52 protein-coding genes and 4 pseudogenes (1 of these 56 only partly in view) are annotated in these 56,196 nt (G+C 59.3%); 18 read left to right on the top strand and 38 right to left on the bottom strand.

Annotated elements, in window-relative coordinates:
- Positions 1-917: the 5' portion of a tyrosine-type recombinase/integrase gene (locus AFIDRAFT_RS18560; protein ID WP_009341212.1), read on the bottom strand. Its footprint begins 253 nt before the window's first position; 917 of the gene's 1,170 nt are visible here — the first part of the coding sequence; the start codon lies at positions 915-917; its stop codon lies off the left edge, out of view.
- Positions 918-1,420: 503 nt separating this feature from the next.
- Here AFIDRAFT_RS18560 and AFIDRAFT_RS18555 point away from each other — a divergent pair.
- Positions 1,421-2,935 carry a site-specific integrase gene (locus AFIDRAFT_RS18555; RefSeq protein WP_156786918.1) on the top strand — a complete coding sequence of 505 codons (1,515 nt, stop codon included), beginning with the start codon at positions 1,421-1,423 and terminating at the stop codon, positions 2,933-2,935.
- 99 nt (positions 2,936-3,034) lie between these two features.
- Here the strand turns inward: AFIDRAFT_RS18555 and AFIDRAFT_RS19900 are convergent, their stop codons facing one another.
- The 13 genes and pseudogenes from AFIDRAFT_RS19900 to AFIDRAFT_RS18500 all read right to left on the bottom strand — a co-directional run bounded on the left by AFIDRAFT_RS19900 (position 3,035) and on the right by AFIDRAFT_RS18500 (position 14,582).
- Positions 3,035-3,199, bottom strand: coding sequence for a hypothetical protein (locus AFIDRAFT_RS19900; protein WP_156786917.1), 165 nt, complete (start codon positions 3,197-3,199; stop codon positions 3,035-3,037).
- 123 nt (positions 3,200-3,322) lie between these two features.
- Complete coding sequence (locus AFIDRAFT_RS18550) at positions 3,323-4,480, bottom strand: cytochrome P450 (protein ID WP_502685483.1); 1,158 nt, start codon at positions 4,478-4,480, stop codon at positions 3,323-3,325.
- 287 nt (positions 4,481-4,767) lie between these two features.
- Positions 4,768-4,994 (bottom strand): annotated as a pseudogene (locus tag AFIDRAFT_RS19640) (6-pyruvoyl trahydropterin synthase family protein); the annotation flags it as partial.
- Between the two features lie 309 nt (positions 4,995-5,303).
- Positions 5,304-6,317 carry a formate dehydrogenase subunit gamma gene (locus AFIDRAFT_RS18545; RefSeq protein WP_009341207.1) on the bottom strand — a complete coding sequence of 338 codons (1,014 nt, stop codon included), beginning with the start codon at positions 6,315-6,317 and terminating at the stop codon, positions 5,304-5,306.
- Positions 6,318-6,377: 60 nt separating this feature from the next.
- A complete protein-coding gene (fdh3B, locus tag AFIDRAFT_RS18540; RefSeq protein WP_009341206.1) occupies positions 6,378-6,974 on the bottom strand; it encodes a formate dehydrogenase FDH3 subunit beta in 597 nt (198 codons plus the stop codon).
- 12 nt (positions 6,975-6,986) lie between these two features.
- Complete coding sequence (locus AFIDRAFT_RS18535; protein WP_009341205.1) at positions 6,987-9,938, bottom strand: formate dehydrogenase subunit alpha; 2,952 nt, start codon at positions 9,936-9,938, stop codon at positions 6,987-6,989.
- A gap of 12 nt (positions 9,939-9,950) precedes the next feature.
- Positions 9,951-10,163, bottom strand: a complete 213-nt coding sequence (locus AFIDRAFT_RS18530) for a twin-arginine translocation signal domain-containing protein (protein WP_009341204.1) — start codon at positions 10,161-10,163, stop codon at positions 9,951-9,953.
- A gap of 34 nt (positions 10,164-10,197) precedes the next feature.
- Positions 10,198-10,974 carry a molecular chaperone TorD family protein gene (locus AFIDRAFT_RS18525; protein ID WP_009341203.1) on the bottom strand — a complete coding sequence of 259 codons (777 nt, stop codon included), beginning with the start codon at positions 10,972-10,974 and terminating at the stop codon, positions 10,198-10,200.
- Between the two features lie 123 nt (positions 10,975-11,097).
- Positions 11,098-11,787, bottom strand: coding sequence for a DUF3306 domain-containing protein (locus AFIDRAFT_RS18520; RefSeq protein ID WP_009341202.1), 690 nt, complete (start codon positions 11,785-11,787; stop codon positions 11,098-11,100).
- On the bottom strand, positions 11,784-12,302 hold the full coding sequence (locus tag AFIDRAFT_RS18515; RefSeq protein ID WP_009341201.1) for a DUF3305 domain-containing protein: 519 nt from the start codon (positions 12,300-12,302) through the stop codon (positions 11,784-11,786). The genes AFIDRAFT_RS18520 and AFIDRAFT_RS18515 overlap by 4 nt, the downstream gene beginning before the upstream one ends.
- Positions 12,299-13,306: a DUF6352 family protein gene (locus tag AFIDRAFT_RS18510; protein WP_009341200.1), complete on the bottom strand. Its 1,008-nt coding sequence runs from the start codon at positions 13,304-13,306 to the stop codon at positions 12,299-12,301. Before AFIDRAFT_RS18510 ends, AFIDRAFT_RS18515 begins: the two co-directional genes overlap by 4 nt.
- Positions 13,303-13,842, bottom strand: coding sequence for a DUF6505 family protein (locus tag AFIDRAFT_RS18505; RefSeq protein WP_009341199.1), 540 nt, complete (start codon positions 13,840-13,842; stop codon positions 13,303-13,305). The genes AFIDRAFT_RS18510 and AFIDRAFT_RS18505 overlap by 4 nt, the downstream gene beginning before the upstream one ends.
- Positions 13,839-14,582: a biotin/lipoate--protein ligase family protein gene (locus tag AFIDRAFT_RS18500; protein ID WP_009341198.1), complete on the bottom strand. Its 744-nt coding sequence runs from the start codon at positions 14,580-14,582 to the stop codon at positions 13,839-13,841. The genes AFIDRAFT_RS18505 and AFIDRAFT_RS18500 overlap by 4 nt, the downstream gene beginning before the upstream one ends.
- Before the next feature lie 149 nt (positions 14,583-14,731).
- On the opposite strand from AFIDRAFT_RS18500, the gene AFIDRAFT_RS18495 reads away from it, so the two are divergent.
- Positions 14,732-16,708: a 4Fe-4S binding protein gene (locus AFIDRAFT_RS18495; protein WP_009341197.1), complete on the top strand. Its 1,977-nt coding sequence runs from the start codon at positions 14,732-14,734 to the stop codon at positions 16,706-16,708.
- Here AFIDRAFT_RS18495 and AFIDRAFT_RS18490 read toward each other — a convergent pair whose 3' ends face one another.
- The 3 genes from AFIDRAFT_RS18490 to AFIDRAFT_RS18480 all read right to left on the bottom strand — a co-directional run bounded on the left by AFIDRAFT_RS18490 (position 16,709) and on the right by AFIDRAFT_RS18480 (position 18,638).
- Positions 16,709-18,001 carry a c-type cytochrome gene (locus tag AFIDRAFT_RS18490; protein WP_009341196.1) on the bottom strand — a complete coding sequence of 431 codons (1,293 nt, stop codon included), beginning with the start codon at positions 17,999-18,001 and terminating at the stop codon, positions 16,709-16,711.
- Between the two features lie 46 nt (positions 18,002-18,047).
- A complete protein-coding gene (locus tag AFIDRAFT_RS18485; protein WP_009341195.1) occupies positions 18,048-18,233 on the bottom strand; it encodes a hypothetical protein in 186 nt (61 codons plus the stop codon).
- A gap of 93 nt (positions 18,234-18,326) precedes the next feature.
- Entirely contained in the window at positions 18,327-18,638 is a 312-nt protein-coding gene (locus tag AFIDRAFT_RS18480; protein WP_009341194.1) for a hypothetical protein, read from the bottom strand.
- Between the two features lie 833 nt (positions 18,639-19,471).
- On the opposite strand from AFIDRAFT_RS18480, the pseudogene AFIDRAFT_RS19635 reads away from it, so the two are divergent.
- A pseudogene (locus AFIDRAFT_RS19635) lies at positions 19,472-19,606 on the top strand (cytochrome b/b6 domain-containing protein); the annotation flags it as partial.
- Positions 19,607-19,795: 189 nt separating this feature from the next.
- Here the strand turns inward: AFIDRAFT_RS19635 and AFIDRAFT_RS18475 are convergent.
- The 8 genes from AFIDRAFT_RS18475 to AFIDRAFT_RS18440 form a co-directional block, all read right to left on the bottom strand.
- Positions 19,796-20,176, bottom strand: a complete 381-nt coding sequence (locus AFIDRAFT_RS18475) for a c-type cytochrome (RefSeq protein WP_245258207.1) — start codon at positions 20,174-20,176, stop codon at positions 19,796-19,798.
- 98 nt (positions 20,177-20,274) lie between these two features.
- Complete coding sequence (locus AFIDRAFT_RS18470; protein ID WP_009341191.1) at positions 20,275-21,270, bottom strand: FAD:protein FMN transferase; 996 nt, start codon at positions 21,268-21,270, stop codon at positions 20,275-20,277.
- A gap of 8 nt (positions 21,271-21,278) precedes the next feature.
- Entirely contained in the window at positions 21,279-21,821 is a 543-nt protein-coding gene (locus tag AFIDRAFT_RS18465) for a nitrous oxide reductase accessory protein NosL (RefSeq protein ID WP_009341190.1), read from the bottom strand.
- On the bottom strand, positions 21,818-22,639 hold the full coding sequence (locus AFIDRAFT_RS18460) for an ABC transporter permease (RefSeq protein ID WP_009341189.1): 822 nt from the start codon (positions 22,637-22,639) through the stop codon (positions 21,818-21,820). Before AFIDRAFT_RS18460 ends, AFIDRAFT_RS18465 begins: the two co-directional genes overlap by 4 nt.
- A complete protein-coding gene (locus AFIDRAFT_RS18455; protein WP_009341188.1) occupies positions 22,636-23,547 on the bottom strand; it encodes an ABC transporter ATP-binding protein in 912 nt (303 codons plus the stop codon). Before AFIDRAFT_RS18455 ends, AFIDRAFT_RS18460 begins: the two co-directional genes overlap by 4 nt.
- Positions 23,544-24,908, bottom strand: coding sequence for a nitrous oxide reductase family maturation protein NosD (locus tag AFIDRAFT_RS18450; RefSeq protein ID WP_009341187.1), 1,365 nt, complete (start codon positions 24,906-24,908; stop codon positions 23,544-23,546). Before AFIDRAFT_RS18450 ends, AFIDRAFT_RS18455 begins: the two co-directional genes overlap by 4 nt.
- Before the next feature lie 11 nt (positions 24,909-24,919).
- Entirely contained in the window at positions 24,920-26,848 is a 1,929-nt protein-coding gene (nosZ, locus tag AFIDRAFT_RS18445) for a TAT-dependent nitrous-oxide reductase (protein WP_009341186.1), read from the bottom strand.
- A 17-nt stretch (positions 26,849-26,865) separates the two neighbouring features.
- Positions 26,866-29,088 (bottom strand): NosR/NirI family protein, encoded by a 2,223-nt coding sequence (locus AFIDRAFT_RS18440; RefSeq protein ID WP_083801669.1) that lies wholly within the window; start codon positions 29,086-29,088, stop codon positions 26,866-26,868.
- 208 nt (positions 29,089-29,296) lie between these two features.
- Here AFIDRAFT_RS18440 and AFIDRAFT_RS18435 point away from each other — a divergent pair, with 208 nt between their 5' ends.
- Positions 29,297-30,184 carry a hypothetical protein gene (locus tag AFIDRAFT_RS18435; RefSeq protein ID WP_009341184.1) on the top strand — a complete coding sequence of 296 codons (888 nt, stop codon included), beginning with the start codon at positions 29,297-29,299 and terminating at the stop codon, positions 30,182-30,184.
- Between the two features lie 88 nt (positions 30,185-30,272).
- Here the strand turns inward: AFIDRAFT_RS18435 and AFIDRAFT_RS18430 are convergent, their stop codons facing one another.
- A complete protein-coding gene (locus tag AFIDRAFT_RS18430) occupies positions 30,273-30,620 on the bottom strand; it encodes a cupin domain-containing protein (RefSeq protein WP_244469201.1) in 348 nt (115 codons plus the stop codon).
- Between the two features lie 611 nt (positions 30,621-31,231).
- Here AFIDRAFT_RS18430 and AFIDRAFT_RS18425 point away from each other — a divergent pair.
- Positions 31,232-31,675: a universal stress protein gene (locus AFIDRAFT_RS18425; protein WP_009341182.1), complete on the top strand. Its 444-nt coding sequence runs from the start codon at positions 31,232-31,234 to the stop codon at positions 31,673-31,675.
- Between the two features lie 107 nt (positions 31,676-31,782).
- Positions 31,783-32,265: a hypothetical protein gene (locus tag AFIDRAFT_RS18420; protein WP_009341181.1), complete on the top strand. Its 483-nt coding sequence runs from the start codon at positions 31,783-31,785 to the stop codon at positions 32,263-32,265.
- A gap of 682 nt (positions 32,266-32,947) precedes the next feature.
- Here AFIDRAFT_RS18420 and AFIDRAFT_RS18415 read toward each other — a convergent pair.
- From AFIDRAFT_RS18415 to AFIDRAFT_RS18390, 6 genes are all read right to left on the bottom strand, one after another.
- The gene (locus AFIDRAFT_RS18415; RefSeq protein ID WP_009341180.1) at positions 32,948-33,271 is read right to left on the bottom strand and encodes a DUF3240 family protein; all 324 of its coding nucleotides are present in this window, start codon (positions 33,269-33,271) and stop codon (positions 32,948-32,950) included.
- The gene (locus AFIDRAFT_RS18410) at positions 33,268-36,345 is read right to left on the bottom strand and encodes an efflux RND transporter permease subunit (RefSeq protein WP_009341179.1); all 3,078 of its coding nucleotides are present in this window, start codon (positions 36,343-36,345) and stop codon (positions 33,268-33,270) included. Before AFIDRAFT_RS18410 ends, AFIDRAFT_RS18415 begins: the two co-directional genes overlap by 4 nt.
- Before the next feature lie 2 nt (positions 36,346-36,347).
- Entirely contained in the window at positions 36,348-37,472 is a 1,125-nt protein-coding gene (locus AFIDRAFT_RS18405) for an efflux RND transporter periplasmic adaptor subunit (protein WP_009341178.1), read from the bottom strand.
- A gap of 444 nt (positions 37,473-37,916) precedes the next feature.
- Entirely contained in the window at positions 37,917-39,329 is a 1,413-nt protein-coding gene (locus tag AFIDRAFT_RS18400) for a sensor histidine kinase (RefSeq protein ID WP_009341177.1), read from the bottom strand.
- Positions 39,329-39,991 (bottom strand): response regulator transcription factor, encoded by a 663-nt coding sequence (locus AFIDRAFT_RS18395; RefSeq protein WP_009341176.1) that lies wholly within the window; start codon positions 39,989-39,991, stop codon positions 39,329-39,331. The genes AFIDRAFT_RS18400 and AFIDRAFT_RS18395 overlap by 1 nt, the downstream gene beginning before the upstream one ends.
- Positions 39,991-40,302 carry a PepSY domain-containing protein gene (locus AFIDRAFT_RS18390; protein ID WP_009341175.1) on the bottom strand — a complete coding sequence of 104 codons (312 nt, stop codon included), beginning with the start codon at positions 40,300-40,302 and terminating at the stop codon, positions 39,991-39,993. Before AFIDRAFT_RS18390 ends, AFIDRAFT_RS18395 begins: the two co-directional genes overlap by 1 nt.
- Before the next feature lie 149 nt (positions 40,303-40,451).
- Here AFIDRAFT_RS18390 and AFIDRAFT_RS18385 point away from each other — a divergent pair, with 149 nt between their 5' ends.
- The 6 genes and pseudogenes from AFIDRAFT_RS18385 (at position 40,452) to AFIDRAFT_RS18365 (ending at position 45,432) form a co-directional block, all read left to right on the top strand.
- Positions 40,452-40,724, top strand: coding sequence for a PepSY domain-containing protein (locus AFIDRAFT_RS18385; RefSeq protein ID WP_009341174.1), 273 nt, complete (start codon positions 40,452-40,454; stop codon positions 40,722-40,724).
- Between the two features lie 10 nt (positions 40,725-40,734).
- The gene (locus tag AFIDRAFT_RS18380) at positions 40,735-41,301 is read left to right on the top strand and encodes a cytochrome b/b6 domain-containing protein (protein WP_040298803.1); all 567 of its coding nucleotides are present in this window, start codon (positions 40,735-40,737) and stop codon (positions 41,299-41,301) included.
- A 311-nt stretch (positions 41,302-41,612) separates the two neighbouring features.
- Positions 41,613-42,155 carry a cytochrome b gene (locus tag AFIDRAFT_RS18375; RefSeq protein ID WP_009341172.1) on the top strand — a complete coding sequence of 181 codons (543 nt, stop codon included), beginning with the start codon at positions 41,613-41,615 and terminating at the stop codon, positions 42,153-42,155.
- A gap of 59 nt (positions 42,156-42,214) precedes the next feature.
- Positions 42,215-42,520: pseudogene (locus AFIDRAFT_RS20310) on the top strand (MBL fold metallo-hydrolase); the annotation flags it as partial.
- 240 nt (positions 42,521-42,760) lie between these two features.
- On the top strand, positions 42,761-43,456 hold the full coding sequence (locus tag AFIDRAFT_RS18370) for a VIT1/CCC1 transporter family protein (protein ID WP_009341171.1): 696 nt from the start codon (positions 42,761-42,763) through the stop codon (positions 43,454-43,456).
- Between the two features lie 59 nt (positions 43,457-43,515).
- Positions 43,516-45,432, top strand: a complete 1,917-nt coding sequence (locus tag AFIDRAFT_RS18365; protein ID WP_245258206.1) for a heavy metal translocating P-type ATPase — start codon at positions 43,516-43,518, stop codon at positions 45,430-45,432.
- A gap of 343 nt (positions 45,433-45,775) precedes the next feature.
- Here the strand turns inward: AFIDRAFT_RS18365 and AFIDRAFT_RS18360 are convergent, their stop codons facing one another.
- On the bottom strand, positions 45,776-46,024 hold the full coding sequence (locus AFIDRAFT_RS18360) for a hypothetical protein (protein ID WP_009341169.1): 249 nt from the start codon (positions 46,022-46,024) through the stop codon (positions 45,776-45,778).
- A 46-nt stretch (positions 46,025-46,070) separates the two neighbouring features.
- Here AFIDRAFT_RS18360 and AFIDRAFT_RS20305 point away from each other — a divergent pair.
- The 4 genes and pseudogenes from AFIDRAFT_RS20305 to AFIDRAFT_RS18345 form a co-directional block, all read left to right on the top strand.
- Positions 46,071-46,274: pseudogene (locus AFIDRAFT_RS20305) on the top strand (LysR substrate-binding domain-containing protein); the annotation flags it as partial.
- Between the two features lie 252 nt (positions 46,275-46,526).
- The gene (locus AFIDRAFT_RS18355) at positions 46,527-47,195 is read left to right on the top strand and encodes an ABC transporter ATP-binding protein (protein ID WP_040298845.1); all 669 of its coding nucleotides are present in this window, start codon (positions 46,527-46,529) and stop codon (positions 47,193-47,195) included.
- Positions 47,192-49,651 carry an ABC transporter permease gene (locus tag AFIDRAFT_RS18350; protein ID WP_009341167.1) on the top strand — a complete coding sequence of 820 codons (2,460 nt, stop codon included), beginning with the start codon at positions 47,192-47,194 and terminating at the stop codon, positions 49,649-49,651. Before AFIDRAFT_RS18355 ends, AFIDRAFT_RS18350 begins: the two co-directional genes overlap by 4 nt.
- Positions 49,641-50,729 (top strand): lipocalin-like domain-containing protein, encoded by a 1,089-nt coding sequence (locus AFIDRAFT_RS18345; RefSeq protein ID WP_009341166.1) that lies wholly within the window; start codon positions 49,641-49,643, stop codon positions 50,727-50,729. The genes AFIDRAFT_RS18350 and AFIDRAFT_RS18345 overlap by 11 nt, the downstream gene beginning before the upstream one ends.
- Positions 50,730-51,022: 293 nt before the next feature.
- On the opposite strand, the gene AFIDRAFT_RS18340 is transcribed toward AFIDRAFT_RS18345, so the two are convergent.
- On the bottom strand, positions 51,023-51,229 hold the full coding sequence (locus tag AFIDRAFT_RS18340) for a hypothetical protein (RefSeq protein ID WP_040298797.1): 207 nt from the start codon (positions 51,227-51,229) through the stop codon (positions 51,023-51,025).
- A 173-nt stretch (positions 51,230-51,402) separates the two neighbouring features.
- On the opposite strand from AFIDRAFT_RS18340, the gene AFIDRAFT_RS18335 reads away from it, so the two are divergent.
- Entirely contained in the window at positions 51,403-51,660 is a 258-nt protein-coding gene (locus tag AFIDRAFT_RS18335) for a hypothetical protein (RefSeq protein ID WP_009341164.1), read from the top strand.
- Positions 51,661-51,696: 36 nt separating this feature from the next.
- Here the strand turns inward: AFIDRAFT_RS18335 and AFIDRAFT_RS18330 are convergent, their stop codons facing one another.
- Together AFIDRAFT_RS18330 and AFIDRAFT_RS18325 are read right to left on the bottom strand one after the other, a co-directional pair.
- Entirely contained in the window at positions 51,697-52,236 is a 540-nt protein-coding gene (locus AFIDRAFT_RS18330) for an isochorismatase family protein (protein ID WP_009341163.1), read from the bottom strand.
- Positions 52,237-52,240: 4 nt separating this feature from the next.
- Positions 52,241-52,861, bottom strand: coding sequence for a TetR family transcriptional regulator (locus AFIDRAFT_RS18325; protein ID WP_009341162.1), 621 nt, complete (start codon positions 52,859-52,861; stop codon positions 52,241-52,243).
- A gap of 95 nt (positions 52,862-52,956) precedes the next feature.
- Between AFIDRAFT_RS18325 and AFIDRAFT_RS18320 the strand changes: the two genes are divergently transcribed.
- Positions 52,957-54,507, top strand: coding sequence for a 4-hydroxyphenylacetate 3-hydroxylase family protein (locus AFIDRAFT_RS18320; RefSeq protein ID WP_009341161.1), 1,551 nt, complete (start codon positions 52,957-52,959; stop codon positions 54,505-54,507).
- A gap of 45 nt (positions 54,508-54,552) precedes the next feature.
- Here the strand turns inward: AFIDRAFT_RS18320 and AFIDRAFT_RS18315 are convergent, their stop codons facing one another.
- Both AFIDRAFT_RS18315 and AFIDRAFT_RS18310 read right to left on the bottom strand, forming a co-directional pair.
- Positions 54,553-54,960 carry a lipid-binding SYLF domain-containing protein gene (locus AFIDRAFT_RS18315; protein ID WP_245258203.1) on the bottom strand — a complete coding sequence of 136 codons (408 nt, stop codon included), beginning with the start codon at positions 54,958-54,960 and terminating at the stop codon, positions 54,553-54,555.
- A 165-nt stretch (positions 54,961-55,125) separates the two neighbouring features.
- A complete protein-coding gene (locus AFIDRAFT_RS18310) occupies positions 55,126-55,503 on the bottom strand; it encodes a hypothetical protein (RefSeq protein ID WP_040298796.1) in 378 nt (125 codons plus the stop codon).
- Positions 55,504-56,196 lie beyond the last annotated feature (693 nt).

Genomic DNA, 56,196 nt, shown 5'->3' with positions numbered 1-56,196 from the left:
CCCTCAGAAGGCTTCATGCCGACGAAGATGAAGTCGCTCTCCTTCGGGATGTCCTTGAGGATTGCGAGGGCTCGGTCGGACAGAGGCACTTGATGCTCGACGCCCGCCTTCATCCGATCGGCAGGGACAGTCCACACTCTATTATTGGTGTCGATCTCGTCCCATCTGGCGCCCACGACTTCACCTGTTCGCGCGGCAGTCAAAATCGTAAACTCCAGCGCACGGGCGGTTATGATGTCCCGCTTCCGCAGATCGCTCATGAAGGCCGGAATGTCTTTATAAGGAAGCGCGGGGTGGTGGCGGACCTTTGAGACCTTGCGGATCGGCGGCAGCACTTTGTCGAGATGACCACGCCAACGGGCAGGATTGTCTGAACTCCGATATCCGCGAGCCGCGGCCCAATCCAGAACGGCCTCGATGCGACCGCGAACACGGGAAGCAGTTTCAGTCTTGCTGGTCCAGATCGGTTCGATCGCTTTCAGAACATGATCGACGGAGATTCGGTCCACTGGAAGCTTGCCTATATGGGGTTCAGCATAGGTCTTCAGGGTGTTTCGCCATTGGTCGCGGTGCTTGGCGTTCTTCCATCCGTGTTCGTTGGACGTGATGAAGGCTTCGGCGCACTGGGAGAAGGTACTGACTGTTCTGGGAGTGGGTTTACTGTCGATGGGATCGATCCCGTCTCGAAGCTGTTTACGAACGGCCTCCGCCGCCAATCGGGCATCCTTCAGGGAGACAGTACTGGCACTGCCGAGCCCCTTCTCACGCAAACGGCCGCCACGGCGATACAGGTAAACCCAACGACGGCCACCATTGCGCGAGATGCTCAGATAGAGTCCGCCGCCATCAGCATGCCGACCAATCTTGGTCTGCGTCGCAACGCCTCTAGCCGACAATATGTGAATCTTGCGCGCCATTTCTGCCCTAACTTCTGCCCCAACACATGTCGATGCTTGTGGGCGACATCAAGATGCGACAGCGAACAAAGATGATGGCAATATACTGAATAAATTCAAATTTCTGGTTTGGTGGTGAACACTGGCGGATAGCCAAAGATGCTATGATAATCCCTCCCTCTCCGCCAGTTTCGTGTCCTCCTGAGCCCTCAAGGCAGGCTCCTGTAAAATCAGGATTTTCCGTACACCGCGATGCCTCAACAGAGGCAAAAAACGTGCGTGTATCAGTCAAAGTACCACCCAATGTACCAGCGCAAACCGGCGCCGGAAGCGACAGAGACAACGGCCTCCCAATCGCATCGCGGCGCGTAAAGTCGCCGCGCCATCTGACCCGCACGCCATCCGGCTGGCGTTTTCAGCTGCGCGTCCCGACCGCACTTGTCCTCCCCCATTTGCGACTTGCAGGCCCGTCCCCGATCATTCGCGTACAGCTTGGTCCGCTCGCGCGGCGTGACGCGGACCGGTTGGCTAAACAACTTGCGGCGCTGTGCTTCGCGATTTTCGACGACGCCGCAAGCAAACGGAGAACGGCAATGGAATTGGGGCAGACAGACAATAACGACCGAGCTCTCGTCGAGCAGGTGGTTGTGGCCTGCCAGGCCGCGATCGCACGCGCGGTCAAGCAGCCGAAATCAGCGATCGGCCTCGCCCGCTCATTGAGCTCGGCGCTCACCTCGCTCCAGCTGATCGAGAGCGAAGTTGGTAAGGGCGCTGACGGCGCACAGGCTGTGGTCACCAATGCCGATGCACTGACGCGCCAGGCATTAACTCAAGTTTTGACGCTTACGCCGAACCCATCACAGGCAAAGAGCGCACTCGCAATGGTGACGAATGTAGCTCCATTGCCGAGCAATCCGGCTCTGCCCATCGCTTCTGTCTTCAAGACAGCGCTGCCGACCTTCGGGGACGTGTCACGAGCGTATATTGCGATGAGAAAAGCCGTTGATGGCGACAATCATCCCGACATCAAATATCTCGAGTTGCGCCGACAGACATTCATCGACCTGATCGGCGATCGTCCGGTCGATCAATATTTTCCGAACGATCTCCAGGACTATGTCACGGCGATGCAGTTCTGGCCGGCAAACGCTACCAAGCGCGCAGGTGCTGGCGAGACGCGCACGATCCTGGATTCAAATCGAAGTCTGGCGCTCAAACCTCTGGCAAGAAAAACCATGCAGGACGGCTATCTCGCCAATGTTAAAACGATGATGCGGTTCGGCATGATGAAGCACAATTACCGCGATCCCTTTGCAGGTGCACGAATCCGTTGGCCGAAGACTTATGGCACATCGGCAGTGCGTGAGGGCGTCGACGATGCCGTCATCAATGCGACCTTCCGCAACGGCATTGCGACAGGTTTGCTTGCCGAAGCCATGCTACCAGTGCTGGCGAAGCTCACCGGCAGGCGCATTGGACTGCTAGCGCATCTGCGCGGTTCAGATTTCCGCGAAAAATACGGCGCCATCATCGCTCAAACCTCGGGAATTGTGCTCGTGAACGGCCGTTGGCAGCGCGTGCCTATTAAAACAGAAGAAAGCGCCACGTACTTTGTGATCCATGATTTCTTCCGCACGATTGGCTTCGTCAACTGGGCGCAAAAGCGGGCCGACGATTGGGTTTTCGCAGCTCTCCACGAACACCCAGACCCATCAAAATACGCATCCAAAGAAATGAACAAGCTTCTCCGCAAAAGCGGCGCCATTGGCGCGAATATCGAGGTCTTCCACTCGCTCCGCGGCGATGCAATCGACGACATTCGAAACACTGATATCAAAGACAGATCGCGCCGACTTCAGACGGGGCACGAGTTAGGCGACGTCCATGATCTTTATGGATTCCGCGCTCTCGGCGCCGCGGAGACCCAGCAGTTAGCCTGCCGCTCCCTCCCGGCGGAATCGATTGGAGCGTGTTTGAGGGGCTGGATTTCGATGCACTCGCCAAGGCGCGCCACAAGAGGGGACGCCGCAGCAAGCTGAGCCGACAAAACCCTCGGCTGACAGGTTTGAGGACCATCTGCTCAAGCGGAAAATTTTGTCCGCATCGATCACGAGTTGATTTGATAATGACTGGGGCGGTCATTGCCGGAAAACAGACCGCGAACGAAAATGTTCGTGTTTTTTACGCAAATGGCGCGCCATTCGGAATAAAACTGCGAAAATATCGATAATAGCTGCTCCCGATCCGGCCGCCTGCTTCAAGACGAAGGCTATCTGCGACTCTGAAAACTTTTTCGTTTTCATGGAACCCTCCTCGTCCCCCGTCCGGGGATCATAAGTGGAAAATTCCAGCCCAGATTGGCCTAATTTGGCCGGGGCACTTCAGAACACTCTGCCAAAAAACAAAGTCCACTCTAAACCTGCGAGTTACGAAATCCGCACAGGCAGTTCGGAGAACCCGCTTGCCGGATATATAGCGATTGTCGGTTGGCGGCCGGGTATGAGTGTGATCTGCTGGGTATGCTTCAGCAACTCCTCCGAAATGACACGCAGTTCTAGCCGTGCCAATTGCGCGCCCGGGCAAACGTGGATGCCGCGACCATAGAGAAGATTCTGCGTGGGATCGCGGTCAAGGCGGAATTCGTCGGGATCACCGATGACTGCCTCATCGCGATTGGCAGATGCCCACATCAGCGTGATTCGCTCACCGGCCCGGATCTTATGTCCACCGATCTCTACAGACGCAGTCGTCACCCTCCGGTTAGAGATCAGCGGTGCGTGCATACGTAATATCTCGTCGATTGCTACCGGCAGCAGGTCAAGCGCATCCCGGAGCTGCCGTTGGACCTGCGGGTGTCTCGCCAGATAGTGGCAAACAATGCCGACGCAGGCAGTGATCGTGCCCAGTTCGCCGACCGTCCAGTTGCGCAGGATACTCACGATTTCCTCGTGGTTCAGCGGTCTGTCGCCGATCCTCTCCCGCAGGAGGTCTGTGGTGATGTCGTTCGGCGCCGCCACACCAGCCGCACGCCGCGCTTCCAGCAACTCCATGATATAGCTATCGAATTCGAGCGCGACGGCGGCCGTCTGCCCAGTATCCCTGGCCAGGATGGCCGCATGGTTCTTGCGCGCCCACTGAAGCAGCGGCTCGTGCAGACTCGCAGGCCAACCGAGAAAGGCGCACTGGACCTGCACGGCGAAGAGCTGGGCAAACTGCGTCGCCAGATCGATTTCAACATCTCGCTCCAAGCTGGACACGAGGTTGGCCGAGATCATCCGGCAAAGCGGCTCGAATGCGGCGACGCGCGTCGGCTCGAAATGACGCTCGATCAGCTGCCGGTACGCCGTATGCTGCGGTGGGTCCATACCGCTTGGCACCGAGAGATGGCGCGAGACAATGTTACTGAACGTACGATGGTCGTCGATCGCTCGCACGACGTCTTCGTGCCGGAACAGCGACCAGCCCAGATAGTCGCTGTATGCGACCGGGCAGTGGCGGCGCATCGCGTCATAAGCTTTGATCTGGTCAGAGAGAACCGTATCGGATCGAGGATCCCAGTCCGGCTGTGGCTTGTCCAATCTTATGTCCACAATACCCCTCAGAAAACATCGCAGCGCCTAACGGCTGCAGGCTGATGATACTTAGCTTCTGCTATCCCAATCCAAATAGTCTTTCCTTGTTGGTACGCAAACAAGAACGGTGCTGTGCGCCAGCGTCGCCCTTCAACGAACGTTCGCAATTGGCGTGGCTTGGATTTAGCTTATGAGCCGGGTAACAAATGTCCGGAACGATCCATCCCGAGGTATAGATATCGCACAACTTAAAGCCGCGAACCGTATCCCAGACCAAGTGATGGATGCCGCCGTCGACGTCAACCTCCCTTCTCACACGATTCGATCGGGCCATCGTATTCCGCCCAGCAATCGGGCGTCTCGTAGACTCTCACGCTGGAAATTTGCAGCAGTCGTTGTTTTGCTTTCTTCCATATCCAGACAGCGATGTTTTCGGCCGTGGATTTTCCAATCCAGGGACATCATTCAGACAGTTATGATCGAGTCTCTTGAGAAGCGGCTCAAACACCTCTTCCAAGCCTGGGAAGCACTCACGCCGGCTCAGCAGGTGCATGCCACTATCGTGGCCAATGGCACGATATACACCCAAGCCGAGATCGTGGAGATGTAGGGATCGATTTTATCTGGGGCAACGCTGAGGAATATCGGGCACAGGTCGCGCTAAAGGCGAACGCCCGATGATGAGGAAAAGGCCACGCTCACGGGCTCCTGAACCGAATTCAGGCTCTGGGCCGCCACAACCGCAATCACGACGGCGCAAACGCATGCCAGCAAAAAGGCTTTCATGAAAGTCTTCTCCAAAACAATGGCCGTTCGTCAACTTCCGACAATATCATTACTCCGCCGGTGTTGATGACGGATGATGGTGCGCTGTATTAACGCCTCTTCGCGCACTCTCCTCTTCGAGCCATAGGCTGTGGTGCTCCTTCGCCCAGTTCAGGTCGACTGTTCCCTCGCCCATGGCTTCGAATGCACCCTCCATTCCGATGGTGCCAATATAGATATGTGCCAACATGACGGCGACAAACAGCACACCCACGACCGCGTGAACGATCTGCGCGAGCTGCATGCCTTCGATGCCCGTGACATAAAATGGGAACATCAACTGATAGCCGGTCACGGCAACCGCGCCGCCCCCGAGCACGACGATCCAGTAAATTGCTTTCTGCCCGGCGTTGAACCGATAGGCCGGCGGATGGGAGTGGCCAACGATGCCACCGCCTTCCTTCAACCACTCGGCATCAACCTTGTTGGGGATATTGCCGCCAATCCACATCAGGAAAATCAGAATGACGCCGATAGTGAAGGGAAAGCTCAGATAATTGTGCGCGTACTTCGCCCACTGCGACCAAGCCGAGAAGGCTTCGTGTCCGATCACCGGCAGCAGCAGCGGCCGGCCGAAAGTGATGTTCAGGCCCGAGATGGCCAGAATGATAAAGCAGGTCGCGGTCATCCAGTGCACGAACCGCTCGAATCCGGAAAAGCGAACAATGGTGCGCCCTGAGCGCCCGCCTTCGATACGGACCATGCCACGCATCAGATAGAAAATGACGAGAACGGCAAGCATTCCAAGGATCGCGATTCCGCCGATCCAGCGCAGCGTCACGCTATGGAAGTATCGCCAATCACGGCCAGCCGGCTGCTCAAGAACGCCGGATCGCCTGTCCGGGATGCTGACACGTCCCTGGATGCGGTCCAATTCCTTCAACAATTGCTGCTCGTGGACCGCACTGGCAGTCGGATCGACCCGTGACGGCTGCTGGGCGGCTGCCGGAACGGACGAGGCGATCATAAGGAAGAAAATGGCGACGCCAGCCACGAAACGGAGATACCTTGCAAAAGACGCCATGAGCGTTCTCCCTCGATTTCTGTCGGCCGCGCGCCCGTGCAGCCATTCCGGCTTTATGAATTACGAGGCAATGGTCCCCCGATAGGCTGTCTGCCAGCCCCACGCGCCCGAGCCGTATCCTCGCTTGGTCACCCTTTCCTTGTAGATCTGGGCGATGATCTCGCCATCGCCCGCCAGAAGCGATTTGGTCGAACACATCTCGGCACATAACGGTAGCTTGCCTTCGGCAAGGCGATTGGCGCCATACTTCTCGTATTCTTCCTTGCTGCCGTCGGCTTCGGGACCACCGGCACAGAACGTGCACTTGTCCATTTTGCCGCGCGACCCGAAGTTTCCGAGCTTCGGATACTGCGGCGCGCCGAACGGACACGCATAGAAGCAATAGCCGCAGCCGATGCAGAGATCCTTGGAGTGCAGCACAACGGCATCGGCTGTGGTGTAGAAGCAATTGACGGGGCAGACAGCCGCACACGGCGCATCCGTGCAATGCATGCACGCCATCGAAATCGACCGCTCTCCAGGCTTGCCGTCGTTGATGGTCACCACGCGGCGGCGATTGATGCCCCACGGCACCTCGTGCTCGTTCTTGCAGGCCGTGACGCAGGCATTGCACTCGATGCAGCGATCCGCGTCACAGAGAAATTTCATCCGGGCCATGACTGCTGCTCCTTATGCCGCGACAATCTGACAAAGAGTGACCTTTGGTTCCTGCATGCCGGTCGCGGGGTCGTATCCGTAGGTCGTGATCGTATTGGCGCTTTCGCCGAGCACGATCGGGTCGGTGCCCTTCGGATAGTTGCCGCGCAGATCGTTGCCCTCGAACCAGCCACCAAAATGGAACGGCATCCAGGCAACGCCTTTGCCGACCCGCTCGGTCACAAGCGCCTTCATCCGGGCTTTCGACCCGTTTTCCGCGCCGGTCACCCAGACCCAGCCGCCATCCTTGATGCCGCGATCGGCCGCATCCGCTGTGCTGATTTCGATGAACATGTCCTGCTGCAGTTCGGCGAGCCATGGATTGGTTCGCGTTTCCTCGCCGCCGCCCTCATATTCGACGAGCCGGCCGGACGACAGGATGAGCGGGAATTGCTTGGCAATGCCCTTCTCCACCGCCGCCTTCTGAACAGAGAAGCCGATGTTGGGCAGACGGAACTGCTTGGCATCGGGCAGCGTCGGATATTTCGACACCAGTTCGACGCGAGGCGTGTAGATGGGCTCGCGGTGCACCGGGATCGGGTCCGGCAAACTCCATGCGTTCATGCGCGCCTTGCCGTTGCCGTAAGGCACGCAGCCATGTTTCATCGCGACGCGCTGGATGCCGCCCGACAGATCGGTCGACCACGACACCGTATCCGGACTGGCCGGATTGACCTTGTTGATGACGGCCATCTCAGCTTCCGTCAAATCGGTGTCCCAGCCAAGCTTCTTGAGGCTCGCCAGCGTGAACTCCGGATAGCCGTCCTTGATTTCGGAGTCCTTCGAATAGGAGCCATCCGCCAGCAGGCTGACTTTGCGGGTCGTGCCGTCCGGCAACTTCTCTTCACGCTCAAGGCCGAACCGCGGGCGGAAGGTGCCGCCACCGTCCATGACCCCGAGGTGAGTATTGTACAGGAGCGGCGTTCCGGGATGTCGCACTTCGGGAGATCCCCAGCACGGCCATGGCAATCCGTAGTAATCGCCTCCGACTTCAGGATCGTCCTTTGGCGCCCGCGTGGTCACCAGATCGAACTTTGCCTGGTTCTTCATATGCGCCTTAAGCCGCTCGGGAGATTGGCCGCAATAGCCAGTCGACCAGCTGCCGCGGTTGATTTCGCGCAGGATATCTTCCGCCGAAGGCACGCCGTTCTCGATCTTGATGTTCTTGAACATCTTGTCGGCGAAGCCGAGCTTCTTGGCGGTCAGGTACATGACTTCGAGATCGTCTTTCGACTCGAAAATCGGTTTCACGATCTGCTCGCCCCACTGCAACTGGCGTCCCGTGGCGACGCGCGAGCCCTTGCACTCAAACTGTGTCGCGACCGGCAGCACATACGTGTCGTTGTTGCGGCCTGCCTTCACCGAGAGCGAGGCCCAGGTGGTGGGATGCGGATCTGCAATGACCAGAAGCTCAAGGGCTTTCAGCCCCTTCATCGATTCCGGGATACGGGTGATGCTGTTGCTGGCATGTCCCTGCACGAACATCGCCCGGATATTGTCCTTCTGGGCCACGTCGTTCTTGGGCAGGTTCACGCCGTCGAACCAGCGCGTCAGCGGAATACCGGGAGTGTTCATCATCTTCGGATCGTCGAAGCGCGACTTGAACCATTCGAAGTCGGTCTCCCAGACCCGGGCCCAGTGCTTCCACGCGCCTTCGGCGAGACCGTAGTAGAACGGCAGCGTCACGATATCGAGACCAACGTCAGTTGCGCCCTGAACGTTGTCGTGGCCGCGCAGAATGTTGGCACCGGTGCCCGACTTGCCGATATTACCCGTCATCAGCAAGGCGATGCAGCTCGCGCGCACGTTGGCGGTGCCGACCGAATGCTGCGTCTGGCCCATGCACCAGATCAGCGTCGCCGGCTTTTCCGTGGCGAACATCTTGGCGATGCGCTCCATCTGTGCGCCAGGAACGCCCGTGACCCGTTCGGTTTCTTCGGGATTCCATTTCTCAACCTCCTTGCGGAGATCGTCGAAGCCATAAACCCGCTGCCTGATAAACTCCTTGTCTTCCCATCCATTCTTCAGAATGTGCCACATCATTCCGTACAGCACCGGAATGTCGGTGCCGGGACGAATCCGCGCATATTCGGTCGCGTGCGCCGCGGTACGGGTCATGCGCGGATCGAAAACGATAAAGTTACCCTTGTTCAGCTCCTTCGATTCGAGCATGTGCTGCATGCCGACCGGATGCGCCTCGGCGGCGTTGCTGCCGATATAGACCAGCGTCTTGGCATTCCGCATATCATTGAGGTTGTTCGTCATCGCGCCGTAACCCCAGGTGTTGGCTACGCCGGTCACGGTCGTCGAATGGCAAATACGCGCCTGATGGTCGGTATTGTTGGTGCCCCAATAGGCGCCGAGCTTGCGGAATAGATACGAACCTTCGTTGGTCATCTTGGCCGAGCCCAGCCAGTACACCGAATCCGAGCCCGACTTCTCACGGATCTGCAATAATTTGTCGCCAATCTCGTTGATCGCGGTGTCCCACGACGTACGCGTCCACTGCCCGTTGACGAGCTTCATCGGATAACGAAGGCGACGATCGCTGTGGACCAGTTCACGGACGGAGGCGCCCTTGGCGCAATGCGAACCGCGATTGATCGGAGAATCCCAGCTCGGCTCCTGACCGATCCACACGCCATTCAAGACTTCGGCAGTCACGGTGCAGCCGACGGCGCAGTGGGTACATATGCTCTTGCGAACGGTTGCACCCGAAGTCAGCGGACCCGCCATCGCCGCCTCGGCCTTGCGGACACTGCCGGGCGACAATGTGTTCAAGACAGCCAAGCCACCCGCAGCCAGACCGGACTGGCGCATAAACGTTCGGCGATCCAAACCTTGTCCTCGATCGGCCAGCGCGCCCGCCGCCGAACCTTGACGCATTGCCTGCGAGTTCTGTCGTTGGGTTTTTTTGATCAGCACGGCCGCCTCCCGCTATTTGGGGTAACGATTCACGCGGTAGTAAGCTTGGATGTCGGGCGAATTGGGATTGTAGCGCGCTTTGCGCTTCTCATCGTTCGTCTCGCTATCGGCTTTTGCCTCGGGCATCAGCGGCGATACGACGGCCGCTCCGGCGCCGAGAGCGCCGATACCGACTCCGCGCAGAAAGCTACGACGGCCGACGGCTGCCTTGTCGTTATCTTTCATCGCACGTCCTCCCTGTGGCCGTTCGACTGCCCGCTCAATCGGCGAGCGTGAAGGCCTCCGCTTCAATCTGAAGAAAGAGCCGGCCAAGCGAGCCGACCGATCGATAAAAGTTCGCCGCCGCTGCGTTCTCCATGTCGATGAACAGACGGCCCATCCACGGCGCCATGTGCTTTTCGAACATCTCGCGCTGCGCTTCTTCGCGGGCGGGGAAACGGCCACCGGCCAAACCGGCCATGATCTCGCAGAGAGTCGCCGCGTGATCCTCCGGCTCGAAATTATTTTCGACGCGCTCGATACCGAGCGCATCCAGATCCCGCCGCAGGCGCGACAGCGGGCGTTCGTTAAGAAAGCCGGTTAAATAGAACGAGGCGTAAGGCATCAATTCGCCGCGCCCGAGACCGACGAAAAGATCGAAATACTCGCGCTCGACAGCGGCGGCATTGCTCTTCGATGCAGCATCTCCGAGATGCGCGTGAGCCAATCCGAGCGGCGTCGCGTCGCCGCGTAGCTTGGCGATCTGCGTGAGCAATTTCGCCGACGGGGCTTGTGACAACAGCGTAGCGAGCAGTGCATATTCCTGGGCACGGCCCACATCGATGTCGTGGACCTGATCAGTCACGGCTAACTCACTATAAAGATCGGGACGAAGATGGACGCGCGATACGCCGGTTGCGGCTTCAACCGCGGCCACGCGCTCGGCGGGGACCCGGCTCCAGTTCGATACTGAGGGTTGGCGTATGCCTACTCTGCGGGCGAGTTCGGCGACGCCTCCCGCCATTTGAATTGCCCGATCTAATCCAGAATCGCGCATATTCGTTTTCCTCAAGTGAGCGCCATATGCGCCTTTTCACTTTGGAATGATTCAAAGTTAGGCCCGCAAGACAGCGGCCGTCAATAAAAAGCTTATAGGTCGAGGCTATGTTCCTTTTCGCAGCTATTGCGGCAACGCGCGCCCATGAGTGCGGCGCACCAGGGAAGACTGGCGAGCCTGCCCGTCATCCACTGCAATGGAACCAGCTCGCGGCGTTGCAATACCGTTTTCCGCTACTTGCCCGTCACTTTCGATACGGTCGATAGCTGCCTTTGGCGTATCGATCGCCGTTTCGCCTTCAGAAGAAGTCACCGGCGAAGCGGCAGGATTGATGACATTTTGTTGTAGCTGCGGCGCAGCAGAAGTCGCCTCGCCTTCGGCCACCGGATTCCGCTCCCTGATGATCCTTGCAACCAAATCACGCACCTGCTCCGGGGTGTAATCGAGCGACCCAAATCCCGGCATCACATTTGGATCGTTGAAATCCCAGGCGTTCTCGGCAAGCCCGACGAAATCGCGGATTGCAGGATCGGCAGCCCACGCACGGCGGAGCGCTTCACGAGTCAGCGCGAGTGGAACCCCCTTGCGCAGGAATGCCGTGACATCAGTCGCCGCCGTAATCGTATCCAGCGGCGGCAACGCCGAAAGGTCGGGTTCTTTGACGGACTTGCCCGCTTCAGAATCCACAACAGGCGCTTCATCTTCTCCTGCCGACGGCGGACCGGACACCGGCGAGGAAGGCAAGGATTCAGGCGCAGCCTCCGCAACGCGCTTGCGGCGCGACCATCGACTGAGAAAGTCCTCATTGCTCATTCATCCCGCCCTCTCTGCAGGCGTCGCGCAAGCGCCTCGGGATCGGCGCGGCCACGCTCTCGCTTGAAGAACTCCTCCCGCTCGACATGTTGCCCGGCAATGAAACGGGCAATCGCATCGCGAATAATCTCCGGCATCGGCACCGGCTCGACGAGATTGCTTGCCGCTTCCGTAAAACTCTCACCTTCGGCAGGATCGGCCGTAGCGGCGGTGACTGCATAAGGCCGTTCACCTTCGGATGGGCTCATCACGACCCAAATGCTGGGGACGCCGGAGGCAAGATTTTCGCGATAGCGCTCGGTTTCCGAACGGTAGAGATCGACCAAGGCAGATCCCACATAGAACAGCGTGACATCGTCCTGTTCACGCAACACCGTCCACGCTTCCATCTCCGGCTCACCGGGCAATACCCCGACCGTGCGCCAGATAAAATCAGCCCATTGGGATGCTGCCTTGCGGCGCTCCACCACCACTCCAACGGGAATGCTCAGCAACGGAACAGCGGCAGGACTCAACTGGCCACCTCCATACGCTTGATCGGCAACCCCGTGATCAGGTTTTGCGGTTTCATTCGCAAAATCCCCTCCGGCGTTGTCGCCATGATGAGATAGACCGATTCATTCGCCAGACCATCGCTGACGGCAGTTTTGTCCGAAAAAATCAGGCGGAAAAGGCCTGCTACCCGTCCGGTGGTCTGATCGTCGAGTTCCTCGCCATTCCAGAGCCGGTTGCCGATTGCGGTCGCTTCGGAATCGAGGCCGACATACCAGGTCAGCGTGGCATCGCGCAGTTCGGCGAGCGGTTCGATCATCACCTCGACGGCAAGCAGGTGCGCGATCCAGCGCGTCATGGCTTCCGCGACCGCCGCCATGCCCCGCCCTCCTGCGAAGAGATCGAGCCCCATGTCGAACATGTCGCTGCGGCGCCAATAACTATCGGCGTTCTCTTCACCGAGGATGTCGATCTGCGCTTCTTCGGGAATTTCAAGCAACGCCAACAGCGGCGTCGTGGGCACCGGATTTTCGCCTTCGATCCATTCCTCATCCATGGACAGCAGGGACCCATGGCTGGCTGTGACGCGCTGAGACCGGAAGAACAGCTCGCCGGCTCGCAAGACGAATGGATCGTCACAACCGTCGAGCGCATTGCGCAGGATGACATGAGTCAACTGATTGACGAACAGCGGCGGCAACGCGACCGTCCCGCCGCGCATCAGAGCCAGATAAGCTGCTTCGAGAGTCGGATGACTCAGCAGCAATTCGCGAAACGCCAATACGAACTGCCAGTTTTCCCGTGCATCGGGATCAGCGATTGAGGAAATCTCATCTGCGCCGACTGGACGGCGCGGTTCCGCCAGCAACGCCGCATGCAGTTGTCGCTCGGCCTGACAGGCATCCGCCGGCGGCATCAGTTCGGGCCGGATAAAATACGCCTTGAAGAACTCATCGGTCGCGACGAGCCCACCGCCCGGTTCGCGATCCAGCAGATGATGACCGCAGGAAACCCAGAAGTCCTTCATTTGCCCTCATGCTCTGCCGTTATATTTGCGAGGTCAACGTCCTCCGTGGAGGGCTCGTCATTCTGCGCTTCCATAAATGCAAATGCGCGCTTATGCCCCGACTTGCCGCGTGATCGCAACGCACGGAAACTCTCGCGGATCTCGCCACCTTCCGCTGTGCGATGAACCGCGATCAGGGCACCCGTGGCCTCGTTGCAAAGGGATTCGGCGAAACTCACCTCCTCCTCCGCCGCCTGCCGCGCCGTCGCGAGATCAGGAGCGCCGAGCCGGTCGACGAGTCGTTGCGCCAGCAAGTCGACCACCGCAGCGCGATCATTGTCAGTCGCCTCGACAACCTCCACCAGCGTCGACCAGCCCCACGATTTCAGCCCAAGAAATCCGCCGCGAAACGCCGATCGCGCCTTGCCCCGCAGCGTATTCGGATCATCGCCCCAGAACCGGAAAGCGCCGGACACCGCCCATTCGCCCGGCTCCGCTACCGGGTCGAACACAAATGTGTCCGAAGGGTCGAGGGCAATCGTCCGAAGCAGTTTCACAGCCGCGGCCCTCCTCTTTCCGGATCGAGCCATGACGGTGTGCGCAGCACCGGCAGCAGGGCACTCCGCCCAACATCAGTTCTTCCCGCGTGGGTCACGATCAGGTCGCCATTGTCGGCGATCCCGTAATGGGTGCCCGCCGCGTGCGGCAGACGTTCGACAAACTCCCGCGCGACGCTGTCAAATCCATCCGACTGCCAACCGTGAATGGCTGCCATGAGATGGCGCGCGAATGCTTCAGTAAGACCCGATGCGCCGATATCGTCGAAGCCTTCCTGATCGAGCGCAGTTGCCACCGGGTAAACGCCGGGTTCTTCGCCACTCATCGACACGGTGCGGATCATCGCGCCGAACACCATCCATGGCGGCGGCTCGTCTTCCGGTGCGCCCGGCGGCCACCCCAGTCGCCCGCCGCCAAGCAGACCATCATCGATCCGAATGGCATCCGGCCAGTCGATCGTGACGATTTTCCGCGGTGGCGCATAGGCCAGTAGTGCGTCGCTCAGCGCGACCATGCCGGCGTAAAATGCCCGGCGCGCCAGATGCAGCGGCTCTTCCGGTTCAAGCACCACCGCAAACTCGGCAAGATCGAAGCGCCCGACATAGACCAGCGTGCCGGCACCGCTTGTTGGTGCAATCTCCATTGCATGGGTAAATGCGTTCGCTCGCTCACGCAGCGTCACCAATGTGAACGGCGGCGGCAGATCAAGAGTCTGTTCGAACGGCGCACGGATTCGCATGAGGCGACACGGCCTCCGGCAACTATTCCCATCGATGCCGTATAGTTATAGGCTCCAAGCCCTCGATACGAGTCCCATAACGAGAAACACAGGTGGCGGCCATGGCGGATCGACCACGGAAGATTCTGATGTGTTCGTGCGAGGATACGATGAGCCTCGACGCGACCACCGTGCGCAAGGCATGTATCAGCGCCGATATATCCACCTTCCGGCATTTGTGCCGGGCCGAAACTGAGCAATTCCGTGCAGCCCTGCAGGACGGCGCGGCGATCACCGTCGGCTGCACCCAGGAAGCCCCGCGCTTCTCGGAATTGGCAGGCGAGCGCGAAGCCCCGCTCGACTATGTCAACATCCGTGAGACTGCAGGCTGGTCTAGCGAAGGCGCACAGGCCGGCCCGAAGATGGCTGCCCTGTTCGCAGCGGCCGCCGAGCGTGCCCCGGATCCTCCACTCGTCCACCTCTCGAGCGAAGGTGTCATCCTCGTGTACGGACGCGATGAAAGTGCGATCGAAGCCAGCAAACTGCTGGCCGATCAGCTCGACGTCACCCTCCTGCTCGACAAGCCGGGAGAGCTGACACCGCCGAGCGTCACGGTCTTTCCCGTGGTCAAGGGAACCATCCGCAACGCGGCGGGCCATCTTGGCGCTTTCGAGTTGACCGTCGACGATTACGCACATCCGCTGCCGTCTTCACGCGACATCCTTGTCTTTGAACCATCGCGAAATGGCGCGATATCCCGCTGCGATCTCGTGCTCGACCTTTCCGGCAACCCGCCATTATTCCCGGCACACGATTTGCGCGACGGCTATCTTCGGGCCGACCCGAAAGATCCGGCATCGGTCCTGCGCGCCATCCTGAAGGCGCGCGATCTTGTCGGCAGCTTTGAGAAGCCGCGTTACATCAATTTCACCGCAGACTTGTGCGCCCATTCGCGCTCGAACATCGTCGGATGTCACCGCTGCCTCGATCTGTGTCCGACTGGCGCGATCACGCCCAATGGCGACCATGTTGCCATCGACGCCGATATCTGCGCCGGCTGCGGCCAGTGCGCCACGGCTTGCCCGACCGGGGCCGCAGCCTATGCGCTTCCTCCCGCCGATGTCTTGATCCACAAACTGCGGGCGATGCTAGCAGCCTATCACCAGGCCGGCGGCACCGATGCCGTTCTGCTGCTGCATGACGGAGACCATGGCACCCCGCTGATCGAAGCACTTGCGCGCCATGGCGACGGCCTTCCCGCCAACGTGCTTCCGCTCGCTGTCAATGAGGTCACCCAGATTGGGTTTGAAAGCATTGCCGCCGCTTTCGCTTATGGCGCTTCGAACCTTCGGCTGCTGTTGCGGGCGCGCCCCCGCCACGAGACCGGCGGACTTGCGAAAACCATCGCACTCGCCGAAGCAATCCTTGGTGGGCTGGGCTTCAACGGCGAACGGGTCTCCACGATTGAAACCGACGACCCGGATCAACTCGGCGCAACCTTGCGGGCCATGACACCCGCGCCGGCCGTACAGCAACCGGCCACCTTCAGGACCGTCGGCCGCAAGCGCGACGTGTTGCACTTTGCCTTGCAGGAGCTGCATCGTGTCGCGCCAGTGCCGGTAGACATCATCGCGCTGCCCACAGGAGCACCATTCGGCAGCCTCAACATCAAACTCGACGGATGCACCCTTTGCCTGTCCTGCGTCTCCGTCTGCCCGACCGGCGCGCTGTCCGACGATCCTGACCGGCCGATGTTGCGGTTCGCAGAAGATGCATGCGTGCAATGTGGTTTGTGCGAAGCGACCTGCCCGGAAAAGGTGATCGAACTGGTGCCTCAGATCGATTTCCGCGCGGCCACCGCTCTCACCCGCACGATCAAGGAGGAAGAGCCGGCGCTCTGCGTCCGCTGTCATAAGCCGTTTGGCGTCAAAAGCACGATCGACCGCGTGGCCGCCAAGTTGGAAGGCAGGCACTGGATGTATCCCAACGCCCACAAGCGCGCCGAAGCCATCAGGATGTGCGCCGACTGCCGCGTGATCGCGATGAGTGAAGAAGGCTTCGATCCGTTTGCCGGCATTCCCGAACGGCCCGCGCCGCGCACCACGGACGACTATCTGCGGGCACGCGACCAGAGTCCGAAGAACTGATTATTTCGTCGTGGCGCGGGCGAGAAAATCGGTCAGCGCCTTGCGGTCTTCCAGCGAATTGATGCGCTGCTCGGGCATCTTGGTGCCGGGCGTGTACGCCGCCGGTCCGACCTCGAACAGTTTGGCGACGGTTTCCGGACTCCAGACGATATTCATCTTCTTCAGCGCCTCGGAGAAGTTGTAACCGGGCAGCGACGCGATCCTGCGGCCGAAAATGCCGGCCAGTGTGGGGCCAGCGCGAACTTCATCTTTCGCCGACAACGTGTGACAGGCGATACAGGAGCGGAATATTTTCGCACCATGATCGCCGGCGAATGCTGCCAGCGGATCGCCGAGCGCACCCACAACCGGAGACCCAAGCAACTCGCCGGTCAGCGCATTCCAGCGCCGGATCGTGTGATCGGCGCCACCGGTCAGCAATGTGTGGCTGTCCCCAAAGAACGCAACCGACCAGACCGGCAAACCCGGCCCGACCAGCGTGTGCTCGACGGTCCGCGTTTTGCGATCGATAATCGCTACCGAGCCACCGATACTGGCCGCCGCCAGCGACGCACCATCCGGCGAAACTGCGAGCGAGATCACTGGCGTCGGGCCAGCCTGGATTTCGCCTGTCCTCTTACCGCCCTTGGTCAGAAAATAAATCTTTCCATCCGCAGCACCGACCGCAATCCCTCCATCAGGAGCGATCGCGACGGCATTCAGCGGGGACGGCAGAGTGACGACCTCCGGTGCACCGCCAGCCAACGGCCATATCCGTAGCGTCAGGTCATAACCGACGCTGACCAGCGACTGCCCGTCCGGCGTGAAGGCAACACCATTGACATTCTGGGAATGACCCTGGAGCACGCGCGGCTTGCTGCCGCCATCCTGCGGCCAGAGCCGTACGCTGCTATCCCACGACGCCGATGCCAGCATGCTGCGATCCGGCGAGACCGCAAGGGCGACGACCGGCGCACCATGGCCTGAAAGAATTGTGTCCGGCTTCGAGCGCCCAGCGGTCCAGATCGCAATCTGTGCATCGACCCCCGCGCTTGCCATTCGACTATTGCTCAGGAATACGACCGCGTTTACCGCGCTCGAATGAAACCGCAAAACCTGTTCCGCAAATCCGGTCGCAACTGACCAGCGGATCACAGATGTGTCGAAGCTGCCCGACAGAATGCTTCGGCCATCGGGCGATACCGCAACCGCCCGCACTGGGCCACCATGACCGCGCATCTGCGCCATTACCGCATCCGTCATGATAACAAGCAGCACTGTTGCAATGACAGCCGCAAACGCGGCCCGAGTCATTGCGAGCCTCTGTATCCAACGTCGTTGGCCGGCGGGACGCCGCAAGCTATGGGCCCACAACAAGAGGATTAAGCCCGTAACTGCCGATAGCAGAAATCAGCATTTCGCGATGCAGATCGATCATCGCGAGCACAAGAGTCAAGAAAAGTGCAAGTGCTACGGCAACCAAGACCGGAGAAGCCGCAGCACCACCCGCTTCGTCCCGGAGAGGTTTTTTATCCAATGCCCACATCAGAAATGCCTCCGTCTCGGGTTTCACCGTTCGACGACCTATCGTTTAATAAGGCCGGCCACGAGGCTTATGTTTCTCCGATATTTTATCCTCTCACCGCCTGAGCGTAACGTGAGAGGCCATTACCTGACTCGCATCAGTTGGCTGCGGCGTCATTCGTCCCATCGCGCCTTCGACAATCGAAACTACTAAATCGAATGTTTTCGCATCATCAAGAAGGGACATATCGATGTCGCCTCTCTTGAGTGCTGTCAGAAAGTGGTCCTTGAATCCGTCAACCGATGATGGGCTCTCTGTCCTTGATATGTGCTCTATGGCCCGAGCCAAGCTGAGATAGAGCGTCCCGATGATGATGCGAAGTTGTTCAGTACTCGCATCGACCGGAATGCCAATTTGTGCCGTCATCTAGCTGCTCCGCGTTGCTTTGTATCTGAAGAAACAACGCGCGCTTAAGAGATGAGTTCCAAAGATATGAAACCCCGCCGGAGCGCGGTTTTCATAGTGTCTCAGATACGTAGCTTCGGCGGCGCCAGCCGCTTCGGATTGATAGCTTCTGCCGAGGCAGTGATCTGATTCTGCTTCACCTTGCCCAAAAGGTAGGTCGGCAACTGCTTCGGCAGATACTCTTTCTTGATCTACTCACGAAATTCCGGGAGGGCATCGTCAGGATAGCAATATGCCGGCTGGGGATTCGGCAGCGATTGCGGGAAATAATCCGGGTATCCGCTGGGCTGCACCTTAACCCCGCATGGCGCTCGACCCGCTCTCACCGGCGGGCCTTTTGCTGCCTGTGCACTGAGACCCACTCCGGCACGAACCGACCAGCCGACAGGCTCAAAGTATTCACGATATTGGCCTAGCGCCCTCACGATCTTAACGGACCCCTGCTCGCGGCCGGTTTTCGCCTTCATCTCAGCCACACCTTCGGAAACATCCGCCAGGAGTGTATATTCAGGAGCACATACCTGAGCCTGCCGCTCGCGATGACGTACCTCAAGACCAACCGGGCCACGATTGGGAAAACCGCGCGGGAGCGCTGGGAAGACGGTCTCGTTGAGGGCGGCATCGTATACATCGATATGGATTGGGTCTGCGGATGACACGGCGCTCCGTGGACATGCTGCATGTCTTTATCTGGATAAGCGGTAGGACCAATGCAAGCGAGGCGCTGATCCCAATAGAAGATCGAAGCGCCAGGTAATTGGAGATTAAGGCGCGCTCTCAGGGCACGTCATGAGATCGATGGGCTGCATCAGTTCCTGGAATGGGCACTGCTCATCGTGGTCGGCATTCATGTCGGTGCCGCGATCATACATCTGTTGGTTTATAGAGATCGCGTAATGCAACGAATGTGGCCCGGTGAACCCTCATAGCGAGAGATCGCTTACTTTTAGCTTGTTTGCGCTGGCCTATCTCCCAAGGCTTGCCTCACTCCTGGCGTCGAGGGTGACAGCGTCGTGGCGCCATCACCAACGAGCGTTCAGAAGGCCGGAAACAATTGATGGTGGCGTCTGCCGGCAGACGCCACCATCAAATTGCACCCACCAGGCGAGAAATGCGGCTTACTTCTTCTTGCCGCTGGCGTCGAATTGCTTAAGGAAGGCCGTCAGATCGTCGACCTTTTTCTCGTCTTTCAATCCGGCAAAGACCATCTTGGTGCCGGGCACCTTGGCTTTCGGATCCTTGATGTATTCGCGGAATGTGGGTTCATCCCAAGTGAGCCCTGAGTTCTTGTTGGCTGCGGAATAGTTATACCCCGGCACGCTGCCCGCTTTCCGGCCAATTACGCCATTGAGTTCCGGTCCGACGCCGTTCTTGGCGTTCTCGCCAATCTGATGGCAGGCTTTGCATACCGCGAAGACTTTTTCTCCCGCAGCAGCATCCTGCGCCTGGGCCGGGCTGATACCGGCGCTAACCAAAGCCAGCAAAGTCACAAACATCATCTTTTTCACTTGGTTTCTCCCTCGTGGAAATCGCCCATCATGGGCCAGTTAAATAGTTCGTACCACGACGCAAAAGGTAAACGACGAAAGATAGCGCCTCAGGTTCCGTAGACACGCGTTTTTCCATCAGAATCGGTGAGATGGACCTGGATGTTCGATCGAGACGCCGCGATCTCGCGTATGCGCGAAACGGGCAGTAAGCTGAAAGCTGTCGAGAGCGCGTCAGCCTCCGTCGCGGTCGGGGCGATGATGCTAACCGAGCGGTATCGTGATGGGCTGTGGCCGGTGCGGGGATCAAATAGGTGAGTAAAGCGGCCGGCGGCATCGAATCTGAATCCCGCGCCGGCGGTTGTTGCAACCGCCCGATCAGCAAGCCCGATGGTTTCGCTTACCACGCCCGGCCTGTCTGGATCAGCAAGGCCGACCTGCCATGGGATGCCATCGGGTTTTGTTCCAATCGCGCGGATCTCACCCATGTTGACGAGCATCGTCGAGAGGCCGGCAGCGCGTAGTGTTTCCGCGACGCGATCGGTCGCATAGCCCTGTGCGATGCCGTTCAGCGTGATCGCGCTGCCCGGCTTTAAGAGAGCGACACGGTCGGGACTGACCTTGATGTGCTGATAACCCACTTTTGACAGCACATGCGCGAGCTTGTCTGCAGCTGGTCCGTCCGGCGCGGGATGTGCTTCCGAAAAATGTGCGGCATACAGATCCCATAGCGGCTGCACGGTGGGATCGAACGCGCCATCCGTCAGTACGGCGAACTCGAGCGATGCATTGAGCAGCGCGATCATATCGGCGTCGGGCGATACCAGAACGCCGGTGCGATTGAGCGCGCAGATTGCTGAATCCGGCCGATAAAGGCTGAACTGCTGCTCAAGCCGCCGAACGTCCTGCACACATGTCTGAACGAGTCGCTCAGCTTCCGTCCGGTCGGAATGATAAATCTCTATCGACACTTGCGCACCTAGTGCCGAGCCCTGCCATCGGGTCGGGGCATCAGCTAAGGCGCGGCGCTTGCCAAGCAGGATGACTCCGCTCGCCATCGCGGTAATAGAAATCAACCGTCGGCGCGTGATAGGTGAGTGTGTCATGGCTGCCTTCAATTCGTCCGTATCTCCGTAGGACTATGTTTACTTGATTCCGATGTGTCGCCACCCAGAACATAAGTTTTCGGAATCTGATCGAAACTGACGATGCGGCCGCCGTTGCTGGCAACGAATGCGTCGGCTGCTGCGCGGTTGCCAAAGGGCACCGCCTCATCCGTTTCCATGCCGCTTCGCCTGCGGCTCTCGATCACGAAAAAGGCCTTGCGCGCGTTGATCCAGTTGGTGGCACCGGGCTCTTCCCAGCTTGGCGCCACTCCCATGTCGGACACGTAAATCGCGCGGATGTCGCGCGGTTGGTCCGGCATCAGAGTGAAGGCCACCGTGTCGCGCACCGACGTGAACCAATAGGGATCGATCCGGCTCGCGGTGATAATCTGTCCCTTCGGGCCCGGATGCTCCAGCACGTTCATGCCGCAGAACACGCCGAGTGCATCGTCCTTGAGTGAGATAGGCGGCGGCGCGGAGGCCGACTCATCCTGATTGCAAGCCGCAAGTGTGATCGCAACCGCCGCGATGCAGAGCACGCGCAGGATCATAACTCCCTCCGTGCAAAAGAAGCCGTCGCAAGACCGAGCGGAATCGCAATCCACAGCGCCATCCCAAGCAGCAGCGCGGGGGTGCCGGTGCTGCCGGTAAGTCCGGCCATACCGGAGAACTGCCTGACATTGAAGCCAGTGAGATTGGCGAGACGATAGATATCGGCTGGGTTGAGGAAGAGCAGTTGCTCCAGGACCGAGGCGGAGACGATCCTGCCCTGATCAACGACAAGCAGGCCGAGTAGGGCCATGTCGAATACTAGCACCATGATCAGCCAGACACCGACAGCAGCCCCTGCCGCCGTGCCACGGTCCCGCGCCAGGCTGCTGATGAGATAGCCGATCGCAACGAATGCCGCACCGAGCATAATCGATGTCCCGATCATCCAGGCAAACGCATACCAGCTCGCAGCCAGGACTTTCGTACCACTGACCGCCAAGGCCCCCGCCGCGACGCCGTAGCCAATCACGGTGGCGAAGGCGAGGATCAGCACATGGCCACAGAATTTTCCGAGAACGACCTGATAGCGGCCGACCGGATAACTGAGCAGGAGAATCATGGTTCCGCGCTCCATCTCGCCCACGATTGCGTCATGCGAAATCAGAAGTGCGATCAGCGGCAGCAGGAAGATGGTGAGGCTGGAGAGACTGACGACAACAACGTCGAGTGCGCCCGCACCGACATTGCCGGTCGGTGCGCTGCCGAGAAAGGTCAGCGATAGTGCAAGCGCGGCCAGTAGCAACGTGGTCGCGAGTACCCAGCGGTTGCGCAAGCCCTCCTGGATTTCCTTGCCGGCGATGATGGCGACGGTTCTCACTCGGCAGCCTCCCGCTCGCGAAGAAAATGCGCGTAAAGGTCGTCGAGGGTCGGCGCCACAACTTCAATGTTGCGTACCCGCGGATCGCCGGCGGCCAATCGCAGCAGCGCCATTTTCTTCTCATCGTCCGGCACCAGCACCACATGGCCGTTCGCGCCTGACGACGTGCCGTTCATCAGCCACTCCGGTATCCTATCATCGCTACCAGTTATAAAGTCGAACGTGACCCGGATCGGCAATTGCGAAAGTTGGCGCAATTGCGTCAGCGTGCCTTGCGCTACCAGGAGACCGTGATTCATGATCAGCACGTGCTCGGCGCGGCCCTCAAGCTCGCTTAGCGCATGTGAGGAGATCAGCACCGTCGCGCCGTCGTCGCGCAGTGCGCACAGGATGTCGTAGAAGGTCTGGCGTAACGCCGGATCGAGACCCGTGGTCGGCTCATCGAGCAGCAGAATACGCGGACGTCCGAGCAGTGCTTGTGCGAGACCGAGCCGTTGCCGCATACCCTTGGAATAGGTCCCGACCCGGCGATCGGAGCCATCTCCCAAGCCAACGCGGTCGAGCAGGGCCCATGCAGTCGTCGGCTTCAGCTGCTTGAGCCGCGCATAAAAGCTGAGCGTCTCTCGCCCGGTCAGTGCGGCATTGAAAGCGACGTTCTCCGGCAGGTAACCGAGCGTCCGCCGTGCCGAAAATTCACCGGCGGCTGGATCCTCATCGAGCACACGGATGGCGCCGCCATTTGGCCGGATGAGCCCCAGCATCAGCTTGATCAGAGTCGTTTTGCCGGCGCCATTATGGCCAACCAGCGCGCAGATTCGTCCGGGCGCCAGATCGAACGATACCTCGTGCAGAGCGCGAATCTGGCCGTAGATCTTGTCGACTGCCTGGATCGAGACGGTCGCAGTCATGGCAGACTCCGGCCTGCGTCCGGCCGCGGTGGCGGCGCGATTAGCGGATGAGTATCGACCACGCCGCCGGGATAAAGCGCTGGAAACTGCGCCTGCGCCCAGCGGAGCACCTGAACCGCAGGACTGTTGATCAGAATTTTTGCGGACGGCGCGGTCCACAGCACTCGATCGACGAGGTCATTCGGCCGGTATGCAGTATCGGCCACACCGTCGCCGTTCAGATCGAACGCCGGGTTGTCGCTCCAGTAATTGCCGCGCCCATCCTTCGACCAGTCGAGGTTGCGGGTGCCAACATACTTCACTTGGTTTCGATTGCCGACAAAGGCATTGCCGGTGATCTCATTGCCTTCCGAGCCTGCCGTGAAGTGGACGCCAATCTCGCAGTGCTCGAACCAGTTATTACGAAACTGATTGTGGTTAGCGTTGTAGATGAACACGCATTTGTCAGGACCATTGCGCGCAATGCCACGCGTGGCCGAGCTCGCATCCGGCAACATGCCGCGCTCGTCGTTCGCCACCTCTTGCGGATCCGACACGTTGTTGATCGCGCCGCCAGCGACCAGATTACCTTCGATCTTCGCATAATTGGCGTAATTGAACAGCAGGCCGTGGTCCCGGTCGCGATACGAGACGTTGTTGCGAATGACGAGGCGGTTTGAATACATGATTGCGTAGCCGACATGGCTCTTGATCGAGACGTTACCGCTGATCTCGCTGTCGTTCGTGTACATGTAATGGACGGCAAACCGCACATTTTCAAAGCGGTTGTTGGTGAATCGGTCCTTACGGCTGGAAATAGTGAAGATGCCATCTCGACCGTGGCGGATGGTGTTGCCATCGATCGTTACGTCCGGCGCATTCCACACCGATACGCCGTTACCGGCTTCGGAGAGGCGGATGTTCTGCATCCCTTCGATCACATTGTTCAGGACACGCGTGCCTGCGGCGCCGTGGACATAGACACCGAATAGATTGCCGATGATGCGATTGTTTTCAACCAGCGCCCGCTCAGCGGTTTTCTCTAGGTAGATGCCAGAATTCATCGCCGGCAGATCGCGACCTGATCCGCTGATTGTTAACCCGCGGATTTCGACATCGGGCCCATAGACATCGATGACGCTGCCTTTGCCGTTGCCGGTGAGTGTCGCGCCGGGCTCGCCTCGTAGCGTGATCGGCCGCTCGATGCGGATCGGCCCTTTGTGCTTCCCAGCGGCCAGCACAAAGATGTCGCCATCCTGCGCCCGATCCAGCATCTCCTGCGTCAACTGGCCGGCTGCAAGTGTAAGAGTCTCCGCGCTCGCGAAGCTAGGCAATCCCGCGGCAAGAATCGCCGCGGGAAGTATGTTGAGGAAGCAGCGCACGGATGCCCCGCTTACACCGATTTCGGTTCGACAAGCATACGGCCTTTCATTTCCATATGCATGGCATGGCAGAACCACTGGCAGTAATACCAGTAGACCCCCGCCTGGTCCGCCGTGAAAGTTACCGAGGCTGTCGCCTGTGGTGCAACTTCCATTGCGATGCCGTAGTTCACGATCGTAAACCCGTGCGTGAGGTCTTCGACGGCGTCGATATTGGTGACGTGGACAGTTACCTCATCGCCTTGCTTCACCGTGAATTGCTCAAGACCGAAGGCTGGCGCAGTGGATGTCATGTAGACGCGCACCTTGTTGCCGTCGCGGATCACTTTGGAATCAGATTCGAGATCGACGCCGTCCGCCTTAGCTTGTTTTACCGCATCGGCAAAGAACGGATCGGCGCGATTCCAGATCGAGATCGGATTGATCTTGGAACGATGGACAATAGTGGCGTCGTGAGGTTCGGCAAAGCTTGGGCCATCATGCACCAGCAACATCTTGTCGCCTGAGATGTCGATGAGCTGATCGTTTTCCGGTTTGAGCGGGCCGACATTGAGGAAGCGGTCCTTGGAGAACTTATTCAGCGAGATCAGCCATTTTCCGTCGGCCTCCTTGGTCTGGCCCATGGAGGTGTGGTTGTGGCCGGGCTGGTAGTGGACGTCCAGCTTCTGGAGGATCGGGTCGACCTTCTCGCCTTTGAAAGCGCGCTTGGCGAGATCGATGTTCCACTTGCAGATCTGGCTGTCGATGAACAACGTAGTATAGGCGTTGCCTTTGCCGTCATAGGCGGTGTGCAGCGGTCCGAGGCCGAGCTCAGGCTCCGCCACGACCACATCGCGCGGTTTGATCTTATCGTCGAACAACTGGTCGAACAGCCGCACATCAAACACGGTGCAGGTCGGCGCGAGCTTGCCGTTGGCGATGACATGGATACCGTCCGGTGCAGTGTTGATACCGTGTGGACTGTTGGAGACCGGCACGTAACGAGTGTAAGGCGAGCCATGGCGGCCGTCGAGCACCGGTACGCCGCCCATCGTCTTGTAATCGCCCTTCTTCACCGCCTCCTCGATGCGCTTGATATTAAAGATGGTGACCCAGTCCTGTTCGTTGGCGGTCATTTCCGCAAGCGTGACGCCGCCCTCGGAGTTGTAGCAAGTCGAGAAGGCGTACTTGCCCTGATAGTCAGCGTCGACGTTATCGAGGTTGCCGTCGACGATGACCTGCCAGGCAACCTTCATGGTATCGCCGTCGACCGCCGTGAAGATCGAGCGATATTGCTTCGGATCGTCGAGGATCTTGCCATCATTCGGCAGCGGCACGCCATCCTCGCCGTTACAGAAAACATAGCCTGTACGAGGATATTTCTGGACGCGCAGTCCGTGCACCGTATGTTGGTTCGGCAACTGGATGATCTTGTCGCACTTCATGACGTCAAGACGCACGCGGGCGACGCGGGTATTAGCCTTATCATTCATGAAGACGTAGCGGCCGTCGTAGGTGCCATCGGTGAACGAGAGGTGCGGATGGTGCAGGTCGCCATTCACATAGGTGCCGCCACGGGTCTTGAGAAACTCGCGCCCCTCGGGGGTCAGTCCCTCGGTCAGGATCTTGAGGCTCTCATTAGTCTGGCCCCAGCCAGTCGCCGAGCAGCGATTGAACACCGGCACCCGCATCAGTTCACGCATCGACGGCAGGCCGACGATACGCATCTCGCCGCACTGGCCGGATGAGAAGAATACATAATATTCATCGAGATCGCCGGGCGCGACCTCGGTCTTGTGAACCGCGGGCCGTGCGGCAGGGGCTTTCGGCTGCGCCTTGGTTTGGGCCTCCGCAATCGTGGTGAAGCCGGCTCCGCCGGCAAGACCGACCCCGGCCGCCGCTGCCGTCGTGCCGAGCAATGCCCGGCGGCTGACACCTTTGTCGCCTTCTTGGTTGCTCATGGAAGTCTCCTAGATTTTCAGGTTGGGGGTGTTGCGACTGAACCGCCGGGGGCGCTGACCGCTTTGCCTCCGGCGGTAATGATTGTGTTCGGGCCTTTTCCGGCACGCATGGATGGCGAGGACAGCGCTTCGCGCTTCTCACGCTTGAGACGCACCTGGATCATGTGAGGGCAGCGATGATCGTCGAAATAAAGCTCCTGACAGTGCATGCAATAGATGCATTCGTTGACATTGATGTGCCCTTCGGGATGGATCGCCTGCACCGGACATTCGACGGCGCAACGCTGGCAGGGAGAGCCGCATTCCGGCCAACGGCGCAGCCATTCGAACATGCGGATGCGGCCCGGAATGGCGAGTGCGGCCCCAAGCGGACACAGATAGCGGCAGAAGAAGCGCTCAATGAACAAGCCGGCGGCCAGCAGAGTCAGCGCGTAGATCACGTACGGCCAGTCACGCGCGAATTTGAGGATGATCGCGGTCTTGAACGGCTCGATCTCCGCGACCTGTTCGGCCAGCGCCGTAGAATAAAGCGACAAACCGAACAGGACGAGAAAGATCATGTATTTGATCGGCCACAGCCGCTCGTGCAGGCCCCATGGCAGCCGAAGCTGCGGCACCTTCACCGCCTGGGCGATGTTGTTGAGCAGTTCCTGCAGCGCGCCGAACGGACAAAGCCAGCCGCAAAACGGTCCTCGTCCCCAGAACAGCAGTCCTGCCGCGATAGAAGCCCACAGCAGGAAGATGTGCGGTGCGGAAAGGAAATATTCCCAACTGAACCCTGTCAGCAGCGAATTCACGAAGGTCAGCACGTTGACCACGGAGAGCTGCGCATTGACATACCAGCCGAGCCACACCAGCACGAACAACAGATACACACGACGGACCCAGACATAGACTTGTGGCCGCCGCACCAGAACATTCTGAAAGAAGAAGATCAGCGTAAGCATGCCGAGCGCGAACACGGTGATGCCGATTCGAACCGCGTCACCGCGCCAGATCCGGATCCATAACGGCTCGTCGTCGGGGGCAGTCGTGATCGGGTTTTGCGAGGACTGTGGCGATGCCGCAGAAGGCGGTTCGGTCGAAATGATCGTCGCGGGCTGCTCGCGCTTCAGATACGCATCCGGCAGCGTATAGCCGAGATCGAAGGTCAGGAATGCCTTGTCGCGTGCGCCGATGGCCCGCTGCACCAGAAGCTGCAGCGTCCAGGGTTCGGCTGGATCGAAGGTAAAATCCGCCGGCAGAACGAACAGGCTGATCTCGGGAAAGCTTGGCGCTCCCTCAGCGGCAAAATCACCCAGCCGCGTATGATCGCGATCACGGAAGCGAATACTGTTACCGTCCTGCAAAAGCTCGATGCGGTCGAAGATGCCGCCACGAACATAGCCGGACCCCTTGAACGAATAGCGGCCAGAGCCTGCAACCACGATCGCCTGCTGGCCGGGTTTGAACCTGGCCTGGAGGCGTTTAAAGCCATCATCGCCGAGCAGGCTGCGACCGATGGTCGGCACCGCGACGTCAGCGGTATACAGATCGATGAAATCATCCGCCGGGTCGCCAGTTTCGGCGTGCGCCGCCGCCGCGGCGTTGCCGGACTTTTCGTAGGCCTCGTTGATATCGGCAACGCTCAGATGCAGCCGCCGGATCGAGCCGTCGCCGAGGAGCGTTTGCCAGTCGCGCACCTCGCCGCTGGCCATATCGATGGTCTTGACCACTTGTGCCGCAGTTGCCGCCACATTGGCCTGTCCTTGTGTCCCAAGCCGCCCGGTCTTGATCAGCTTTGTTGCCGAACGGACGATGCTGTCACCGATCACCAGCACGGTGACAGTTGCGCCGCTGACGATATCGACTTGCGGCGCCTTGGCTGCACCACTCACCACGGGCGCCATGTCCGTGCCGACCAGCTTGTTCACGGCATCGAGAATGCGCTTTTCCGGAATGCCGATGAGGACGATCGGTTCCTTGTGTTCGACAAGCTTGAAGCCGGTGAGTACGCCTCGTGTGGTGATGCCGACAAGGACCTTGATCGGCTTTCCGGAATAGCCGACCGCATTGGAAAAATCGGAATTAAGATAAGCAAAGCCCAAAAGCTCGTCATTTTTGTAGATCGGAGCGATAGGCGGGTCGCCCTGCGGTGATCCGAAGCGATTTGCCTCCGGGATCAGTTCTGCCGGTTGTGCCTTGACGATATAATTACCTAGCTGCCCAGCCGCGTGCGCACTCGCAGCGAACAGCATCATTCCGATCAGACAAAGAGCGGCGATGCTGGTGGCGTAAAGACTTTTAAAATCAGACAAGATGCTCCTCGTCGAACTTTGCAGCTTCGAGTGAAGTCGACAAAATCGAGTCGCCAACCATCGCCATTGGGGGAACTCGCGTGGACATCCTTTATCGGAAACGATATTATAAAGTGTTGCTGTATGTCAAAATAGCACTGCGAGACTTTGCATGCATGAAGAGTCTCTGCTGACGGTGGCGCCAGAGCCTACCGAGGATCTGCCGGAGTTGTACGCGATCGCCCTTCATCAGGCAGAGCTCGCAGCACAGCGCTATGCCGCATTGGCGGTGCATCCAGGCAAAAACCTGGAGGTATTGCGCCCTGTTTTCGAGGCTCTCGCCGCGCGAGAAAACATCCGGATCAATGCGATCAAAAAAGACTGCATTGAAGCATGTCGCGCCCCACCGGACATGGGTCGGCTGCCGGCTACATTTATGGATCTTGTCCCGGCGCAAGAGTTGGCGGACATTTCTCAGTCCAGTCTCTCTACCCCTTATATCGCGTGGGCTCTCGCCGTCCGCCATCGCCGGCGTGCCTTTATATATTGGACTTATGTCGCCGCCCTCGCCAAACAGCCGGCGATAAGCGTCGCGGCTGAAAGTTTGGCCCGCGAGGCCCTGATGGATGCCAATCTGTTACGGCGAGAGCGCCGCCTTGCGTGGCAGAACGAACATAAACTCGCCGCTGAGAACGATTCAGGTGAAAAGAACGCATCCGCGGCCTTGCTTGAGAGCTTATTACGGCGGGACGTCATCGCGTGGTCACAAACTCTCCCGCCTGAGACAGGCAGACAGCTGCTGTATGCAGGAACATTGGGGCCCTCACATCATAGCGCCGCTCCGTCCGAGAATATTGAGATGCCCACTCTTGAGATCGAACAGATCAAGCGGCGCGCTCTGCAGCGAGCCGAGCAACTGTTGAATGTGTATCTCGACGAGGCGGACAGAGCCAAGGATCAACGCAGCTTGGAATTTGCGCAAGAACTTGCCTCGCGTTCGATTGCGCGTCTTGCCGATTTGCGGGCCGCCGCCTCATTGCCCGAGAGACAGGCACCGTAGGATTTATCAGAGTTCCGGGCACTTCAGAAGAATATCGCAGTGCGCACCGATGGGTCGCAAGCAATGCTGTCGTCACTTCTGGGGCAAATTATCGGGTGCCGAGCAGGATCGTTAGGAGGATGGACGAATCCTTGATGCCCTTCAGCGAATGAATCTCGTTGCCTGCGAGGTAAACCCATTCGCCTGCGCTCAATGTGATAGTCGAATCTGTCAGCCTGATCGATATGCATCCTTCCAGACAATGCAGCATAATATTGCCAGGCACCTTGTGCGGCGGGATTTCCACTCCCGCCAATACGATCAACCGAACTGCTTCAAAACATTCAGATTTGACGAGAGCTGCCGTCTTGGCTTCTTTCAGTCTATCCCCCAGTGGACGTAAGTTAACGATCTCTCCCGGTTCTGCGTGCTGCAAGGCCACGATATTATCCTTCATTACGGATGCTATTGTTCTAGGCTATCGTTTGATGGTAGCGCCGTCAGGTTACGCAACTCCATTTTCGAAGTCTTCAATAGCACTTTCGCTAATGCATGATTTGTCGGCCAAGCGCGGACGACTGACTTCAACGAGGGCGCGGGCAGCGGCGCAGAGCGGTCCAGTTAGCATAACGGCCTCCATCTCAAAACAAGCAAGTTCAGACAATCATACCTGGCGCTGATGGTGAAGCTCGACTCTCGACCGTCTCGACGGAGTTTGAACCTTTCAAAGGTTCCAAACAGTTTCTGCCATTCAGGTCTTTCGAAAAATACGCTCCATTCAAACCGTTCTTTAGCTACCAATGGTCAGATAAGCGCTTCTGGTAGCCAGCCTACTCAACGGATTGATGACCCATACAGCTTCTCCCCTACCTGCTTGACCATCTCGCACTGGCAACTTTATGTGAAGATGCCACCATATAATCGCGCATAACTGACGCAAAGCCCTAGAACGATGACCAGCCAGTTGTGAGTGAAGTCACGAGCGCTGCTCACTCTTCTCGCCCTCTCTACATTGCTTGTCGGTTATTGCCGCGTGTGCTTATCTCACAGCCAAGCTTGGAGGCTGTGATGTACACACATATCCTGATTCCGACCGATGGCTCGGAGCTGGCGCAGAGAGGCGTTGATCACGGCCTTTCCTTAGCAAAAGCGCTTGGCAGCAACGTCACGATCATCACAGCAAGTGCGCCATTCCCGCTTCCGGTAAGTAGAATTTCTTGGGGCATCAAGCATGATGATATTGACCGCTACGCTGCAAATTGCAGGACAGAAGCCGAAGATTTGCTTGCCAAGATCAAGGCGACGGCAACGAAGATGGGCATTTCAGCCACTACAACCTATGTGCCTGATACCAGCCCCGCTACTGCGATCCTCGAAACGGCGAAACAGGCCACGTGCAACCTGATCGTTATGGCATCTCATGGCCGGCGTGGCGTCGAGAGGCTTCTCCTTGGCAGCCAGGCCGCTGAAGTTGTTTCCAACAGCCCCATACCAGTTTTGATTGTGCCATAAGATCTCTCTGCCGCAATTTGAAGCGACGTTACGACTTTGACCCTATGGGCGCACCGACGCGCATTAGGAGTGAGGCTTGCCCCGATGGAGATACCACGGAATTCAAGATGATTAGCGCAATACGAAATCGAATCTACCCGGTAATTATTGTGGTGTTGCTGCTCATCATTGCAGCGATGGCTTACAAGTTCATCGTTGCCGGATCGACCGAAAGAACACAGGATGGACGGATTGCAATCATCCTGGAGCCTGCTGAGCGCGACTTAGTGCTAAGGGAAATGCGCGGTTTTGTTGAAGGCCTTCAGAAAATCACGGAAGCTCTGTCGAAAGATGACATGAAAGGCGTAGCGAAAGCCGCTCGTCCTATGGGAACATCACGAGCCCGCGACGTGCCACTTGGAATCATGGGAAAGTTGCCGCTGGAATTCAAAAAGCTTGCTTTCAGCACCCACGGCGGATTCGACACCATCGCTATGGATGCCGAGACACTCGCCATGCCAAAACACACCCTCGGCCAACTCTCAGAAGTCTTACGAAACTGCGCAGCCTGCCACAGCGGCTACCAGATCAAAGCCACAACGCCTAATTAGATAGGGCCATATAGCTTCCCGCCAATGTTCTGGAGGAACTGGCGTTCGAAATCATTCAGCTGGTGATCATCCAACCCGACGCCAACGATGCCTTGCTCCCGGTATCCATTCGGCTTCAGGGCTTCGTAGTCGATCTGCTTGCCGATTTCTGGGTCGAGTAGTTGCTTCGCATTACGCCGCCTCTAGATCCAGCTTTTGACGCTTACGAGCTTCCCGCTCCTAGCGCTTTCTCTGCCCAAGATAGGCCCCTGATCTCCGGGGGATCAATGGACGGTTCAGTTCGGAATGATGGGTGAATGGTACGGCTGATGCGCTGGCGCAATCACCGACTGACGAACAAACATCTACGTAAATCGGGACTGCTTGTCCCACCCATTGATGGGCCGCTGGAAGTCCTTACGCAGGTTCTTCGAACAACATGGTCGCGATGGCCCGCCGTGGGTGCGCAGCTTCTCTTTGGCTTTAGCGCGGTCGCGGAGGCCGGAAAGCTCGTCCGGTCGATTGCCCTCCAAGAGGTCGCCGCCGAACATGACGGGTACACCAAGAGGATGTCAGACACAGTCCAGATGACCGGGCCACCAGAATCCGTTTATTGTTCTCTGTTTCAACGATAGGTGTCAGGACGTAGCGGAGATGTTCTTGCGATCTCGCAAAAACATGATCGAGCGTGTTGAACGAAGGCTCATTGATTGAGAACATCGGTGATGCCAAAATCCCACACAGGCATGATCCAATAAACGATCCTGGAACCGGCGAACTCCGCCTTCAGCCGTTCGAGCAACTGCGCTGCCTCTTGCGCCTGAAGAATGGTCCGCACCATCAGTTCGTCAGCATGTCCCTTCACCCGCTCCTCCGGCGTCTGCAATCGGACGTCGGGACCATGGCCCGCGGCGTCCGAAGCCGTGAATCCGGAAACGAGATCGCGCTGTTCGCTGAGATAGTCAAACAACTCGTCGCGGAGCGATCGGCCGGCGATCAGCGTGAGACAGACGAATTCGACACTCATTCGTCCCCCTTCACTACGCCGCCAAAGCGGCGATAGAGGATCGGCAGAAGGATTAGCGTCAAAGCTGTCGACGAGAGCAAGCCGCCGATTACCACGATCGCGAGAGGGCGCTGGATCTCTGATCCCGGCCCGGTCGCAAACAAGAGCGGGATCAGGCCCAAGGCTGTGATGCTCGCCGTCATCAGGACCGGCCTGAGCCTGCGCATGGCGCCATCAACAACAATACGCCCCTCGGGTACGCCCTGAGCGCGTAGCTGGTTGAAATAGGAGACCAGAACGACACCGTTCAGCACCGCGATTCCGAGCAGTGCGATGAATCCGACGGACGCCGGAACCGAAAGGTATTCGCCGGTAAGTATCAGGGCAAAGACGCCGCCAATCACGGCGAACGGGATATTGACCAAAACCAGCAGCGCCTGTCGGATTGAACCGAAAGTCGTGAACAGCAGCACAAAGATGAGACCGATCGCCACTGGCACAACGATCGAAAGGCGTGCGGCAGCGCGTTGCTGATTTTCGAACTGACCGCCCCACGTGAGCCTGTAACCCACTGGCAAGGGCAACTCCGTGGCAACCTTCTGTCGAGCAGCCTCAACGAATCCGACCATATCGCGGCCACGAACGTTGGCACGCACAACGCTCATCCTGTTCCCGTTCTCGCGATTGACCACAACGGGACCATCGACCCGTTGAATGCGGGCTACTTGCGAGAGCGCCACATGCTGACCCGAGGCGAGAGTCAGCGGCAGACTCGCGAGCAAAGTCGGCGCCTCGCGCGTTGTTTCGCTGCCGCGAACCAAGATGGGAGTGCGCCGCCCCTCTTCCAGCACCGTTCCGATCGTGCGCCCCTCGATCTGGGTACGTAACGAATTGGAGATGGCGTCCACAGTCAGGCCGAGGCGTCCCGCCTCCATCCGATTCACGGCAACCGTGTAATATTGGGCGCCCTCGTTGAGAGTGGTGTAGACATCCTCGGCGCCATCGATGCTGGACAAAATGGCGGATAGCTTGCTCGCAATCTCATTGAGCTTAGCGATATCAGATCCAAAGATCTTCACTGCGACATCGCCGCGCACGCCGCTGACCATCTCCTGCACACGCATGTCGATCGGCTGTGTAAAGCTGAGCGATAGTCCCGGGAAATTGCTGAGCACCTGCCGCAGCTCTTCAATCAGGGCAGGTTTGTCAACCGTCTTCCGTTCCTCCGCAGGCTTCAGAACCAGGAACGTATCGGTCTGGTTGGGTCCCATTGGGTCAAGCCCCAGTTCGTCGGAGCCAGTCCGGGCCACTATGCTTTTGATATCTGGGACCTTCGCGAGGATAGCCGACTGAAGTCTGGCATTGATCGCAATCATTTCGTCGAGGTTGATTGATGGCAGCGCCTCGACGCTGACGATGACATCGCCTTCGTCCATGGTCGGCATAAAGCTCTTGCCGAGCTGGGTGTAGGCATAGCCAGCAGCGACGAGGGCCGCGATTGCCGCGATGATGACCTTACGCTCGTTGATCAGAGCCCAATCAAGTGCCGGTGCATAAAGCCGGGACGCAATTCTGATCAACCATGGTTCGTGGTGCGATGTGTTCTTGAGCAGAAACGAAGTTGCCACGGGGATAACCGTGAGCGCCAAGAGCAGCGATCCGCCGAGCGCGAATATGATCGCGAGCGCCACAGGGATGAATAACTTCCCTTCAAGCCCCTCAAGTGTCAACAGCGGCAGGAATACGATCATGATGATCAGCACGCCCGATGCGACCGGCTGGAGCACCTCGCATACCGAGCGATAGATGATATGAACGAGCGGCGCAGCCTTTCCTCGTTGTCCCTTGCTGAGATTTCCTACGACGTTTTCGACCACCACCACTAGCGCGTCGATCAGCATGCCAATAGCGATGGCAAGGCCGCCCAGGCTCATCAGGTTTGCAGACATGCCGACGAGGCGCATGACGATCAGCGCGATAACGATCGCGAGCGGCAGGCTCAGGGCGATCACCAGCGAGGCTCGCCAGTTGCCGAGAAAAAGCAGAAGGAGAACGACGACCAGGACGGTTGCTTCGCCAAGTGCGCGGATAACCGTACCAACCGCGCGGTCAACTAGCCGGCCGCGGTCGTAAAAGACCTGAATGCTGACACCCCGGGGGAGTGATTGCTTGATCTCGTCAAGCCGTGCCTGCACGTCGGTCACGAGTTGGCGCGCGTTAACGCCTCGCAGGCCAAGAACAAGGCCTTCGACCGTTTCGCCGTGGCCATTCGCGGTAACAGCGCCGTACCGCGTCAGTGAGCCCAACTGAACGCGGGCAATGTCCTTGACCCGGATCGGAACGCCATCCTTGGTATCGACGACGATCTGCCTAATGTCGTCGATAGTCCGAATGCTGCCTTCGATACGCACAAGAGCGCTGTCTTCGCCCTGATTGACGCGGCCGGCGCCGTCATTACGACTGTTCGTCTCGATGGCACGCCGAAACATCTCATAGGAAATGCCGCGCGCTGCGAGCGCATCGTTGAGCGGTACGATCTCAAACGCCCGAACATAGCCCCCGAGTGCGTTCACGTCGGCTACTCCTGGCACTGTCCGCAGCGCCGGACGGATCACCCAATCAAGCAGACTTCGTCGCTCGGCCAGCGAGAGATCCGCACTTTCGACGGTGAACATAAACATTTCACCGAGCGGACTCGTGATCGGCGCCAGTCCGCCGTTAACTCCTTCCGGGAAGTCGCGACTGATATTAGCCAGACGTTCGGACACTTGATTACGTGCCCAGTAGATGTCGGTGCCATCCTCAAAATCGACTGTGACGTCGGCGAGCGCGTATTTCGTGGTGGAGCGCAGGATTTTCTTGTTTGGCAACCCGAGAAGTTCGAGCTCGATCGGCACGGTGACTCGCTGTTCCACCTCCTCCGGCGTGAGACCCGGCGCCTTCATGATGACCTTGACTTGGACGGGCGAGACGTCCGGGAAAGCGTCGATCGGTAGACTAGGCAACACAACCAGTCCGGCGCCGATCAATAGAAGCACGCCAAGAATAACGAACAGCCGCTGGGAAAGTGCAAATGCGACAAGGCGTTCGAGCATGACTAACCTGCGCCCAGCTTCAGCAGGATTCCGCGGAGAGCGGAGATTCCGCTGACCGCCACTTCGTCCTTATCCGTGAGGGCGCCAGAGACCACGACATGGTCCTGGTCCTCCTCAAGTAGCGTGACCGGCATCAGACGGAAGCCGCCCTGAGTTGACACGAATACAGACGCTTGTTCACCACGCCGGATCAGCGCACTGTAAGGGACTTCCCAAGCGCTTTCCCGTTTGGATGCGAAGGAGATTCGAGCGGCAGCGGTCTGCCCCGGTCGCAGGTCGCCGGAGTTCGGTACCTCTGCCCGGATCAATACGGTCTGTGTAGCCGGATCGGTCGTTTCAGAAACCAGCACCACCTCGCCTGGAGTTTCGTGACCTTCGACTTCCACCTTCGCGCCTTGTCGAATGGCCTTAATGTTCGAGGCCGGAACTGCGATCTCAACCCATAACGGAGAAAGCTGTGCGACCTTGATCAGTGGCGCCGATTGCTCCACGCGTTGGCCGGGAGAAACGGCAATATCGATGACAGTCGCCGGCCGCGGCGTGGCAACCGTAAGGGTCGCACTGATCGCTGCCTCGTTACTCAGCTTTGAGATTGCCTCATCGGAAAGGCCACTTAGCCGAAGCACCTGCCGACGCTCCGCGACTGCAATGCCTGCCTGCCGCGCCTCCGCCTGGCTCGCCTCGAGAACGCGCTGTGCCACCGCATTGCCTTGAAACAGTTGGGTATTGCGGTTGAGTTGCTGGGCAGCCAGGCCTTCCTGCGCAACGGCATGCAGATAGTCGCGCTGCTGCGACACGAAGCCTGGGCTCTCCATCGTGGCGAGCGGCTGTCCAGCGACAACACGGTCACCCCGCGCCACTGAAAGATTGGTCACCATGCCGGCCACAGGAGCGCTAACGACCCACAATTGCGGGGTAGGAATGACGATTTGGGCGGGATAGGGCAGCGTCTTGTCGGTCGGGCTCGCAACGGGATGAACCACGCGGATGCCCAGGCTCGTTGCCTGCTCAGGACTGAGTTTTAACTGGTCCTCGGCCACCGATTTGGCCGGAAGGGCCAGGAACGTTAGTGCAATCAGGACGCGCGTCCAGTTCAGCCATGGGGGCGCAGATGAACTCAGATACACTGCCAAGATCCTATCGCAGCGATCGAGATTGGAGATTTTGGCCGTCGAACCAACTAATCTCCGATCTGCATGTGAACGGTTGATATTCATCAAGCGTGCCGCCGATCACTGTTTGAACAATATGACACCCTCACTGACCGGAAGCTGTTGAGCCATGTCAGCAAGTTGTAAGGTCCACTCGACGATAAAGACCGGCTATGAAGCCGAAGTCGCATATCCCCTTCGAACCAGCCAACCGCGGAAAAACCGTGTCCACCGGCGCGGGATCAGGGCTTTTCCCACGCAAGCAGAGGCCAAGGCATTTGCACGGATGATCCTCGAACGCGCCTATCGCATTTCCGGACAATAAATCCCGTTCGGCCGAACGAGTGATCGGATCTAAGCGAGAGCTTCTGAGTGGCTTTCGAGGACTTAATCAAAATACTGGTGCCCGAACCTGAAGTGTCAGGCTTGCTGCGGCGAAGGCGACAACGTGTTCGATCCTTTCGCGGAAGGACGCTTGGGGGCCGCAGATCTCGGGGCGATTGTCGCCTTCAGCCCACCGAGCTCCGACTTCGAGAGTTCCAGCCCCCACTCGTACGCGTCAAGGACATCCTGGGCGATGGCAAGACCCAGCCCCGCGGTTCCTCCCCGCTCGTCGACGCGAGTGCCGCGCTCGATCACGCGTAATAGGTGGGTCGGTTCAATGCCCGCTCCGTCGTCCTCGACGGCAACGGATGGTCGATTCTCATCGGTGGTGATGCGGACGCATTCTGCAGCATGGCGGGCAGCGTTCTCGATTAGATTGCCGAGGATTTCCGCAAGGTCGGTCCTGTCGAGCGGGAGGCAAAGATCGTCGGCGACAAGGTTCTCGAATCTCACTTGCGCACCTTCGGGCGTGCGGGACACCGTCGCGACGATAGACCCCACGAGCGGTCTCACGGAAGCAGACGTTGCTGCGCCGCCTCTGGCGCGCCCGCGAACTCTGGCGCGAGCGAGTTCGCGGTCGACGTGGCGTCCCATGGCTTCGCCAACGGCCTCGATGTCCTCGGCGATATCGTGCTCGCCCCGCTCCCTGAGGCGCGAAGAATCGGCCGCGAGAGCCGCCAGCGGCGTCTTCAGCCCGTGCGCCAAGTCTGCGGCGCGGCCGCGAGACCGTTCGATTTCGTGTTCCTGCGCATCGATGAGCGCGTTGACTTCCTCGACGAGGGGATGGACTTCGGTCGGGACCGAGGCCGGCAGACGGTGAATCCGCCCCGCTCTGATATCGGCCACTCCGCGGCGCAGCCCAACCAGCGGACGCAACCCGACCTCCACCTGTACCCAAGTCGCTAGGGCCAGCACGCAACCGAGAAGGACGAGCGCAATCGAGAGATCTTTGGCGAACGCCGAGCCTGCGTCCGCAACCCTCGCCAAATCCTCAGCGACGGCAAGGCGGATGGTCACGGGTTTCCCGCCCGCTGAAAGCGTGATGGCGCGCTCGGCCACCAGCACTCGCTTGCCACCAGGTCCGACCGCTTCGTGCTGGTGCGTTTCGCCGGGCGCGAGCCGATCCGCCGGGAGCTCCATAGTGGAATCCCACAGCGAGCGCGAGCGAAGCAACTGCCCGTGATCATCGCCGACCTGCCAGTAAAGTCCGGAAAGAGGATCCGCGAACCGCGGATCGACGGGGGTCTGCGTCAACACCAACTTACCTTGGGGGTCGACGTCGATATTCGCGAGAAGCTGCTTCAGATGGACGTCGAGATCCTGAGTCAGAGTGCGCGAGACATGGCGCTCGAAGACGACGACAAGCGCGCCGCCGGCGATCCCAAGCGCGATCAGGATCGCGACGATGCCGCCGGCGACGAGTCGCAGTTTGAGCGAATGCCGACTCATTAGGGGGCCTCCGGCATCAGATAACCGAACCCACGCCGCGTCTCTATCGCATCCGCGCCCAGCTTCTTGCGCACGCGGCCGACTAGCACCTCGAGGGTATTTGAGTCGTGCTCTTCGCCGTGGCCATAGACGTTCTCATCGATCTCCTGCGGCGAGACGACCCGCCCGCGATTGCGTAGAAGATGGGCGACCAGCCTGTATTCGAGCGGTGAGAGCGTGATCGGCACGCCGCGGCGGGTCACCTTCATCTGCCGCTCGTCGAGCGTGATCTCTCCCGCAGACATGATCGAGGACCCATGCCCCGCCGAGCGCCGGACGATCGACCGCAACCGCGCCAACAACTCCTCCATCCGGAACGGCTTCGGCAGGTAGTCATCGGCCCCAGCGTCGATCCCATCCACCCGCTCGGCCCAGCTTCCCCGTGCGGTGAGGATCAGGACGGGCATGTGGCGTCCGTTGGTGCGCCAGCGCTTGAGGACCGCAAGCCCCTCCATGCCCGGCAGGCCTAGGTCGAGGATGATGGCTCCGTAGTCCTCGGTGTCGCCGAGGAACAAGGCATCCTCGCCGTTCGCAACCGTTTCGACCACGTAACCGGACGCTTCGAGCGTGCGCGAAACATCGGACGCGATCCGCTGGTCGTCCTCGACAACAAGCACACGCATTACTTCTCCTTGGTCCGTTCGACTTCGCCACTGCGGGCATCGACGTGGATCTCAAGCAGCCGCCCCTTGTCGTCGACGACGCGGAACTCGTACATCCAGACGCCGGCTTCTCGCTCGAGCTTCACGCCGACGACGTCTCGGGGAAGCTTCCCCTTGACCACATCCAGAATGTCGGCAAGCGGACGGATCTCGCCGGCCTCGACGGCCCGTCGCGCATCATCGTGGTCGCGCGCGAACGCCGACGTCCCGCCGCTGGCGGCAAGAAGGGCGGCAAGAACCAGAGCGGGAATTTGGTAAGGGCGAAAATCCATGAAGCAACTCATCATCCGGAAGATATGGATGCCAGATATCACCTGACAAATAGCTGACTTGGCTCTACAGGCGTCGGTCAGGCCCCTTCTGGCAGGCTGCCCCGCATCGCCGGCGCATGGTGCGGCCGGCCACCGTCAGGAGATAACCTATGCGCAAGATCGCAATTATTACCATTGCCGCCGTGACCCTCGGGGTGGCGTCCGCCCAGGCCGGCAGCCTCGGTAAACCGTGCACGTCCGCCCCCGAGGCGCAGTGGCTGCCGATGGAACAGTTGCAGGCCAAGGTCGAGGCCCAGGGCTACAAGGTCCAGAAAGCCAAGCTCAAGAACGCCTGCGGCGAGCTCTACACGCTGGACAAGAACGGCACCCGGGTCGAGCTGTTCATCGACCCGACCAACGGCCAGATTATCGGCCAGATATGATGGCTCGCAAATGAGAATCATGGGCAACACGATCGGAGCCGGCCGCGCGACGCGGCCGGCCACGGTCAAGGTATGGGATCCGTTGGTCCGAATCTTCCACTGGTCGCTGGTGGCCACCTTCGTGATCGCCTACGCCACAGGCGACGAGATCGAGCGGGTGCACCTCGCGGCCGGCTACACGATCGCCGGCCTCCTCGCGATCCGCATCGTCTGGGGTTTCGTCGGCCCGCGGCATGCGCGCTTTTCGAACTTCGTTCGTACGCCGCGCGAGGTGCTCACCTATCTTCGTGATGTTGCGATGCTCAGAGCTCCCCGCTACATCGGGCACAACCCAGCGGGCGGTGCCATGATCGTCGCGATGCTCGTCGCGCTGGCCGGTACGTGCGCGACGGGCTACATGATGACGACCGATGCCTACTGGGGCTCCAAGCTGATCGAACACGTCCACGAATTCCTAGCTAACCTGACCGTTGGCCTGGTCGTGGCGCATGTCCTCGGCGTACTGATCGCGGGCTTTGAGCATCGCGAGAACCTAATCGCGGCCATGATCTCCGGCCGCAAGAGAGCTGCTGACTAGGAGCTCTCTTCAAACCCAACCGCAACTAGGAGCGCCTGTCCAGCCATCCCGCACGTCGAAAAGCACTTCACCGCCTCCGAAAGCGTTCGCGACGTCGTGATCGGGATGGGCCTTGGCGGGTAACCGCTCAATCCAATCGAAGCACTACGTTACGAGTAAGGTGCGGTCTGAGGCGATTCGATCAAGAGGCCATCGGCGCGGCGGTTGATCCATATCAGTAAGCCATCGGGTCAGTTTGGTTAGATATTTCGCCGGTACGTCCGCCGCGGTGGAGCACTCGGATGGCATGAGGAATGGCATGGAGAAGAGCGATGCTGATCCAGAACCCTCGTGAACCACAAACTGCCCGTTACGATCTGATGACAATTTGGCTCCACTGGGCGACTGTTGCGCTCATCGTTCTCCTGTGGGTGATCGGTCAGACGGCCGATTGGGCGCCGCGCGGCCCGCTTCGAACGGGGCTGTGGTCTATCCACGTGATACTCGGACTTGCCACAGGGGTCGTCCTTCTAACTCGTGTGGCCTGGCGAGCACATTTCGGGCGCGCTCTGCCGCCTAGCGACAATGGAATGCTCCATGCGACTGCAGTAGCTACGCACCTCGTACTGTATATTCTGCTCGGGGCGGTGGTCGCACTTGGCATCATCGATGCTTCGTATCGTGGCTTCAATCTGTTCGGAGTCTGGTCCGTACCGCAGTTGGGGGCGGGCGACGCCGCGACCCGGCACAACATCAATGAATGGCACGAGCTTGCGGCCAATTTGACCGTCCTAGTCGCTTTCCTACACGCTATGGCGGCGCTCGTTCACCAATACGTTTGGCGCGACGACCTGCTTAACCGAATGAGACCGTAATTGCCGCTGGCAGCCCGCAAAGATCGAAGATGCTGTGTTCGTGGCGACACTTTATTTAATTTATGCCGGATTATGGCACTGCACGAGCAGACTCCCCCGGCGGGATGCGCACAAGCTCTACCGATCGATCAAGGGGCTCCTTGCGCTGTTACCGGAGACGCGGCTCTTTATGTGTCACGATTACAAGGCTCCCGGCCGTGGCACCTACGCCTGGGAGACGACAGTACGAGAGGAATGCGAGAAAAACATCCATGTCAAAAGAAGGCGTCACAGAAGATGAATTTGTAATCATGCGCCAAACGCGGGACGCCAAGCTGTCGGCGTCGCGGCCGTTGCTGCCCTCTATCCAAGTCAATATCCGTAGCTAATGGGGTGCAGTACGCCTCCCACTAAGCCAGTCAGGCCTGACGTGCGCGTCCATACCCATGACTGCACGATATAATATTTAGAACTATTCTAAAGTGTTGACGTGCGACCGCACTAATGCCATCTATTTAGAATGGTTCTAAATCACTTTGTTCAAGACAACCTGCAGCCTCGCTGCCGACATCCGAACAAAGACGCGGTGTTTCAGAACCTACAGTTCATGGTCTGGAGCATTGTCGATGCGCGCCCTTCACAAAGAAAACCATCTGATTGAACGCATCGGTTGGCTTCGAGCTGCAGTGCTGGGTGCTAACGACGGACTGATTTCGACATCGAGCCTTATCGTGGGCGTGGCAGCTGCAACCCCGGCCTCTCACGAAATTCTCGTGGCAGGTGTCGCGGGGTTAGTCGCCGGCGCGATGTCGATGGCAGCAGGAGAATATGTCTCCGTCAGCTCCCAGGCCGACACCGAAAAAGCCGATATGGCGCGTGAACGGCACGAACTGGCTACTCAGCCAGCGGCCGAACTAGCTGAACTCGCCGCGATCTATGAACAACGCGGCTTGTCGCCGGATCTGGCCCGCCAAGTCGCGGAGCAGATGATGGCAAAGGACGCATTTGAGGCGCATGCGCGTGACGAACTTGGCCTGACGAGCCACGTAATGGCGAGGCCCGTCCAAGCGGCTTTCACGTCCGCAGTGACTTTCTCTACAGGTGCCGCTTTGCCACTGATCGTCGCCTTGCTCGTGCCACCAACAACGGCCGCCTGGACTGTATCCATCACCTGTCTGATCGGGCTTGCTGTCCTTGGAGCAATCGGCGCCCGCACAGGCGGCGCCAGCATATGGAAGCCAGCTGCGAGAGTGGTGTTTTGGGGCGTAGTTGCCCTGGCGTCGACAGCCGCCATTGGCTCCCTTGTTGGTCGAGCGGTCTGAACATGAAACGCATGTCGTTCGACTTGCTGACCTTTATGTCGCTATTGGCGACGCTGGGGATGATCCTTGCCATAGCCGGGACCTGGTTGCCGGAGCTTGCCATCCTTCGATGGCCAGGGCTGGTACTCGTCTATCTCGCTGGTGGACTTCCTGCCGCATGGAGCGCGGTGTTGGCACTTTGGCGGGACCACACCCTCGATATCGATCTCCTGATGGTAGTTGCCGCTATTGCTGCCGCTATCGTCGGTGCACCGTTCGAAGGCGCTGTGTTGCTGACACTCTTCAGTGTATCGACCACGCTTGAACATCAAGCGCTCGGGCGTGCGCGGCGCGCAGTCGAAGCTCTGATGGCGCTTCGCCCGGAAACGGCGTATCGCAAGTCCAAAGACGGCACAGTTGTGGAGGTTCCTGCCGCGGAGCTTATGGTCGGCGATATCGTGATATTGCGCCCGGGCGCACGCGTGCCAACCGACGGCGTCATCATACATGGCCGAGGCGGTGTCGACGAAGCGAACATCACAGGGGAATCTATGCCTGTCTCCAAAGAGGCCGGCCAACAGGTGTTCGAAGCCACCGTGAATCTCGATGGGGTTTTGGAAGTTGGTGTCACCAAGACGATTGGCGACAGCACCATCGCGCGCATGATCAAGCTTGTGACGCAAGCTCAAGAAGCAAAGGCCCCGTCTGAACGGTTTAGTTCGTGGTTTGGACAACGCTACACCATTGCAGTCATCCTGGGTGCGATGCTGGCCTTTGCCGCATTTTACGTGCTGGGCCATGATTGGGAGCAAGCTCTCTACAAGGCTGCGACGCTGCTCGTTGCGGCTAGCCCCTGTGCAATCGTCATATCGGTGCCGGCCGCCATCTTGTCAGCCCTTTCCGCGGCCGCGCGAGGCGGTGTGTTGTTCAAGGGAGGCAGTGCGCTTGAAACGCTGGCCGCCGTCGATACCTTCGCCTTTGACAAGACCGGCACACTGACCAATGGCCGTGCGGTGGTAACGCGGATTATCGCTCTGAATGGTGATGAACAGCGCTTTCTGTCCATTTTGGCCGGGCTTGAAGCTCATTCCGAGCATCATATCGCAGCAGCTATTCGTCGGGAGGCCGTGGTACAGGGCATTGAGCCTGCAAGTATCGTGAACGTCAGTTCCCTTCCAAGCGCGGGCATTATTGGTTCCGACGAGTGTGGCCCGCTGTGGGCAGGCAACCCTCACCTCGTCAGAGAAATGGGCGCATCCATCGACCGTATTGAGTTTAGAGAACTAGCTGATAGCGCACAAACCGTAGTCTATCTGGGGCGCGGCTCAGCTGTTCTGGGCGCTGTCAGCGTGGCGGACGAGGCGAGAGCCAGCTCTGCTCCTGCGCTCGCCGCATTGCGTGATGGCGGAGTACGTCGCATCGTCATGATGACCGGCGATCGCAGGCCGGTGGCTTTGCGGATCGGCGCGGAACTTGGCCTCGCTTCCGATGCAATTCACGCCGAGATGTTTCCGGAGGATAAGGTGCGCCGCGTAGGTGAGTTAGCCGAGCATGGCAAGGTCGCCTTCGTGGGGGACGGCGTAAACGATGCGGCAGCACTCGCTCGCGCCGATGTTGGTATCGCCATGGGCGCGGCCGGCTCCGATGTTGCTCTTCAGGCGGCCGATGTCGCTTTGTTGTCGGAAGATATGAATAAACTGGCCAATGCGCACGGTCTGGCTCGTCGTACGGCGGTAATTATTCGACAAAACCTCGTTGTTGCGATCGGCGCTATGCTGGTGCTTGTCACAGGTGGCTTATTTTTCGATCTGCCACTCCCATTGGCTGTGATCGGACATGAAGGCGGGACAGTACTCGTCGTTCTGAATGGCTTACGCCTCTTGTCGGACAAGATTCGGCAAAACACAGGCGAAATAACGCCTACTCGTCGGACGCGGGACGATCAGCGCTCATCAACATCCCTTCCGAAAGCATCTTCCGCCGACATGCTGGCGTAAGAACAAGTCCCGGTAATGAGCTCAATTAAGTTAAAGCTATGCCATCGCGCTTGCTGTGATGCCGATCGCGCCGATGAGGTCAACCCATATCCAAGCGTCTTTTGATAATCATCTGTATTGCTGCATCCGCCTTGGCTTTACCCGCCCAAGCACAGCAGCCGAAATCCATATCAATCGATGCGCTTGCCAACAATGTCGTATCCAGCACCCCCGAACGGCGATTTTACGTGGAGCAGATTCACCTCGCCAGCGCCGAGCGCGCTGCTGCAGGCGTCGCACGCCTCGGTCAGCCGAATCTTCCGAGTCCAGAAGCGTTCAGTTCAAGCTGGCAGAGTGCCGACATTCACGAGGTCGGGATTACGTCGGCCCACGCCGCGACGACAACCAAAATGAGGCCGGGGGTCAGCCGCAACGCGAAGAAGCGGCCGCCGCTGATCCAGCCAACGATGATCTTACTGAGAGTATTTGTCGAAAGCGCCGCCAGAACCGGAGCGACCACATCGGCGGAGTTGATCTTGCCTGTTGCTACGAGCGTGGCTGCGGCCACGGCGGGCGAATGCGTATCGACGAGACCGGCTACGGCCGCGCTCACTACCAGGCCAATTTCTCCAGACGCTTCCCGTACCCGAAGATCAGGCCTTCCCTATATCGCTGACGGACGCCTCGTGCGGGTGCTAAAGGATTGGTGTCCAAGATTTCCCGGCTATCACCTCTACTATCCCAGCAGACGACAACAATCGCCGGCGCTGGCCCTGCTGGCAGATGCGCTTCGCTATCGGGATCATCCGGATCGCCGAGAGAAGCCACGGTCAGGCCACTCCTCGGAAAAACGCAAAGGCTAACATCGCGCGAACGGATTTCGCGCGAACGATCGATCCCGCTATCGTACCGCATCGACAATGACCTTAACGCGGGAAGATTCTGACGCCGGCTTGGACAGTAGAGGAAATAGCCGTCGTCCAACGCCTAGGACAGAATGGGGCTAGTTTTGTTTCTCAAGGCTGGATTGCCTCGCTGCGCTCGCAATGACCGCGCACGTCACCGGCTGTCTGTCCAGGGTGGCGAACGATTGTACGCTTCCTTCGCGCGAGTATATGATCCTTGCGATCATGCTGACCGTTCGCAATCTCACGAAATCCTATTCCACATCGGAGAGGCAGCTCGCGGTTCTGCGGGGCGTGGAGCTCGAACTTGCCGCGGGCCAGAGCATGGCACTCACCGGTGAATCAGGCAGCGGCAAGAGCACGCTGCTGCATCTGATCGCGGGTCTCGACAGCGCGGACAGCGGTGAAATATGGCTCGACGGTACACTGGTCTCCGGCCTGTCCGACGGCGCGCGCGCGGCGATACGGCGGGAGCGCCTCGGCCTCGTGTTCCAGCAGTTCAATCTCATTCCCAGCCTGCAGGTCGGCGACAATCTTGCATTTCAGGCGCGGATCGCGGGCCGCTATGTCGCCGCGTGGCAAGACGAATTGATCGAGCGGCTCGGCCTGCGTGCTTTGCTCGACCGCTATCCTGAGCAGCTGTCCGGCGGCCAGCAGCAGCGGGTCGCCATCGGCCGCGCGCTCGCGATCAAACCATTACTGCTTCTCGCGGACGAACCAACGGGCAACCTCGACGAAGCGACCGCCGACGAGGTGATGGCCTTGGCTCGCGATCTGGTCTCGCGCACCGGCTGCGGCTTTCTGATGGTAACACACAGCGAACGGCTGGCGGCAATGCTCGACCACCGTGTGCATCTGCATGCAGGGCGGATCGCATGATACACGCGGTCTGGGTCCTTCGCGTTCTGCTCAGCCACTGGACCCGGCACCGGATGCAGCTCGCAACTTTGCTGGTAGGACTCATCTCCGCGACAGCCCTGTGGAGCGGCGTGCAGGCGCTGAACCAGCAGGCGCGCAACAGCTACGACCGCGCAGCGGCCACTTTCGGCGGTGGCAGCACCGCCATGCTGGTGGGCTACGATGGTCCCACGTTTTCCCAAAAGCTGTTTGTCGATCTGCGCCGCGCGGGCTGGCCGGTATCACCGGTGGTCGAGGGCCGCGTGCTGATCAGCGGGCATGCGTTCCGGCTGCTCGGCATCGAGCCGCTGTCGTTGCCCGCAGGTACAGGATCGGCGCCCGAGATCGGGCAGGCAGATCTGCAGAAATTCTTGATGCCGCCGGGGCAGACGCTGGTCGCGCCGGAAACATTGGCGGACCTCAAGTTGAACGAAGGCGCAACGCCGCAGGTCAATTCGATGGCCCTGCCGCCCCTCGCGCTGCAGGACAATCTCGCGCCCGGCGTGCTGGTGGTGGATATCGGCATCGCGCAGCATATTCTTAACATGCCGGATGAGGTCTCACGGCTTCTCGTCGGGCCGCAGGCGGGCACGCGCCTGCCGCTGGAACAGGTGACTGGCGATCAGCTTCGCCTCGCGGAGGCCGGCGCGCCGAGCGATCTCGAACGGCTCACGAGCAGCTTCCATCTGAACCTGACGGCATTCGGCCTGCTCTCATTCGTTGTCGGACTTTTCATCGTGCATTCGGCCATCGGGCTTGCGCTCGAACAGCGACTGCCTATGCTGCGCACCATGCGCGCCTGCGGCGTATCGGCAAGGGCTCTGACCGCTGTGCTGGTGACCGAGCTTGTCTCGATCGCGCTGTTGTCCGGCGTCGTCGGGCTGATCTGCGGCTATATGGTCGCGGCGTTTCTGCTGCCGGATGTGGCCGCGAGTTTGCGCGGACTGTATGGCGCGCAGATTCCCGGACAATTGTCGCTGAAGGCGAGTTGGTGGCTGTCGGGACTCGGTATGAGTGTTATCGGCGCATTGATTGCCGCCGCCGCAGGGCTTTACCGCGCTTACCGGTTGCCGGTACTGGCCGCTGCGCAGCCTTATGCCTGGCAAAAGGCGCAGCAGCGCTGGCTGTTACGGCAGGGCGCATTTGCAATCGTTATCGCTTTGGTGGCCGCCGCGTCTCTATATCTCGGAGATTCGCTGACCTCTGGCTTTCTCGTGCTGGCGGGACTGCTGCTCGCGGCGGCGCTGGCACTACCAGTGCTACTCGGGGGGGTGCTCTGGCTCGCCCAGCGCGGTTCGGTGCGTCCGCTGGTGAAATGGTTCTGGGCCGACAGCCGCCAGCAATTGCCGGGCTTGTCGCTGGCGATGATGGCGCTGCTGCTGGCGCTCGCCGTGAATGTTGGTGTCGGCACCATGGTGCAGAGCTTCTCGAGAACCTTCACGGCGTGGCTCGACGAGCGGCTGGCGGCGGAAGTTTACCTGAATGCGCTCAGCGACGCGCAGGGCGAAGAAATCGTCGCGTGGTTGCGTCGCCGGCCGGAAGTGGAGGCGATCCTGCCAGCATGGCGCACCGACGTGACGCTGTCGACGTTTCCCGCCGAGGTGATCGGTTTCGCCGATCATGCGACTTATCGCGAACGCTGGCCACTGATCGAATCCGAGCCCGGCATCTGGGACAAGGTGCATGCCGGCGAGGGCGCGATGTTCAGCGAACAGCTTGCAAGGCGCTTGAAGGTTATTCTTCGAGACCATGTTCGTATTCCCACGGCGGCGGGCCCATGGCAGGTCGAGGTCGTGGGGATTTATCCTGACTACGGCAATCCGAAAGGCCAGATCGGCGTCGATGTCGCGGCGCTGGCGAAGCACTGGCCTGATGTCGCGCGCACGCGGTTCGGTCTCCGTGTCAAATCCGAAGGAATCGCGCCGCTTGTTGCAGCCATGCGCGAGAAATTCGGACTCGATTCCAGCCGGCTCTTGGATCAGGCGACGCTCAAGGCCGACTCCACGCGCATCTTCAACCGCACCTTCTCGGTGACATCCGCGCTGAATGCTTTCACGCTGGGTGTTGCGGGCGTTGCGCTGCTGACGGGTCTGCTGACACTGAGCAACAGCCGGTTGCCCCAACTCGCGCCGCTCTGGGCACTCGGGTTGACGCGCCGACGGCTCGCCGGAATCGAACTCCTCAAAACCATGTCAGTCGCGCTCATCACGGCGCTGCTGGCGCTGCCACTTGGCATGCTAGTGGCGTGGTGTCTCGTCGCTGTGGTCAATGTGAAGGCGTTCGGCTGGCGCCTGCCGTTCCATATCTTCCCGGCGCAGCTTGTGGAATTGCTCGCCATCGCGATGCTGGCGGCGCTGCTCGCGGCATGCCTGCCGGTCCTGAGGCTGATGAGACTGCAACCAGCAGCTCTTGTGAAGATATTCGCCAATGAACGATGATCTTCGCATCAGCCGTCGTGGGTTCATCGGCGGCAGTCTGCTCGCGCCATTCACAAGCATCGCTGCGCGGGCGCAGGGTTTCGCCGGGCTTGGTACCGAGAGCGGCGGCTTCGCGGCCGTCGTTCCGGGCAAGGTGCTGGAATTTCCGCGCGACCATGGCCCGCATCCCGATTACCGGATCGAATGGTGGTATCTGACCGCGAACCTGCGCGACGAGAGCGGCGCGGCCTGGGGCACGCAGTGGACCCTGTTCCGCCAAGCGATCGCGTCCGGTGCCGAACAGCACGGCTGGGCCAATCAACAGATATGGATGGGACACGCCGCGGTCACCAATGCGGATACGCATCGCTTTGCCGAGACGTTCGCGCGCGGCGGGATCGGGCAAGCGGGCGCGAAGGCCGATCCGTTTCAGATCTGGATCGATTCATGGCAGCTGCGTGGGCAGGATTCATTTGCGCCGCAGACCATCGCGCCTTTGATCGTCACGGCATCAGGCGTTGATTTTAGATACGCATTGACGCTGGAGGCGGATCGTGCATTGGTTCTGCAGGGCGCGAGCGGCTACAGCAAGAAATCCGAACGCGGGCAGGCATCGTACTACTATAGCCAGCCTTACTATCGTGCGTCGGGCGCGATCACGCTCGGTGAAAAGCATGTCGCCGTGACTGGCTACGCCTGGATGGACCGCGAATGGAGCAGTCAGCCGCTGGCGTCGGACCAGATCGGATGGGACTGGTTCTCACTGCACCTCGAGACGGGCGAAAAGGTGATGCTGTTTCGGCTGCGCCAGAAGGGCGGCGGGAACTATTTCGCCGGCAACTGGATTGACGCAAAGGGATATTCGGAGCCCTTGCCTGCGGACGCGATTGCAATGACGCCGACGGCTTTCACCAACATCGACGGGCGCAGGATGTCGACTTCGTGGAGCATCACTGTCCCCGATCGCGGACTGAAGATCGACAGCGTCCCGCTCAACCCGAAAAGCTGGATGGGCACGCGCTTCGCGTATTGGGAAGGCCCGATTAGTTTTCGTGGTAGCCACGGCGGAGTGGGCTACCTTGAGATGACCGGATATTGAATTCGCGTCTTGTGTCATTCCTATTGCGTTAACAACGGTGGCTTCCTCCCGACGATGGCTTTCGTCGTGATGGCGGCTACCGGAACATCCGGTACGGTTTGTGGTATCCCGTCGCTATCTCGGCGGCGTCGTTTGTCGTGACCGTCCTCTTTTTACCGGAAACGGCAAACCCGATCTGAACGACGAATACGAAGTAGCTGGCGTGCCGGGCGTGAAGCCGGCACGCTTTCATTTGGGGCCGTCAGGCCCAAAGCAGCGGCAGGGCTTAGGTCACAGACCCAGCAAATCGACCTCTACATCTCAACGATCTCGGCCTGATTATACATCGTGCCATTTGCCACGATCGAGGCGTGCACCTTCTGAGCAGGCGTGAGCTTTTCCCAGGCCTGCTTTGCTTCCTGTAACGAATTGCAGCGGTGATTATTGCCCTCGTATCGCAAGAACGCAAAATCATTGGAATTGTCGGTTTCGGCATTCGGATTATTCATAATCGCCTCCATCGATGACTCCGTTCGAGCGGGCTCTGCTGCGCAACGTTTCCATAATGGAATTGCCCCCTACAAGGTCCTGTCCAGGAAAGCCGCTCTCGTGAAACCATCAATATTCAAAGGAGGAACAAGGGTTATTCACCATCGTTAGGGCTGAATAAACCTGCAAGTAGTGATGGGATGCGATGATCGAAAAGGTTGTGTTCCCCAAGGATGCGAGCATTGAGCAGCTTCACATCATCATAGGAACACTCTACCTGAGCCTGGGTTATATGGTCGAGCGCATCGCCAAGCCCACAGACGTTGCATCGACCGCACAGTTCAAAGAAGAATTCATGAGCGCGCTGAAAAGCGGGGATATCGATATGTCGATACTCGACGATTCAAAAACATTCGATCTGGTCGTCCAGATGATCGGGAGTCTGTTCGAGAACAAATCCTAGTCTTTTGGACTTATAGAACCTTACAGGCGCGGATCGTCATTTTTCCTTGATCAGCGCAATCGCGTCCCGGAAATTGCGATGCTCGGCTGTCTGAAGCCATTCGAACACGACCATCTCCGTCGTGACGATCTCCGCACCATGACGTTCCATGCGCCCAATCGCAGTTTCCTTGTTTTCCGGGCTCCGTGAGCCGAGCGCATCGCGCGCAACGTAAGTCTTCCGGGAAGCGTTCAGCAGGCCAAGCACCGTTTGCTGGACGCAAACATGTGCCTCGCACCCGGCAACCACGACATGCGCATCGGCAGGAATGCGGTCGAGAAAACCGTCTTCCCGGCACGCGTCGAAGAACTGCTTGTGAACCAGCGGGCCTTTCTCAGCGGGCAATTCCTTGACGGTCGGACCGAGGCCTTTGGCGTTCTGCTCAGTGAACATGAAGGGGATGCCGGCCAGTTCCGCCATCTCGATCAGCCTGTTTGCATTCCGGATCGCGAGCGCACCTTCATCGATCGCGGGCATCAGACGCGACTGGAAATCGACGACGAGCAAAAGGGAGTGCTTGGGATCAATCGTAAGCATCGTTCTAGCCTTCGGAGAGGTGGGCGATCCGGTCCTTGACGTAAGCTTCCATTCGGTCCGCGGCGGATGCGCCGAACATGCGGATGCGCCCAGTGTGAAGCAGCAAAAGCAATCCGGTGGCGTGCGCAAAGCAATCTACCATGAGAAGATTGGCTTTCTGCCGCGAGACACCGAGTTCGAGCGCCGCGTCGGCGATGGGACGCAGCGCGAGTTCGAGCGCCGCGTTCAGGGTCTCGTCGCGCGCGCGCCCGAGACCGGCTGGCTTCATGCCGCCTCGGAACAGGTAGAAGCCAAGATCCAGGTCCCGTGGGTTCTCTGTATAAAACCGGAAGAAGCCCATCGCCGCCGCTTTCAGCCTCTGCGCGGCCGTTCTTGTCTGCGCAACCGCCTCGTGAACCGCCGCACCGAGCGACGCGAGGGAAGCCTTCAGCACTTCCGCATAGATCGCTTCCTTGGACTCGAAGTAAAAATAGAGCGCTGCAGGCGTGTAGCCGGCCCTGACCGCGATCGCCCTGAGGCTCGCGCCCTCAAGCCCCTCCTCGGCGAAAATCTGCTTCGCCGCCTCGAGAATGAGTTCGCGCTTGTGTTCGCTGACCGCCTCGCGCCGGCTCTGCCGCTTTTCCACCGCGTCGGTCCTTCGAATCCAGCTTGACAGTAATTCTAACAGCGTTAGATTTTTTAACACTGTTCAATAAATGAAACAAGTGGGGAGAGGGCGCCATGTTGATGTCGGCGGACGGCTACCGGGAATCCCTTCGCGCCTACAAGCCTCGGGTTTTCATCAATGGGCAGGCCGTGGAGAACGTGGCCGACGAGCCGCTGCTCGCACCCGGCATCGCGGGCGTGGGCGTGACCTACGATTTTGCGCTGCGCGAGGAGCACGCGCCGATCATGACGGCGAGGCAGGCGACCTCCGGAAAGATCGTCAACCGAATGCTCCACATCGACGAGACGTCGCAGGACCTGCTATACAAGCTCGAAGCCGTGCGCCTGGTTTGCAAGACATCCGGCTGCGCCCAGCGCTATCTTGCGCACGATGCTTTCAACGGCCTCTATCAGTCGACGGCCCTGACGGATGCGCGCCACGGCACCGATTACAGCCAGCGCCTTCTCGCCTACCTTCACGAAGTCCAAGAGAAGGACCTCACGCTTGGCATCGCGATGACCGACGCCAAGGGCGACCGGTCGAAGCGGCCAGGCCAGCAGGTCAATCCGGACGTCTACGTGCACATCAAGGAGCGCCGCAAGGACGGCATCGTCATCCGCGGCACCAAGGCGATCGTCACCGGCGCGCCCTATATGCACGAGTTCCTCGTCATGCCATGCCGCACACATGCGCCGGAGGACAAGGATTGCGCGGTGTGCTGCGCCGTTCCTTGCGATGCGCCCGGCGTGACCATCGTTGCACGCCCGGCCGGGCGCCCCGGCGAGGCTTCCGCCAAATTCTCCGCCAAATACGGCCAATCGGTCGGCGTCGTGATCTTCGACGACGTCTTCGTGCCGCACGATCGCGTTTTCCTTGCGGGCGAGACTGAGGAAGGCGGCTTCCTCACAACGTCTTATGCCACGCACCACCGCCATTCCTGCATCGGCGCCCGCGCGGGGTTCGGCGATCTCCTGATCGGTGGCGGAGCACTGATGATCGAAGCCAACGGGCTCGATGTCGAGCGCCACGCCCATATCCGTGAAGCGATGGTCGAACTCATCACCATCACGGAGGGCTTCTACGCTTGCGGCGTCGCTTCATCCGTCTACTGCAAGAAGGACCCTGCCGGGTCGGTGATGCCGGATGCGGTGTTCTCCAACATCGGCAAGCTGCTGCTCGCCACCAAGATCTACGACATGCATCGGATCGCCCATTATGTCTCGGGCGGCTTGATCGTTGCACTGCCGGGCCCCGATGAAGATCACAACCCGGAAACCAAGGCTTCGCTCGCCGCCGTCATGGGCGGCCGGCCCGATATTCCCGCCGAACAGCGGGGCGAGGTCGCGCGCTTCATTGAGGACCTGACAGTTTCACACGAAGCGGGCTGGTACTCGGTGATCTCGCTGCACGGCGGAGGCTCGCCGGAAGCGATGAAGCGCGAAATCTGGCGCAATTATCCGGTGATGGAAAAGGTCGAACTGGTGGAGAGCCTTCTCGACCGTGGCGTTCTTGACGAAGGCCGCCGCGTCTCCAAACAACCTGGACGCTGCTGCGCCACAGGTTGCGAGGTGCCCGTGCCGCCGCAGACCGTTAAGGCGCCAGCTCTTGGGAATGCAGCGGAGTAGCGCGCCAGCCGACCGCGCTCAGTCCTCGATGAAGCTCACGGATTATCATTGCTTTTGGATGGAGACGTTCATGCCGCTCAGGTCAAAGTCAAACTGAAGTCCAAGCTGTTTGCCTTCCAGAGTCAGGATGACGCCTTTTGCGTTGCGCATTTGAATAACCCGCACGCCCCGAACCACCGCCACACCCGCGCCGAGCGCCGTGTAGACGCCTTCGATGTCTGTTGGCTGGTGCATGTTACGAGCAGTGCCGACGAAATCCGTCGAGGAGCCACCGAACGTCAATCCCGCGCTGATGCCCCCGACATGAAACGGATAGATCTGGTCGCGAAATTCCAGAATGCCGCTGCCTGTCTGCGCGCCAACGAACCACCCGGCCTTGAAGAACTTGAAGCGAACCGATCCTGTTTCCGCGTAGCTGGGCGACGATATTGCCGCAAACAAGACGGCCAACATCGCGATCCACAGGCCGGATCGAGGTCCAACTAACTTACGGATTCGGGCGCCGATCCATCCCCGAGCAGACGTTTGGCCACTATTGAGCATCGTGCCCCTCATTTCGATCAATAAAAATGCGAATAGTCGCCCCCAGAGTAGGTCGAGAATCGAGGCTTTGAAAGGTCAGATCTTGTCAATTAACGGGTGCCTTTGCACGCCAACATCGGCAACAGTTGCTATAGTTAGCAAGACCGGATTCCATATGAGGTATGGGTAAAAGTGTCGAATGGCCCCAGCAACAGATAGAACGCTAAACGCAATTAGCTTCCCATCAGCCCAGATCTGCACAAACTGCTCAATCAAGTCGCAGGCAGGACGGATATCTATCTCACCGTTTCTTACCGGTAAAACACATTGAGATAGCCTCGACGGCAAATTAGCTTCCCAAGAGCTTTCGTACCGGCCCCGCTCTTTTTTCAAAATTGCCATCAGCTTCGCTTTGAAAAGCAAGGCAGCTTCGATAGCTCGATGAGAAAGGTCTGCGGCCGAACGGCGATTCATTCATTGTCGCAAGAGCAGCAGTGAGTTCTCTACAGATCGTGCCCCCCGAAAACGACGTGCAGGGCCGAGCAAAGCAGCCACCCCGACCCGCGCCTCACCTGGGCGCTGTGATGGGCGGCTTTTGCCGTGATCGTCGGCAGGGCCGGTGCAATCGAGCCCGGATTGTCAATCGGCGTTGAACCTTGCTCCTTCATTGGAGTGAGCCTGAGGTAGCCCCCTGGTGCTGGGGCAGGTAAGCAGAGTCGATTGACCAGCAGGGGCTTTGGAGAAAAGCTCCTGCCAAGACACCGATCCCATAACCTTGAGTTTAAATGCAACGACGCTTTCGCGTAACCTGGCCCTCATTTTGGTCGAAAACACGAGGCCGGCACGCCGGGCGACGACGCGCACGCTGCAGATCTGGTCCAGGAATATAAAGCACGCATCGCCGTGCTCGGGCGGTTGGCCGGCCGTCAGATGCCCAAACTGGAGTTTTTAAGAGGCGCTCTGAAAACACATTTGATTTGTGACCTGGATTACATGGGCAAGAACGGCCGCCTGTCGGCACGCGGCTTCTGACCTATGGCCAGGCCGTGTATTTGGAGACATGATTGTACTCATTAAGACCCAACGAGACCCAAGATGACTGGTACAATACGAAATCGAGTCTACCTCGCAATTATTTTGGTGTTGCTGCTCATCATCGCCGGAATG

Origin of the sequence: Afipia sp. 1NLS2 (assembly GCF_000178995.1) — a bacterium.
In the GTDB taxonomy this organism is placed as follows: domain Bacteria; phylum Pseudomonadota; class Alphaproteobacteria; order Rhizobiales; family Xanthobacteraceae; genus Afipia.
The sequence above is the reverse complement of the archived record's forward strand: the minus strand, read 5'-3'. Positions and strand labels throughout refer to the sequence as shown.

What these genes read in the sequence shown, in the direction of transcription:
- AFIDRAFT_RS18455 (WP_009341188.1), bottom strand. Translation starts at nt 23,547, where the DNA reads ATGACTGCGACCGTCTCGATCCAGGCAGTCGACAAGATCTACGGCCAG.
- AFIDRAFT_RS19900 (WP_156786917.1), bottom strand. Translation starts at nt 3,199, where the DNA reads ATGAAAACGAAAAAGTTTTCAGAGTCGCAGATAGCCTTCGTCTTGAAG.
- AFIDRAFT_RS18315 (WP_245258203.1), bottom strand. Translation starts at nt 54,960, where the DNA reads ATGTTGGCCGTCTTGTTTGCGGCAATATCGTCGCCCAGCTACGCGGAA.
- AFIDRAFT_RS18530 (WP_009341204.1), bottom strand. Translation starts at nt 10,163, where the DNA reads ATGAAAGATAACGACAAGGCAGCCGTCGGCCGTCGTAGCTTTCTGCGC.
- AFIDRAFT_RS18525 (WP_009341203.1), bottom strand. Translation starts at nt 10,974, where the DNA reads ATGCGCGATTCTGGATTAGATCGGGCAATTCAAATGGCGGGAGGCGTC.
- AFIDRAFT_RS18330 (WP_009341163.1), bottom strand. Translation starts at nt 52,236, where the DNA reads ATGCTTACGATTGATCCCAAGCACTCCCTTTTGCTCGTCGTCGATTTC.
- AFIDRAFT_RS18435 (WP_009341184.1), top strand. Translation starts at nt 29,297, where the DNA reads ATGCATGAAGAGTCTCTGCTGACGGTGGCGCCAGAGCCTACCGAGGAT.
- AFIDRAFT_RS18510 (WP_009341200.1), bottom strand. Translation starts at nt 13,306, where the DNA reads ATGAAGGACTTCTGGGTTTCCTGCGGTCATCATCTGCTGGATCGCGAA.
- AFIDRAFT_RS18345 (WP_009341166.1), top strand. Translation starts at nt 49,641, where the DNA reads ATGAACGATGATCTTCGCATCAGCCGTCGTGGGTTCATCGGCGGCAGT.
- AFIDRAFT_RS18425 (WP_009341182.1), top strand. Translation starts at nt 31,232, where the DNA reads ATGTACACACATATCCTGATTCCGACCGATGGCTCGGAGCTGGCGCAG.
- AFIDRAFT_RS18440 (WP_083801669.1), bottom strand. Translation starts at nt 29,088, where the DNA reads ATGATGCTGTTCGCTGCGAGTGCGCACGCGGCTGGGCAGCTAGGTAAT.
- nosZ (WP_009341186.1), bottom strand. Translation starts at nt 26,848, where the DNA reads ATGAGCAACCAAGAAGGCGACAAAGGTGTCAGCCGCCGGGCATTGCTC.
- AFIDRAFT_RS18385 (WP_009341174.1), top strand. Translation starts at nt 40,452, where the DNA reads ATGCGCAAGATCGCAATTATTACCATTGCCGCCGTGACCCTCGGGGTG.
- AFIDRAFT_RS18350 (WP_009341167.1), top strand. Translation starts at nt 47,192, where the DNA reads ATGATACACGCGGTCTGGGTCCTTCGCGTTCTGCTCAGCCACTGGACC.
- fdh3B (WP_009341206.1), bottom strand. Translation starts at nt 6,974, where the DNA reads ATGGCCCGGATGAAATTTCTCTGTGACGCGGATCGCTGCATCGAGTGC.
- AFIDRAFT_RS18365 (WP_245258206.1), top strand. Translation starts at nt 43,516, where the DNA reads ATGATCCTTGCCATAGCCGGGACCTGGTTGCCGGAGCTTGCCATCCTT.
- AFIDRAFT_RS18430 (WP_244469201.1), bottom strand. Translation starts at nt 30,620, where the DNA reads ATGAAGGATAATATCGTGGCCTTGCAGCACGCAGAACCGGGAGAGATC.
- AFIDRAFT_RS18370 (WP_009341171.1), top strand. Translation starts at nt 42,761, where the DNA reads ATGCGCGCCCTTCACAAAGAAAACCATCTGATTGAACGCATCGGTTGG.
- AFIDRAFT_RS18400 (WP_009341177.1), bottom strand. Translation starts at nt 39,329, where the DNA reads ATGAGTCGGCATTCGCTCAAACTGCGACTCGTCGCCGGCGGCATCGTC.
- AFIDRAFT_RS18480 (WP_009341194.1), bottom strand. Translation starts at nt 18,638, where the DNA reads ATGACGGCACAAATTGGCATTCCGGTCGATGCGAGTACTGAACAACTT.
- AFIDRAFT_RS18355 (WP_040298845.1), top strand. Translation starts at nt 46,527, where the DNA reads ATGATCCTTGCGATCATGCTGACCGTTCGCAATCTCACGAAATCCTAT.
- AFIDRAFT_RS18375 (WP_009341172.1), top strand. Translation starts at nt 41,613, where the DNA reads ATGCTGATCCAGAACCCTCGTGAACCACAAACTGCCCGTTACGATCTG.
- AFIDRAFT_RS18340 (WP_040298797.1), bottom strand. Translation starts at nt 51,229, where the DNA reads ATGGAGGCGATTATGAATAATCCGAATGCCGAAACCGACAATTCCAAT.
- AFIDRAFT_RS18475 (WP_245258207.1), bottom strand. Translation starts at nt 20,176, where the DNA reads ATGATGTTTGTGACTTTGCTGGCTTTGGTTAGCGCCGGTATCAGCCCG.
- AFIDRAFT_RS18545 (WP_009341207.1), bottom strand. Translation starts at nt 6,317, where the DNA reads ATGGCGTCTTTTGCAAGGTATCTCCGTTTCGTGGCTGGCGTCGCCATT.
- AFIDRAFT_RS18470 (WP_009341191.1), bottom strand. Translation starts at nt 21,270, where the DNA reads ATGACACACTCACCTATCACGCGCCGACGGTTGATTTCTATTACCGCG.
- AFIDRAFT_RS18485 (WP_009341195.1), bottom strand. Translation starts at nt 18,233, where the DNA reads ATGTGGGCATTGGATAAAAAACCTCTCCGGGACGAAGCGGGTGGTGCT.
- AFIDRAFT_RS18335 (WP_009341164.1), top strand. Translation starts at nt 51,403, where the DNA reads ATGATCGAAAAGGTTGTGTTCCCCAAGGATGCGAGCATTGAGCAGCTT.
- AFIDRAFT_RS18490 (WP_009341196.1), bottom strand. Translation starts at nt 18,001, where the DNA reads ATGACTCGGGCCGCGTTTGCGGCTGTCATTGCAACAGTGCTGCTTGTT.
- AFIDRAFT_RS18380 (WP_040298803.1), top strand. Translation starts at nt 40,735, where the DNA reads ATGAGAATCATGGGCAACACGATCGGAGCCGGCCGCGCGACGCGGCCG.
- AFIDRAFT_RS18415 (WP_009341180.1), bottom strand. Translation starts at nt 33,271, where the DNA reads ATGAGTGTCGAATTCGTCTGTCTCACGCTGATCGCCGGCCGATCGCTC.
- AFIDRAFT_RS18390 (WP_009341175.1), bottom strand. Translation starts at nt 40,302, where the DNA reads ATGGATTTTCGCCCTTACCAAATTCCCGCTCTGGTTCTTGCCGCCCTT.
- AFIDRAFT_RS18520 (WP_009341202.1), bottom strand. Translation starts at nt 11,787, where the DNA reads ATGAGCAATGAGGACTTTCTCAGTCGATGGTCGCGCCGCAAGCGCGTT.
- AFIDRAFT_RS18465 (WP_009341190.1), bottom strand. Translation starts at nt 21,821, where the DNA reads ATGATCCTGCGCGTGCTCTGCATCGCGGCGGTTGCGATCACACTTGCG.
- AFIDRAFT_RS18500 (WP_009341198.1), bottom strand. Translation starts at nt 14,582, where the DNA reads ATGCGAATCCGTGCGCCGTTCGAACAGACTCTTGATCTGCCGCCGCCG.
- AFIDRAFT_RS18310 (WP_040298796.1), bottom strand. Translation starts at nt 55,503, where the DNA reads ATGAATCGCCGTTCGGCCGCAGACCTTTCTCATCGAGCTATCGAAGCT.
- AFIDRAFT_RS18395 (WP_009341176.1), bottom strand. Translation starts at nt 39,991, where the DNA reads ATGCGTGTGCTTGTTGTCGAGGACGACCAGCGGATCGCGTCCGATGTT.
- AFIDRAFT_RS18410 (WP_009341179.1), bottom strand. Translation starts at nt 36,345, where the DNA reads ATGCTCGAACGCCTTGTCGCATTTGCACTTTCCCAGCGGCTGTTCGTT.
- AFIDRAFT_RS18495 (WP_009341197.1), top strand. Translation starts at nt 14,732, where the DNA reads ATGAGCCTCGACGCGACCACCGTGCGCAAGGCATGTATCAGCGCCGAT.
- AFIDRAFT_RS18420 (WP_009341181.1), top strand. Translation starts at nt 31,783, where the DNA reads ATGATTAGCGCAATACGAAATCGAATCTACCCGGTAATTATTGTGGTG.
- AFIDRAFT_RS18320 (WP_009341161.1), top strand. Translation starts at nt 52,957, where the DNA reads ATGTTGATGTCGGCGGACGGCTACCGGGAATCCCTTCGCGCCTACAAG.